Origin of the sequence: Streptococcus sp. 1621 (assembly GCF_013276615.1) — a bacterium.
Taxonomy (GTDB): Bacteria; Bacillota; Bacilli; order Lactobacillales; family Streptococcaceae; genus Streptococcus.
This window is the reverse complement of sequence record NZ_VMLJ01000033.1, coordinates 1-57,671: the sequence shown is the minus strand read 5'-3', so window position 1 is coordinate 57,671 and position 57,671 is coordinate 1. Positions and strand designations below refer to the sequence as shown.

The following is a 57,671-nucleotide window of genomic DNA, read 5'->3' as shown; positions in this document are numbered from 1 at the left end:
CTCTTTACTATTCCAGTACTAGTTCTTTTAGCACTTCAAAGTGACTTAGGGACGGCTTTGGTTTTTGTGGCTATTTTCTCAGGAATCGTTTTATTATCAGGGGTTTCTTGGAAAATCATTATCCCAGTATTTGTGACTGCGGTAACAGGAGTTGCTGGTTTCTTAGCTATCTTTATTAGCAAGGACGGACGAGCTTTTCTTCACCAGATTGGAATGCCGACCTACCAAATCAATCGGATTTTGGCTTGGCTCAATCCCTTTGAGTTTGCCCAAACAACGACTTATCAGCAGGCTCAAGGGCAGATTGCCATTGGGAGCGGTGGCTTATTTGGTCAAGGTTTTAATGCTTCTAATCTGCTTATCCCAGTTCGAGAGTCGGATATGATTTTCACGGTCATTGCAGAAGATTTTGGCTTTATTGGCTCTGTCCTTGTTATCGCCCTCTATCTCATGTTGATTTATCGTATGTTGAAGATTACTCTCAAATCAAATAACCAGTTCTACACCTATATTTCCACAGGTTTGATTATGATGTTACTCTTCCACATCTTTGAGAATATCGGTGCTGTGACTGGCCTACTTCCTTTGACTGGGATTCCCTTGCCTTTCATTTCGCAAGGGGGATCAGCTATTATCAGTAATCTGATTGGTGTTGGCTTGCTTTTATCGATGAGTTACCAGACTAATCTAGCTGAAGAAAAGAGCGGAAAAGTCCCATTCAAACGGAAAAAGGTTGTATTAAAACAAATCAAATAAGGAGAAAATCATGGTAAAAGTAGCAGTTATGTTAGCTCAGGGCTTTGAAGAAATTGAAGCTTTGACAGTTGTAGATGTCTTGCGTCGTGCAAATATCACTTGTGATATGGTTGGGTTTGAAGAGCAAGTGACGGGTTCGCATGCAATCCAAGTAAGTGCAGATCGTGTCTTTGATGGTGATTTATCAGACTATGACATGATTGTTCTTCCTGGAGGGATGCCTGGCTCTGCACATTTACGTGATAATCAGGCCTTGATGCAAGAGTTGCAAAATTTCGAACAAGAAGGGAAGAAACTGGCGGCCATTTGTGCGGCGCCAATTGCCCTCAACCAAGCAGGGCTATTGAAAAATAAGCAGTACACTTGCTATGATGGCGTTCAAGAGCAAATCCTTGATGGTCAATACGTCAAGGAAACAGTAGTGGTAGATGGTCACTTGACAACCAGTCGAGGTCCCTCTACAGCCCTTGCTTTTGCCTACGAGTTGGTGGAGCAATTAGGAGGGGACGCAGAGAGTTTACGAACAGGAATGCTCTATCGAGATGTCTTTGGTAAAAATCAGTAAAACGGGAGTTATTCTCTCGTTTTTTATGTGGAAAAATCAGGGAAATCATCGCTTTTTTCATAAAAAAATGCTATAATGAAGGGTATGAAATACCACGATTATATCTGGGATTTAGGTGGAACTTTACTGGATAATTATGAAACTTCAACAGCTGCATTTGTTGAAACATTGGCATTGTATGGCATCACACAAGATCATGACAGCGTCTATCAGGCTTTAAAGGTTTCTACTGATTTTGCGATTGAGACATTCGCTCCCAACTTAGAGCATTTTTTAGAAAAATACAAGGAAAATGAAGCCAGAGAGCTAGAACACCCGATTTTATTTGAAGGAGTTTCTGACTTATTGGAAGATATTTCAAATCAAGGTGGCCGTCATTTTTTGGTCTCTCATCGAAATAATCAGGTCTTAGAAATTTTAGAAAAAACTTCTATAGCAACCTATTTTACAGAAGTGGTGACTTCTAGCTCAGGCTTTAAGAGAAAACCAAGTCCAGAGTCCATGATTTATTTAAGAGAAAAATATCAAATTAGTTCAGGTCTTGTCATTGGTGATCGACCGATTGATATCGAAGCAGGTCAAGCTGCAGGTCTTGATACCCACTTGTTTACCAGTATCGTGAATTTAAGACAAGTATTAGACATATAAGAAAAAGGAATAAGATGACAGAAGAAATCAAAAATCTGCAGGCACAGGATTATGATGCCAGTCAAATTCAAGTTTTAGAGGGCTTAGAGGCTGTTCGTATGCGTCCGGGGATGTATATCGGATCAACCTCAAAAGAAGGTCTTCACCACCTAGTCTGGGAAATTGTTGATAACTCAATTGACGAGGCCTTGGCAGGATTTGCCAGCCATATTCAAGTCTTTATTGAGCCAGATAATTCGATCACTGTTGTCGATGATGGACGTGGTATCCCAGTCGATATTCAGGAAAAAACAGGTCGACCTGCCGTTGAGACTGTCTTTACTGTCCTTCACGCTGGAGGAAAATTTGGCGGTGGCGGATACAAGGTTTCAGGTGGTCTTCACGGAGTAGGGTCATCAGTAGTTAATGCCCTTTCCACTCAATTAGACGTTCATGTCCATAAAAACGGTAAAATTCATTACCAAGAATACCGTCGTGGTCATGTTGTTGCAGACCTTGAGGTGGTTGGGGATACAGATAGAACTGGAACAACGGTTCATTTTACTCCGGACCCAGAAATCTTCACTGAAACAACAACTTTTGATTTTGATAAATTAAATCAACGGATTCAAGAGTTGGCCTTTCTAAATCGTGGTCTTCAAATTTCAATTACAGATAAGCGCCAAGGTTTAGAACAAACAAAGCACTACCATTATGAAGGTGGAATTGCTAGTTACGTTGAATATATCAACGAGAACAAGGATGTTATCTTTGATACACCAATCTACACAGATGGTGAGATGGATGATATCACAGTTGAAGTAGCCATGCAGTACACAACGGGTTACCATGAAAACGTCATGAGTTTCGCCAATAATATTCATACCCATGAAGGTGGAACGCATGAACAAGGTTTCCGTACAGCCTTGACACGTGTTATCAACGATTATGCTCGTAAGAATAAGTTGCTGAAAGACAATGAAGACAACCTAACTGGGGAAGATGTTCGCGAAGGATTGACTGCAGTTATCTCAGTTAAACACCCAAATCCACAGTTTGAAGGACAAACTAAGACCAAACTGGGGAATAGCGAAGTGGTCAAGATTACCAATCGTCTCTTCAGTGATGCCTTCTCCGATTTCCTCATGGAAAATCCACAGATTGCCAAACGTATCGTGGAAAAAGGGATTTTAGCTGCTAAGGCTCGTGTGGCTGCCAAGCGTGCGCGTGAAGTCACTCGTAAAAAATCTGGTTTGGAAATTTCCAACCTTCCAGGGAAACTAGCAGACTGTTCTTCTAACAATCCTGCTGAAACAGAACTCTTCATCGTCGAAGGAGATTCAGCTGGTGGATCAGCAAAATCTGGTCGTAACCGTGAATTTCAAGCAATCCTTCCAATTCGCGGTAAGATTTTGAACGTTGAAAAGGCAAGTATGGATAAGATTCTAGCTAACGAAGAAATTCGTAGTCTTTTCACAGCGATGGGAACAGGATTTGGAGCAGAATTTGATGTTTCGAAAGCCCGTTACCAAAAACTTGTTTTGATGACCGATGCCGATGTCGATGGAGCCCACATTCGTACCCTTCTTTTGACCTTGATTTATCGTTATATGAAACCAATTCTAGAAGCTGGTTATGTTTATATCGCCCAACCACCAATCTATGGTGTCAAGGTTGGAAGCGAGATTAAAGAATATATTCAGCCAGGAGCAGATCAAGAAATTAAACTCCAAGAAGCCTTGGCTCGCCATAGTGAAGGACGTGCCAAACCAACCATTCAGCGTTATAAAGGTCTGGGTGAAATGGATGATCACCAATTATGGGAAACAACCATGGATCCGGAACATCGCTTGATGGCTAGAGTTTCTGTGGACGATGCTGCAGAAGCAGATAAAATCTTTGATATGTTGATGGGGGATCGAGTAGAGCCTCGTCGTGAGTTTATCGAAGAAAATGCCGTCTATAGTACACTTGATGTCTAAAAAATCGGGAGAAGTAGTTCCCTTGGTCTAAAAAATATGATATAATCATTACGATTGTTTCAAGTAAAAAAGGAGTTTGATATGTCTAATGGACAACTAATTTATTTAATGGTTGCAATTGCAGTCGTTTTAGTTCTGGCTTATGTAGTGGCGATCTTTCTACGTAAGCGAAACGAGGGAAGATTAGAGGCGCTAGAAGAAAGAAAAGAAGAACTATACAATCTTCCAGTAAATGATGAAGTAGAAGCTGTAAAAAATATGCACTTGATTGGACAAAGTCAAGTGGCTTTCCGTGAATGGAATCAAAAATGGGTCGATTTATCTCTCAACTCTTTTGCCGATATTGAAAATAATCTCTTTGAAGCAGAAGGCTATAACCATTCATTTCGTTTTCTCAAGGCCAGTCATCAAATTGATCAAATTGAGAGTCAAATTACTTTGATTGAAGAAGATATTACTGAAATTCGCAATGCTTTAGCAGACTTAGAGAAGCAAGAATCTAAAAATAGTGGTCGTGTTCTTCATGCTTTGGATTTATTTGAGGAACTTCAGCATAGAGTTGCTGAAAATTCAGAACAGTATGGTCAAGCCTTGGATGAAATTAAAAAACAATTAGAAAATATCCAATCTGAATTTTCACAATTTGTAACTTTGAATTCATCGGGTGACCCAGTAGAAGCTGCTGTGATTTTGGATAATGCTGAAAATCATATCTTGGCTTTAACGCATATTGTTGATCGTACACCAGCAATTGCAGCAACATTATCTAAAGAGCTACCAGATCAACTAGAAGATTTAGAAGATGGTTATCGTAAGCTCTTAGATGCTAATTATCATTTTGTTGAAACGGATATTGAAGCGCGTTTCCACTTGCTTTATGAAGCATTCAAGAAAAACCAAGAGAATATTCGTCAGTTGGAATTGGATAATGCCGAGTATGAGAATGGACAGGCACAAGAGGAAATCAATGCCTTGTATGATATTTTTACTCGAGAAATTGCTGCTCAGAAAGTAGTGGAAAATCTACTTGCAACTCTTCCAACTTACCTTCAACATATGAAAGAGAATAATACTTTATTGGGAGAAGATATTGCACGTTTGAGCAAGACCTATTTACTTCCTGAGACAGCTGCAAGCCATGTTCGTCGTATTCAGACAGAATTAGAGAGTTTTGAGGCAGCTATTGCTGAGGTAACTTCAAATCAAGAAGAACCAACCCAAGCTTATTCAGTTCTTGAAGAAAATCTTGAGGATTTACAAACTCAACTAAAAGATATTGAAGATGAGCAAATTTCAGTTAGTGAGCGCCTGACACAAATTGAGAAAGATGATATCAATGCACGTCAAAAGGCCAATGTTTATGTCAATCGTCTCCATACTATCAAGCGATACATGGAAAAACGCAATCTGCCAGGTATTCCACAAACTTTCTTGAAGTTATTCTTTACGGCAAGCAATAATACTGAGGATTTAATGGTTGAGTTAGAACAGAAAATGATTAACATTGAATCTGTTACCCGAGTTCTTGAAATTGCAACGAATGATATGGAAGCTTTAGAAACGGAAACTTATAATATTGTACAGTATGCAACCTTGACAGAGCAACTATTGCAATATTCTAACCGCTATCGCTCATTTGATGAACGCATTCAAGAAGCATTTAACGAAGCTTTAGATATTTTTGAAAAAGAATTTGATTATCACGCTTCATTTGACAAGATTTCGCAAGCATTGGAAGTGGCAGAGCCTGGTGTAACCAATCGCTTTGTTACCTCATATGAGAAAACACGTGAAACGATTCGTTTTTAATAAAAGAAAAAGATTTGATTGTGTGAGAAACAGAATCAAATCTTTTTCTATAGTAGTATCTTTAGCAAAAGATTTCAAAATGATAAAAACGCATAATAGCAGGTGTAGAAACTCTTGCTACTATGCGTTTTATTATGGAAAGACTTATTGGACTTTCGCTCAAGTCGAGTTTTTACTCAATTTCCTTACTTGATTGGGATTGAAATTCCAATTAATTTCTCTGAGTAGAGTGTCTTGATATTGGCTTCATCAATAGAGTCCTTATCAATTTTACGTTTCAAGAAAAATTCTTGAATGGTTTCGATTTCAGGTTCACGAATAGCACGGTGTTTGTTTGAGATGAGGATTTCATAGTGAAGCGGCGCTTGGGTAAAAATAACATCTGTATTCCCCGCAGAATAAACCTCAACAAGGGTTGCATCGGTACTTTCTAGCTGACTTTTTACAAGTTGCGAGTGTGAGTTTGTCGTATTGATAAGCTTCATAATATTTCCTCCGATTTTCTAATTCTATTATAGCACTTTTTGAATAAAGTCGCTTGATTTAGTCAATATTATGCTGTTTTTTCCAAGATTCAATAGCCCATTTATGACTACCACGTTTGAGATTTTCAATAGCCTCATCAATAGGGAACCAGGCAATATGATTAAAGTCTTCTAGTGGTTTTTGAACTTCCTTGAAAGAAGTCGCTTCATAGAGGTAGGCAGGATTGTAGTAGTAGGTATCGCGGTGACGAGAGTAGAAATATTCGTCAGCTTGTCCGTAATAGACACCAATTTCAGCTGTGAATCCAAGCTCTTCAATCAATTCACGTTTTAGGGCTTCCTGATGATTTTCCCCTGCTTCAATTTCGCCACCTGGTAAGAACCAAGCGCCATTAGGCGCTTGAACAAGAACAATTTGTTTTTGTTCAGCGTCTGGAATAACCGCATATACACCGTAACGTGAAACATAGTCTGTATTCGCTTTTTTTTCTCCGAAAGTTGGGTTTGCCATTGCATTTTCCTCACTATCTAGTATCGTTATTATTATCATAATGGACAAAGAGCAAGCTGTCAAGAAATTACAGTTATTTTAGTAAAAAAGAGCAGAAAATTTTCATTTTCTACTCCCTTTCTATAGGATTTATACTTCTTTTTCAGAAGTCTTTACTTCAGCTTTTTTGGCAGATTTAATTTGAATCTTGCCCTTGCTGGTCATAACTGCCTTGAGGTCTTTTTCGCTTGGATTTTCAAGGTAGTAGTCAGTGATTGCGTCCTCAATATAGTCTTGAATAGTGCGGCGAAGTGGGCGTGCTCCCATTTTTGGATCATAACCGAGGTCAACTAACTTTTCCTTGACCTTGTCAGTTACATCTAAATGAATGTTATTGCTAGAGAGGCGCTTGTTAACATCTGCTAGCATGAGCTCGACAATCTGAAGGAGGTTATCTTTGCTGAGAGCCTTAAATTCGATAATACCATCAAAACGGTTCATAAACTCTGGGCTAAAGAAGTTGCCGAGTTCGCCGAGAACAGAGTTGGTACGTCCTTCTCTAGCAGCCCCAAATCCAACGCTGGCTTCTGCCTTACCTGTACCTGCATTTGAGGTCATGATGATGATGGCATCCTTGAAGCTAACGGTGCGCCCTTGCCCATCTGTCAAACGGCCATCGTCCAAGACTTGAAGGAACATATGCATGACATCTGGATGGGCTTTTTCTACTTCATCGAGAAGGATGAGAGAATATGGATTGCGGCGAACTTTTTCAGTTAATTGACCAGCCTCATCATAGCCAACATAACCTGGAGGAGCGCCGACCAACTTAGCCACACTATGTTTTTCCATGTATTCACTCATATCAAAGCGAATCATACTGTCAGCAGAACCAAAGAGTTCGATAGCTAGTTGTTTGGAAAGTTCTGTCTTACCGACACCAGTTGGTCCGACGAAGAGGAAGCTTCCGATTGGGCGGTTAGGTGTACCGAGACCGACACGATTACGGCGAATAGCCTTGGCAATCTTATCGACAGCATCATCTTGTCCAATAACATGAGACTTGAGATCTTCGGCTAGATGGATGAGTTGAGATTGTTCTTTCTCTTTCAAATCACCAACAGGGATATTGGTTTTCTGCTCAATAATGTGCTCAATAGTTTTCTCGCTGATGATAGGAGTATCTTGGTCTGTGACCTTTTTCTTTTGCATTTCTTTATACTTGGCAATCTGGTCGCGGAAATAGGCAGCCTTCTCAAAATCTTCTTCTCGTGTAGCTTGAGATTTGAGATTTTCAGCCTCAATCAAGCGCTGATCAATGACTTTAGGATCCACAAAATTCAAGGTCAAGTTCATCTTAGAACCTGCTTCATCTAGGAGGTCAATGGCCTTGTCAGGTAAGAAGCGGTCTTGAATATAACGATTGGAAAGAGTTGCAGCTGCTTCAATTGCAGCATCGGTATATTGAACGTGGTGATAGTCTTCGTATTTCTTTTGAATTCCTTTGAGGATAATGATTGTTTCGTCCACCGTTGGTTCATCGACTTTGACAGGCTGCATACGACGCTCTAAGGCAGCATCCTTTTCAATGATACGGTATTCATTGAGGGTAGTAGCGCCGACAAGTTGCAGTTCTCCACGAGCAAGGGCTGGCTTGAGGATATTTCCAGCATCCATATTACCATCGCTCGCAGAACCTGCACCGACAATTTCATGGATTTCATCGATAAAGAGGATAATATCCTCACGTTTGCGAATTTCTTCCATGAGTTTTTGCATGCGTTCTTCAAATTGTCCTCGGATACCTGTTCCTTGAACCAAGCTAACCACATCCAAGCGGATGACTTGTTTGCCTTGGAGTTTATGTGGAACATCGCCATCAACGATTTTCTGAGCTAGACCTTCGACAACGGCCGTTTTTCCGACACCTGGTTCACCGATAAGGACAGGATTATTCTTGGTTCTACGATTGAGAATCTCGATGACACGGATAATCTCATCGTCGCGCCCGATAACGGGGTCAATGTCTCCACGACGGGCAATCTCAGTTACGTTGATACCAAATTCTTCTAGCAGGCCTTTTTCTTGGCTTGGGGGCGGAGTTTGAGCAGATCCACGATTTTGGGAACCATAACCGCCGTTTCCACCGTAACCTCCACCTGATTGGGTTGGGGGAATAGGAGGAGTGTTGTTAGAAGGTCTGAAATTGTTTAGGTCGTTGAAGAAATCACCAAAGGGATCGAAATCACGATTGTTCAAATCTGTCATGCCTTTAAAGAGACTGTTATTAGGGTCTGTTTTGATAATCTTATAGCAGTTTTGACAGAGGTCAATTTGTTTTTGTTTTCCATTGAGATTGGTGTAAAGATGAATTGTTGAGTCGTTAATTTTACAGTTTTGACAAAGCATACATCTACCTCATTTCTTTCTTTAGCCTGACCTGTTTAAAGGTCAAAAATAGTCAAATTTCTATACTCTCATTATAACAGGATTGGGGTGTAAAGCAAGTAAAAAGATTGTAGCTTTGAGAAGTTGTTACAATGAAAATCTTCGTGGATTTGGACTATAAAAAAATCCTATTTGTGAGACAAAAAGGATTTTGGTTAGACATGCAGGGTGTAATCCCAGCTTGTTTTGTATTAGTAAAGGAGTTCGTAAATCTCCATTGCAATCAAGTCAATGCTATCAAAAGTATAAGTTTCGCGAGCTTCTACATCACGAAGGGTAAAGATTGATCCGTTTTCTTCGTCGTGGCTGTATGCAACTTCTGCAACAACAACTCCTTCGCGTTCAAAATTACGTTTTAAATTTCCGCCATCGTTTGCCATTGCTTCAAGGCGGTTGATGATTCTAACCAAATGTGATTCCATTTTGATTCTCCTTCATTTCTTATCGTTACTATTTTACCATAAAGGAGGCCAACTTGCCTAGAAAAAACTAAGATTTCTCGCTAATTCTGCTAGTTTAAAGATTTTTAAATAAATTGGATAAAAGATTTGAATTTTAATTCAATACATGTTATAATCATACAGTACTCTATTTTAGAAAGCAGTGTGACTATGAATTTTTCTTTTTTACCTAAGTATTTACCTTATTTTAACTATGGGGCTGTTGTGACGGTTCTCATTTCTATCTGTGTTGTCTTTTTGGGAACTATTTTAGGGGTTGTCTTGGCTTTTGGGCAACGTTCAAAGTTTAAACCGCTTGTTTGGCTGGCCAACTTGTACGTTTGGATTTTCCGCGGGACGCCGATGATGGTTCAGATCATGATTGCCTTTGCTCTAATGCATATCAATGCTCCGACTATTCAGGTTGGGATTTTGGGTGTTGATCTTTCTCGTCTGATTCCAGGGATTTTGATTATCTCTATGAACAGTGGTGCTTATGTTTCTGAGACTGTTCGTGCTGGAATCAATGCGGTTCCAAAAGGTCAGCTAGAAGCGGCTTATTCGCTAGGGATTCGTCCTAAAAATGCGATGCGCTATGTGATTTTGCCACAAGCAATCAAAAATATCTTGCCAGCTTTGGGGAACGAATTTATCACCATTATCAAGGACAGCTCCCTCTTATCAGCTATCGGTGTCATGGAGTTGTGGAACGGGGCTACAACAGTTTCTACAACAACCTATTTACCTTTGACACCACTTTTATTTGCAGCCTTTTATTACTTGATTATGACTTCTATTTTGACAGTAGCCTTGAAAGCTTTTGAAAAACGTATGGGACAAGGAGATAAGAAATAATGACAGAAACCTTGATAAAAATTGAAAATTTACATAAATCATTTGGAAAGAATGAAGTATTGAAGGGCATCAACCTCGAGATTAAAAGAGGAGAAGTTGTCGTTATCATCGGTCCTTCAGGGAGCGGGAAATCTACCTTGCTTCGCTCTATGAATTTATTGGAAGAAGCAACCAAGGGGAAGGTTATCTTTGAGGGAGTCGATATTACGGACAAGAAGAATGACCTGTTTGCTATGCGTGAGAAGATGGGGATGGTTTTCCAACAGTTTAATCTCTTTCCTAATATGACTGTGATGGAAAATATCACCTTGTCACCTATCAAGACCAAAGGTGAGAGCAAGGCAGTTGCTGAGAAGAGAGCCCAAGAACTTTTGGAAAAAGTTGGTTTGCCAGATAAGGCAACTGCTTATCCACAGAGTTTGTCAGGTGGGCAGCAACAGCGGATTGCCATCGCGCGTGGGTTGGCCATGGAACCTGATGTTTTGCTCTTTGACGAGCCAACTTCAGCCTTGGATCCTGAAATGGTAGGTGAGGTATTGGCTGTTATGCAAGACCTTGCCAAATCAGGAATGACCATGGTTATCGTAACACATGAAATGGGATTTGCCCGTGAGGTGGCAGACCGTGTCATCTTTATGGCAGACGGTGTGGTTGTTGAAGATGGAACACCAGAACAGATTTTTGAACAAACCCAAGAACAACGGACTAAGGATTTCTTGAGTAAGGTTTTATAGGTTAGCTTTGTTAAGCTATTTGTAACCAATTTTAAACTTTCAAGACAAGATTAGTGAAAAGCTCGACCAGAGCTTTTTCTTATAGTTTGAAACTATAGGATAGCCTAGGAAAGAAGTGTTAGAGGGGACTAGCGGTTTTTGGTATAATGGAAGATATTTGAAAGAAAAGAGAAGTGATATGACACAGATTATTGATGGGAAAGCTTTAGCGGCCAAATTGCAGGGGCAGTTGGCTGAAAAGACTGCAAAATTAAAGGAAGAAACAGGTCTAGTGCCTGGTTTGGTAGTGATTTTGGTTGGGGACAATCCAGCCAGCCAAGTCTACGTTCGCAACAAGGAGAGGTCAGCTCTTGCAGCTGGTTTCCGTAGCGAAGTAGTGCGAGTTCCAGAGACCATTACTCAAGAGGAATTGTTAGACCTGATTGCTAAATATAATCAGGATCCAGCTTGGCATGGGATTTTGGTTCAGTTGCCATTACCAAAACACATTGATGAAGAGGCGATTCTATTGGCTATTGACCCAGAAAAGGATGTGGATGGTTTCCATCCCTTAAACATGGGGCGTCTCTGGTCTGGTCATCCAGTCATGATTCCTTCGACACCTGCAGGAATTATGGAAATGTTTCATGAATATGGGATTGATTTAGAAGGTAAAAATGCGGTTGTCATCGGTCGTTCAAACATTGTTGGAAAACCCATGGCTCAGCTTCTTTTGGCCAAGAATGCTACAGTGACTTTGACCCATTCACGTACTCATAATCTTGCCAAGGTAGCTGCTAAAGCAGATATTCTTGTAGTAGCAATCGGTCGTGCTAAGTTTGTGACTCCTGATTTTGTGAAACCAGGTGCGGTAGTCATTGACGTTGGGATGAACCGCGATGAAAATGGTAAGCTCTGTGGGGATGTTGATTATGAGGCGGTTGCCCCACTTGCTAGCCACATCACGCCAGTTCCTGGAGGTGTCGGTCCTATGACCATTACTATGCTGATGGAGCAAACCTATCAGGCAGCACTTCGGACATTGGATAGAAAATAAGAGAAAAATCGCTGAAGAGAGTGTATTTTCTATAGCTATATCTGAAATGGCAGAAATGAGTATTAAATTTTAGAAATAAGTTTATAAAAGGAGGTCTGCGCCTCCTTTTTGTTGTATAATGGAGTGAGGTGATTAGATGATTTTAAAAATTTATAATGGGGAATATAGTTTACAATGGGATGGAATATACTACTTAGCACTAATTGATTATCCAAATATTCAAGAGTGGGAATTAGAAAAAATTGCTAAATTTATAGCTTACGAAAAACTTCATAAACGTCAAACAAGTATTGACTGTGCTGATTCTTGTTTAAAAAAAGAAATTTTAGATTACATCTGTCAGCATCCCTTTCTGCCACCATTTACCCCTACAAATAAAATAGTAGCCTCGACTTATGATCTACATAAGAGGTTAGTGACTTCAGACTACTGTAGTCATACTACGACTATAGATGCAGCTATTTCTATCTTTAAAACAGGTCAGCTCTTATCTGCTGTGAAAGCCTTTGGGCGAGATGCTGAGGAGTTGGTTTTGGATAGTAGAAATGCTGCATCGGATCCGATAGATTATTTTGACTATGTCATGTTAGGGTGGTCAAATACAAGTTCTGGTTATCGATTAGCGATGGAGCGTTTATTAGGTCGAGCTCCTTCAGAGAAAGAATTACAAGACAAGTTTATTCCTGGAGTGAGTTTTCATTTTATCTATACAGATTTGATTAAAGTTACTGGTTATATTTTTGATGGCTACCATGTTGCAAAAATTAAGGACATGTTGAATTTATTTAGTGAGTTGTATATTTGTGTTATTCCAACTCATAATAAGAGCCAATTTGAAAATATTATTCCAACTAAAATACAAGATAGGGTGCATTATCTTGACTATGCTGGAGAAGACTTAGAAGAGTGGACTAAGAAAGTCTATCAAGTTGTTTTAAAACAATCAGATAAAGGATAGTTGAGGAAAAAAGGATGAAAGTGATTGATCAAACCTTACTAGAAAAAATTATTATTGAACGTTCTCGTACAAGTCATAAAGGAGACTACGGTCGTCTGCTCTTGCTGGGTGGAACTTATCCTTATGGTGGTGCCATCATCATGGCTGCCTTGGCAGCAGTAAAAAGCGGTGCAGGATTGGTGACTGTTGGAACAGATAGAGAAAATATCCCAGCTTTGCACAGTCATTTACCTGAGGCTATGGCCTTTTCTCTTCAAGACCAGCAATTGTTACAAGAGCAATTGGAGAAGGCAGAAGTTGTCTTGATGGGGCCTGGTTTACGAGACGATGCTTTTGGAGAAGAACTAGTCAAACAGGTCTTTGCTGGCTTAAAAAAGAATCAGATTTTGATTGTAGACGGAGGGGCCTTAACCATCCTTGCTAGGACAAGTTTGTCGTTTCCATCTAACCAGCTTATCCTAACTCCCCACCAAAAAGAATGGGAAAAGTTGTCTGGTATTACGATTGAAAAGCAAAAGGAAGATGCAACGACTAGTACCCTAACTTCCTTCCCTCAAGGAACAATTTTGGTGGAGAAAGGTCCAGCTACTCGTATTTGGCAAGCTGGCCAATCTGATTATTACCAGTTACAGGTTGGCGGTCCCTATCAGGCGACTGGGGGAATGGGAGATACGCTTGCTGGGATGATTGCAGGATTTGCAGGCCAATTCCGACAGGCCAGTCTCTACGAACGTGTGACAGTAGCGACCCATCTTCATTCAGCTATTGCCCAAGAACTAGCTCAAGAACATTATGTGGTCTTGCCAACGGAGATTAGTAATTGTCTTCCTAAAGTAATGAAAAGATATGTCTAAAATAGTTAGACAAAAAATGTTGATAATTTGTATCATTATTCTTAAATTACAAAAAACGAACGTTTAGCATTCTTCTCACTGAGAAACTAAATTTGTTCGTTTTCTTACTCTTATAAATCTATTTTTGTTAGAGTTTATTTGGTTTATATCCGTACTTAAAGTGATTTGTCAGAACTCTACTTTTATTAAAAAAATTCAATTTCAAGGATAAATAAGCAGTATTCTAAAGGTATTTTTAGATGAAATAAAAGCCTTTACATGGTATAATAGAGGTAGCTCTTTAATGGAGGTGTTTGAGTGGAAAATCTGAAGAAAATGGCAGGTATCAAGGCTGCTGAGTTTGTCAAGGATGGCATGGTCGTTGGACTTGGAACAGGCTCGACTGCCTATTATTTTGTCGAAGAAATCGGTCGTCGTATCAAGGAAGAAGGATTGCAGATTATAGCTGTAACGACTTCTAGTGTGACCACTAAACAGGCAGAAGGCCTTAATATCCCACTCAAATCTATTGACCAAGTAGACTTTGTCGATGTGACGGTTGATGGTGCAGATGAAGTGGATAGTCAGTTTAACGGAATCAAAGGCGGTGGTGGTGCCCTTCTCATGGAGAAGGTGGTTGCAACACCATCTAAAGAATACATTTGGGTAGTTGATGAAAGCAAGCTGGTCGAGAAACTAGGTGCTTTTAAATTGCCAGTAGAAGTGGTTCAGTATGGTGCAGAGCAGGTCTTTCGTCATTTTGAACGAGCTGGCTACAAACCAAGTTTCCGTGAAAAAGATGGCCAACGTTTTGTGACGGATATGCAGAATTTTATCATCGATCTTGCCTTGGATGTCATTGAAGATCCAATTGCTTTCGGACAAGAATTGGACCATGTCGTTGGTGTCGTAGAGCACGGTTTATTCAACCAAATGGTGGATAAGGTCATTGTTGCTGGACGAGATGGGGTTCAGATTTTAACCTCAAGAAAAGAAAAATAGAAGGGGGCATAAGATGTCTAAATTTAATCGTATTCATTTGGTGGTACTGGATTCTGTAGGAATCGGTGCAGCACCAGATGCTAATAACTTTGTCAATGCAGGGGTTCCAGATGGAGCTTCTGACACACTGGGACACATTTCAAAAACAGTTGGTTTGAATGTCCCAAATATGGCTAAAATAGGTCTTGGAAATATTCCTCGTGAAACTCCTCTTAAGACTGTACCGGCAGAAAGCAATCCAACTGGATATGCAACAAAATTGGAAGAAGTATCCCTTGGTAAGGATACCATGACTGGGCACTGGGAAATCATGGGACTCAACATTACTGAGCCTTTCGATACTTTCTGGAATGGATTCCCAGAAGAAATCTTGACAAAAATCGAAGAATTTTCAGGACGTAAGGTCATTCGTGAAGCCAACAAACCTTACTCAGGAACAGCCGTTATCGATGATTTTGGACCACGTCAGATGGAAACTGGAGAGTTGATTATCTATACTTCAGCTGATCCTGTTTTGCAAATTGCTGCCCACGAAGATATTATTCCTTTGGACGAATTGTACCGTATCTGTGAATACGCTCGTTCAATTACCCTTGAGCGCCCTGCCCTTCTAGGTCGTATCATTGCTCGCCCTTATGTAGGTGAACCAGGCAACTTCACTCGTACAGCCAACCGTCGTGACTTAGCCGTTTCTCCATTTGCACCGACTGTTTTGGATAAATTGAATGAAGCTGGTATCGATACTTATGCTGTTGGTAAAATCAATGATATATTTAACGGTGCTGGTATTAACCATGACATGGGCCACAACAAGTCAAACAGCCATGGAATTGATACACTATTGAAGACCATGGGCCTTGCTGAATTTGAAAAAGGATTCTCATTCACAAACTTGGTTGACTTTGATGCCCTTTACGGCCACCGTCGTAATGCTCATGGTTATCGTGATTGCTTGCATGAGTTTGATGAACGCTTGCCTGAAATTATCGCAGCCATGAGAGAGGATGACCTTCTTTTGATTACTGCTGACCATGGAAATGACCCAACCTATGCAGGAACAGACCACACTCGTGAATATATTCCACTTTTGGCTTACAGTCCTGCCTTTAAAGGAAATGGTTTGATTCCAGTAGGACATTTTGCAGATATTTCAGCGACTGTTGCAGATAACTTTGGTGTTGAAACAGCCATGATTGGGGAAAGTTTCTTAGATAAATTGGTATAAAATGACGCACTATGCTTTGCTGGTGAGGGGTATTAATGTTGGTGGCAAGAATAAGGTCGTCATGGCGGAGCTTCGTCAAGAACTGACAGAATTGGAACTGGAAAAGGTTGAAAGCTACATCAACAGTGGCAATATTTTCTTTACTTCGGCAGACTCAAAATCCCAATTGATTGAAAAATTAGAGACTTTCTTTGCAGTCCATTATCCATTTATTCAGAGTTTTTCCCTAATGAGTCAAGAAGACTATGAAGCAGAAGTGGAAAATCTCCCAGCTTGGTGGAGCGAAGACTTGGAACGAAAAGACGTCCTATTTTACACTGAGGGTTTGGATGTGGATCAAGTCATCGAGAAAGTAGACAGTTTAAAACTGGAAGATGAAGTTCTTCATTTTGGAAAACTTGGTATTTTCTGGGGGAAATTTTCTGAAGAAACCTACTCTAAAACTGCCTATCACAAGGATCTGCTCAAGATGCCTTTCTATCGCCACATTACCATTCGCAATGCTAAAACTTTTGACAAAATCGGTCAAATGCTAAAAACTAAAAAAGGAGACACACAATGACATTTTTAGATAAAATCAATGAAACAGCTGCCTTCCTGAAAGAAAAGGGAATCCAAGCGCCTGAGTTCGGTCTAATCCTTGGGTCAGGACTTGGAGAATTGGCAGAAGAAATCGAAAATCCAGTTGTAGTAGATTATGCTGATATTCCAAACTGGGGCCGTTCAACAGTAGTTGGCCACGCTGGTAAATTGGTATATGGGGAACTTGCAGGTCGCAAGGTCTTGGCTCTTCAAGGTCGCTTCCATTTCTACGAAGGCAATCCTCTGGAAGTCGTGACTTTCCCAGTTCGTGTCATGAAAGTCCTCGGATGTGAAGGTGTCATTGTAACCAATGCGGCTGGTGGTATCGGATTTGGTCCTGGTACTTTGATGGCTATCTCAGACCATATCAATATGACAGGACAAAACCCATTGATAGGTGAAAACTTGGATGACTTTGGTCCTCGTTTTCCAGATATGTCTAAGGCCTACACACCAGAATACCGTGCTACTGCCCATGAAGTAGCTAAAAAACTGGGTATCAAGCTTGATGAAGGTGTCTATATCGGTGTAACTGGTCCAACTTATGAAACACCAGCAGAGATTCGTGCCTATAAGACACTGGGAGCAGATGCAGTTGGTATGTCTACTGTTCCTGAAGTGATCGTGGCAGCCCACTCTGGCTTGAAAGTTCTAGGAATTTCATGTATTACTAACTTTGCGGCTGGTTTCCAAGAAGAACTCAATCACGAAGAAGTTGTAGAAGTAACCGAACGTGTCAAAGGTGATTTCAAAGGCTTGCTTAAAGCTATTCTTGCAGAATTGTAAGAAAAAAGATTTAAAAGGGGGAATGCCTCTTTCCTTTCATGGTTGACTATTCGGAATAAAGAAGAAACATAGGTAGACTATGGGGTTCTTCCTACTCTTGTACCTGAAAGAGTCTGACAGTTAGCATTGTGAAAGACAAGATTCTAGGATACTAGCATTAGCTTCCTACCAAGCAGACTAGGATGATAAGGAAAGATAAGAATGAATTTATACTCAATGAAAATCAAAGAGCAAACTAGGAAGTTAGCCGCAGGTTGCTCAAAACACAGTTTTGAGGTTGTAGATAAGACTGACGAAGTCAGTGACCATATCTACGGTAAGGCGACGCTGACGTGGTTTGAAGAGATTTTCGAAGAGTATTACTTTCTGAATTTCTCAACCTTGTCTTATATAGGGGACAAGGAGATTTAGTTTGAGTCTGCTTATAAATAAACGAAAAGAAAGATAAGAAATAATGAAAATTGGTCAACGAATTATGCGCTTTGGCATAAAAAAATTAAGTATCGGAGTTGTATCTGTTGCAGTCGGCTTCGCATTTCTAGCTCCAGCTGGAATTTCAGCCAATGAAGTAAAACAAGATGTAACATCTGAAGTGGCAACAAGAGTGCCAGATTCTAAGGAGGAATTGAGAGAGCCGGAAAATGTTGCTCCAAAACTAGAAACTCCTCTTAGAGAGGAGCCAAGACTAGCTCCTCAACCGCTTCCGGAAGCAAGTGAAGTTCTTGAAAACAAAAGGGAAGAGTCAAAAGTAGAGATGACAGAGCCAGCTCAAGACTCACCTGTTCATGCTCCTGTAGAAGAAACTAAAGAAGAAGTTGTGACAGAAAAACCAACAAATACTCGTTCTCTAACCGCAGAAGATTTGGTGAAGATTTCCAAAGGGGAATTGCATTTAGAAAATGATTTGATTGATGAATCTCTCTATGGTGAAAAAGTTCTTGATTTGGAAGGGGATGATGACCAAGATGGCATCAAAAACAAAGATGAACTTTATGTTTACAACAAAGATGGTAAGGATTATCTAGGATATAACAGTCATCCCTTGCTAGCAGACAGTGATGGGGATGGTTTGGCAGATGGAGAAGATGACAATAAGAAAGAATGGTATGTCACAGATCGTGATTCTCTTCTCTTTATGGAGTTAGCCTATCGAGACGATGATTATATTGAGAAAATTTTAGATCATAAGAATCCTTTCCCTAGTCTCTATCTTGACCGTCAAGAATACAAACTCATGCACAATGAATTGGCTCCTTTCTGGAAAATGAAAAAAGCCTACCATACAGATAGTGGTTTGGATGCTTTCTTATTTGAGACCAAGAGCGACCTTCCTTATCTCAAAGATGGAACGGTGCACATGTTGGCTATTCGTGGAACGCGAGTTAATGACGCCAAGGACTTAAGTGCAGATTTGGTTTTATTAGGTGGAAATAAACCAGCTCAAGCAGATGATATCCGCAAGGTTGTTGGGGAATTAGCCAAGGATAAAAGTATTACCAAGTTGTATATGACAGGTCATTCTCTTGGAGGCTACCTAGCTCAGATTGCAGCGGTTGAAGCTTACCAAAAATATACTGACTTTTATAACCATGTATTGAGGAAAGTGACGACTTTCAGTGCGCCTAAAGTGATTACTTCCAGAACTGTTTGGAATGCTAAGAATGGTTTCTGGGATGTTGGTTTGGAAAGCCGTAAATTAGCTGTTAGTGGAAAAATTAAGCATTATGTAGTTGATAATGATAATGTTGTGACTCCATTGATTCATAATGATCGTGATATTGTTACATTTACAGGTAATTCACGCTTTAAACACCGTTCTCGTGGCTATTTTGAAAGTCGAATGAATGATATTCCTAACTTTAATATTGGTAAACGAGCTACCTTGGATAAACATGGTTATCGTGATCCGAAATTGGATAAAGTGCGATTCTTTAAGAAACAGGCTCTGCCTCAATCTTCTAGTCAACCAAGCGCTGAACCAATGGAAAATATTGCCTTAGGAAAACAGGTTACTCAAAGTTCGACAGCTTTCGGAGGAGATGCTAGAAGAGCTGTGGATGGCAAAGTTGATGGTAACTATGGTCACAATTCTGTCACTCATACCAACTTCCAATCCAAGCCTTGGTGGCAAGTAGATTTGGCTAAAGAAGAAACCATTCGCCAAATCAATATTTACAACCGAACAGACACTGCCCAGGATAGATTGGCAAACTTTGATGTCATTCTGTTAGATAGTTTTGGTAAAGAAATTGAGAGAAAACGCATAACATCTCTTAAAGATGTATCAGCACAAATTGCGATTAACCATAAAAAAGCGCGCTATGTTCGAATTGAGCTAGAAGGCTATAATGCCCTCAGTCTTGCAGAAGTCCAAGTATATCGTGCTGAGAATATCGCTTGGAAAAAACAAGCCAAGCAAAGTTCTACTGATTTTGGAGGAGATGCTAGTCGTGCCTTGGATGGTAATACCAATAGTAGTTATAGCCAGCAATCAATTACCCATACAAAATTTGAAAACCAGCCTTGGTGGGAAGTTGATTTAGGTCGTACAGAACAGGTAGGACTTGTTCGCCTTCATAACCGTGGGGATGGAGAACTTTCTAAACGTCTGTCAGACTTTGATGTGATTTTATATGATGAAAAAGGGAAAGAAGTTGCTAGACAGTATGTTTCTAAACTTGACGGAACGAGCTTGGATGTTCAATTAAATGGGAAATTGGGACGCCGTGTTCGTGTGCAACTACGTAAGAACAATCAAGCCCTCAGTCTTGCAGAAGTAGAAGTTTTCCGCTTTATAGCTACGAATGGTGAGACGGCGACACAAATTTCTAAGCCAGTTCAACCAATCAGTCAAACTCCTGCAAAAGACAAAACATTGACAATTCAACATAGTGGAGCTTACATTGCTCGCTACTCTATAACTTGGGAAGAAGTTACAGTAGATAAAGATGGAAACCAAGTTGTTCGTAGTCGTTCTTGGGAAGGAAACGGTCGCAACCAGACTGCAGGTTTTGTCCTCAACCTCCCAATCAAAGAAAATATGAGAAATCTGCGAATTAAGATTGAGAAAAAGACAGGTCTACTATGGAATAGATGGCAAACAATCTATGAAAACAGACCAATTTTAGCTCAACCCCACCGTAAAATTACCCATTGGGGAACAACATTAAATTCTAAGATTTCTGATGACGATGTCTTGTAATCTGATGATACAATGACAGTTAGATGATTTAGTTCATAAGAGAAGTACTACCTGAGCTTGAATAGAACTCAGGTAGCTCTCTGTGAAAGAAAAAAATAAAACAGAAAGGTAGAGCGCGTGTTCTAATTTGAACACGAGCAGAAATTCGTACCTATAAGATGCTTGGAACAGATGTGGTCGGAATGTCAACTGCTCCTGAAGTTATTGTTGTAGCCTACTCGGGTTTGAAACTTCTAGGAATTTTATGTATTACTAACTATACTACTGGTTTCAAAGAAGAGATTAACCACGAAGAGGTTATAGAAGTGACTGAGTGTGTTAAAGGTGATTTTAAAGGCTTACTTAAAGCCGTTTTTGCTGAATTATTACTATGTTAAAAGAATTGAGGAGTATTTTTCTACATTATCTTTTAAAGATAATAGAGGAGATAGCTTTTGGTCAATCAGAGCATCAAACTGTATTCTTGACAGATGGAGTTTCCTCGTCGCGGATAGGATTAAGTTTAATAATCGTGGGTGCCAGCTCATCCTTGGTCTGGTATTTCTTGCAAAAAAAATCACAGATTTTTTCCATTAAAGCGCAGATGAAGGATGAGACTTCACAATACAAACTTCATTTTTTAAAACAGCTATTTCATTCAATTTGGCAGATTATTGCAGTTGTAGGGGGAGCACCTATTGGTAAAGAAGCTGCGCCACGAGAGATTGGGACTCTATTTGCAGGACCAATTGGAAAAATATGTTCTCTCTCTCTAAGAAGGATCAAATTTTTCTCCTTGCTTGTGGTGCTGGTGCTGGTTTAGCAGCTGTCTATCAGGTTCCATTAACAAGTGTCTTCTTTGTTTTTGAAACTCTAGGAATTGCTCTATCTATTAAACGAGTTGTCTTAGTCGGTTTGACTACCTATGTCTCAACCTATACAGCAGGCTTGGTTATTTCAGATCAGGCTCTCTACCAGATTCCAGCCATCGCATGGTCATTAAAGGAAATGTGGATTATTCCCTTGCTACTTCTTTTCTTAACCCCACTAGCTTGGTTTTTTGGTTGCTTAAGTAAAGAAGTGTCTTCAAACAGGATAAAAGATAAACGAGTACTTCTCACATTGCCTACAGCTTTTCTTTTTCTTGCTGGGTTGGCAAGTTATTTTCCACATCTACTTGGAAATGGACGTATGATGGCTCAGGAAGTATTGAATGCTAGCAATGGTAAAACAGTATTCCTCTTGTTTATCCTAAAAGCACTGGTCGTTCTTATTACTCTGTGGGCAGGGACCTATGGTGGTACTCTTACGCCATCTTTTGCCTTGGGGATGGCTGGAGCTGCTCTCTTTGGAATGATTCTAGGTGGGGATAACCAGCCAAGCATTTTGCTTTTGGGATCGGTTTGCTTTTTGTCTGTGACCTTGAGGGCTCCCTGGTCTGCAACTGGATTAGTAATAGGGTTCACTGGGCTAGCTTTAGATTCTCTTCCGTATCTCTTAGTAACAGCTGTTTTAGCCTATGAATTTGCAAAAATATTAGACCGTTTTTCTTGGGCTAACATACTGTGTCAGAAGTCAAAGAATAAAGAATAGAGTAATAAGATAGAGAACGATCGTTTCTTCTAATCAAAGATTTATCTTAAAAGATTAAAAACTATTGTCAATTTATCAATAACTGTTTGAAATAAAAAAGAAGTAGGCTTATCGGAGTCATGATTGAATCCGATTTTTCCTAGCTATGAAATATAAAAAAAGAAAGGTAGAGCGAGATGTTCTGATTTGAACACGAGCGGAGAACTTTTCTAAAAACTTAGAGAGGGTAGTTTGGTTTTGAATTGAACCCGTGCTATTCTCCTATTTGTCATCAAAATTAAGAAAGAAAGGAATTGAACCCACCCTAAAAGCAGTGGGAAAAAGATAGTTGGTCTAACGAGCATCGCTCACTGAACCCAACTCCTATTTTCCCTTTGCTTTTTGACGGGTTTGGTATCTTTCTGATTATAAATTTTAGAATAAAGAAAGGATGGGTTAACTGTATTCATTGAACTGAATACGGGCGGAGAACTGTGTAAAAAAGATAAACTGTCTAGCATCTGCGATGCGTCGTCAGTTTCCTATTTTTACTTTGTTCTCTGTCGCCCTTTATATCTTAACTATGTCTATCCATATTGCTGCTCAGCAGGGTAAAATTGCTGATAAAATTCTTCTTCCTGGGGATCCTCTTCGTGCTAAGTTTATTGCGGAGAATTTCCTTGAAGATGCTGTTTGTTTTAACGAAGTACGTAACATGTTGGGTTATACTGGTACTTACAAGGGTCACCGTGTATCTGTCATGGGAACTGGGATGGGTATGCCCTCTATTTCGATTTATGCGAGTGAGTTGATTGTTGACTACGGTGTGAAGAAATTGATTCGTGTTGGAACTGCGGGTTCTTTGAATGAAGATGTACACGTTCGTGAATTGGTTTTGGCGCAAGCAGCTGCAACTAATTCAAACATCGTCCGTAATGACTGGCCACAGTATGATTTCCCACAAATCGCTAGCTTTGACTTGCTGGACAAGGCCTACCATATCGCCAAAGAACTTGGTATGACAACCCACGTTGGGAACGTTTTGTCATCTGATGTCTTTTACTCAAACTACTTTGAAAAGAATATCGAGCTTGGTAAATGGGGAGTTAAGGCTGTGGAAATGGAAGCGGCAGCTCTTTACTATTTGGCGGCTCAGCACCATGTTGATGCTCTTGCTATCATGACCATCTCTGATAGTTTGGTTAATCCAGACGAAGACACAACTGCAGAAGAACGCCAAAATACCTTCACCGATATGATGAAGGTTGGTTTGGCAACCTTGATTGCAGAATAATTATAGCCAAAAAAGGAAGCCCTTCTTTATGAATTGGAGGACTTCCTTTTCTTATCCAGAAATTGATCTAGTTCTTTCTGATTTCGAAGAATAGTGACTTTATGTGAGTATTCTTGGCAAAGTTTTTGGTAATTCTCTTTTTGAGCTTTAGTCCGCCCATCCCAGAGAATCCAACGAATAAATTCCCAGTTGAATTGCTCGGGGCATCCCTTAGCCATACTTTCTCTGACTTTTCCTCGGTATTTAAGATAACGCTTAAAGGCCCGAAAGAGACAGGTAAATGGTGAAAAATTGAGAAAGATGATTTGGTCAGATTCCTGCATTCTTTCCTCATAGAAACACCAAGAATAATTACCATCGATGACCCAAGCTTCATGCTTGGTGAGAAAATTTTTCATCTCGGTTAACATCCAATCACGGTCACTGTCTTGCCAACCAGGTTGAAATTGGAGTGTGTCCATGTGAAGTTTTGGGATGGAGTAGTAGAGAGATAACTTTTCAGCTAGCGTTGACTTACCAGCACCAGAATATCCGATAATTGCGATTTTCATTTTCTACCCTTTCCTATTTGGAGACAAAAAAACAGCCTCTATGGACTGTTTCTTATTTAGCAAGTTTAGCTGAAAGACGAGCTTTATCGCGGCTTGCTTTGTTTTTGTGAATCAAACCTTTAGTTTCTGCTTTATCGATAGCTGAGCTAGCAGCACGGAAAAGTTCTTCAGATGGGTTTGCTTCGAAAGCTTTGATAGCAGTACGCATAGCTGATTTTTGAGCTGAGTTCTTTTCGTTTTGTTTAACGTTCAATTCAGCGCGTTTGATAGCTGATTTAATGTTTGCCAATGTTCTTACCTCCATATTTACTAACTATACCATTATATCTGAAAACTTACGTTTTGACAAGGGAAAATTACTTTTTTAAGTAAATTTCATCGATTTCATGGTTCTTACTTTTATGTAGAATCACTTCCGCACGATTTCTGGTTGGTTCAATATAATTTTGTAGATTTGTGAGATTGATACTGGTCCAGACCTGATGGGCAAAGGACTCCACTTCCCCAATCGGCATTTGTGTAAAACGATAATAGTAGCTATTAGGGTCATTTTGGGCTAGGCTCAGCATTTTCAAGAAACGGTCCAGATACCAACTCTCGATGTCATCGACTGCAGCATCAACATAGATGGAAAAGTCAAAGAAGTCAGTAATGTAGAGACGCTCGTTTTGTGGATTTTGAAAGACATTGATTCCTTCAACAATCACAAAATCAGCAGCTTTGACGCTTTGCTTTTCCTCGGGTACGATGTCGTAGACTTCATGAGAATAGACAGGAATATCTACATCTTGTCCATTTTTGATGCGGTCCAAGAAGTTGAGAAGAGCTTCCATATCATAGCTTTCAGGAAATCCTTTACGATTTAAAATCCCCTGCTCAATCAAGGTCTGGTTGGGATAGAGAAAGCCATCAGTTGTAACCAACTCAACACTAGCATCAGTTACAGTTCTAGAAAGCAGGATTTGAAGTAGGCGACTGGTTGTGGATTTTCCAACGGCAACACTCCCAGAAACCCCAATAATAAAAGGCTGAGATTTACTTTCACGTTGGAGGAAAATTCCTTTTGAAAAGGCTAAATCTTCCTTAGTTCGCTTGTAAATCTGAATCAGATGAGCCAAGGGGAGATAGATATCTGTAACGTCTTGAAGACTGATTTGGTCATTAAAACTCTTGATAGATTCCAATTCTTCTTCTGTCAAAGGAGGTGTTGTCTTTCGATGTAAAGATTGCCAAGTCTGGCGGCTGATTTTTTCAAAATGTAAAAATTCGTTGGTCATTTGTTTTCCCCTAGATATTTTGTCTATCATACCATAAAAAGCTAAAAAAATAAAGCGGTTTCTTGAATGTGGTAAGTCAATAGTATATAATATAAGTAGATAGAGGATGAACAATTTATTGATGAAGTAGGAGCTGCTTTATAGCTGACTTATCAGCTATAAAGGGGGCTTTGGGGTTTATAACTTATAGGAGGTGTACTATGAAAATCTTGAAACCTTACCTATTGGAACTCTGTTTTATTTTAAGTTTTGCCTTACCTTTTATAAAAGGAGTCAATGCGGATAATGGTAGACGCTTTGTGGAAATCTATTACGGTTTTACTTTTTTGATGGAGCATGCCATTATAACAACTGTCTTTATCTGTTCGCTCTTGATTGCTTGGCTACTCAAAAAACGGTGGACGAAACGACTTGCTGCTGGAAGTTATCTATTTTTGATTTTGTGGATTGCGACAGAGGGTTATTTCTTCCGCATGTCGATAGAAGATTTGCTACGACTTTGGACAAGTTCAGAAATCTTGACACAAACTTATCAGTTGGGTTTTTATTTAAACATTTTGTTGGGAATCCTATTGATAGTGAAATATTTAAAAGTAAAGAAATAGCGCTGACAATGCGTCTGATGATAGACAATAAACTTTGTGTTATGTGTTTTATCGTGGCAATGATAACTGTAGTCCTAGATGAAATACAATTTGCTTATAAAAGTTGAAAGAGATTGAAGGGGAGCTATTGTAAAGCAACTTCCTTCAATCTTTTTGTCTCATTCTGGATATGTAAACGATTTACAATTTAAGTCAAATTATGGTAAAATAGTTTCATGAGTAAAATGTATTATGCAGAAAATCCTGACGCTGCTCACGATATTCATGAGTTGAGAGTAGAATTGTTGGGAGAAAAAATGACCTTTTTGACGGATGCAGGTGTTTTTAGCAAAAAGATGGTTGATTTTGGAAGTCAACTCTTGCTCAAGTGTCTTGAGGTCAACCAAGGAGAGACAGTCCTAGATGTAGGCTGTGGTTACGGTCCATTAGGATTGTCCTTGGTCAAGGTTTACGGAGTTCAGGCGACCATGGTTGATATCAATAATCGTGCCTTGGATTTGGCGCGACAAAATGCTGAACGAAATAAAGTAGAAGCGACGATTTTCCAGTCCAACATCTATGAACAAGTTGAAGGGAATTTTGACCACGTCATTTCTAATCCTCCTATCCGTGCAGGAAAGCAAGTGGTTCATGAAATCATTGAGAAAAGTAAAGATTTCTTGGAAATTGGTGGTGATTTGACAATCGTCATCCAGAAGAAACAAGGGGCTCCAAGTGCTAAGTCTAAGATGGAAGATGTGTTTGGAAATTGTGAAATCCTTAAAAAAGACAAGGGATACTATATCCTTAGAAGTGTGAAAGAATGAGAGCAGTTGATTTAATCCAAAAAAAACGAGACGGTCAAGAACTGACTTCGAGTGAAATTGAATGGTTAGTTGAAGGCTATGTGTCAGGAACGGTTCCTGATTATCAGATGTCTGCCTTTGCTATGGCTGTCTATTTCAAAGGAATGACGACTCGTGAAATTTCTGATTTAACGATGAATATGGTTAAGACTGGGCAAGAGTTTGACCTGTCTGTCATTGATGGTGTGAAAGTTGACAAGCATTCTACGGGTGGTGTTGGTGATAAGGTGACCTTGATTTTGGCTCCTCTTGTTGCTAGCTTTGGTGTGCCTGTGGCAAAAATGAGTGGTCGTGGTCTCGGCCATACTGGTGGAACAATTGATAAATTGGAGTCCATTAAGGGCTATCAAGTCGAGCGCAGTCAAGAAGATTTCATTCGTCAGGTTCAGGATATTGGAGTATCTGTCATTGGGCAATCAGACCAGCTGGTCAAAGCTGATAAGCTTCTCTACGCCCTCCGTGATGTGACCGCAACTGTCGACACGATTCCTTTGATTGCGAGTTCGGTGATGAGCAAGAAAATTGCGGCAGGGGCGGATGCTATTTTGCTAGACGTGACTGTCGGTGAGGGTGCCTTCATGAAGACGGTTGATGAGGCGCGTGAATTGGCTCAAACCATGGTGGAACTTGGTAAGGCTGTTGGACGGAAGACAGTAGCAGTGATTACGGATATGAGCCAGCCTTTGGGACGAGCGATTGGAAATCGTCTGGAGATTCTTGAAGCATTGGAGATTTTACAAGGGCAAGGCCGTCAGGATATTACCCACTTCATCTGTGAATTGGCTCAAATTATGCTTGGCCTGGCAAATATAAATAAGACAGTTGAAGAAGTTCGCCAACATCTTGAAAATCGTCAAGCGCTGGCTAAGTTTGAGGAGATGGTCCAAGCCCAAGGTGGAGACTTGGAGGACCTCTATCGCCCAGTCAATGTTGCCCATGTGGTGGAAATCCCTGCTCAGGAAACGGGTGTCATTTCTGCTCTTCCGGCTATGGAATTTGGGCTTTATGCTATGAGACTGGGAGCTGGTCGTGCAGTCAAGTCTGATGCCTTGGACTATGAGACAGGAATTGTTTTTGAAAAGAAAGTTGGAGATTCCGTTCAAAAGGGAGAAATTGTTGCAAAAGTATACACAAATGGAAAAATTTCTCCTCAGCTAGTTACAGATTTTCAAAAATATGTTAAAATAAATGATAGGGTGCAAAGTTTACGAGAAATTATAGAAATTATCTCATAAACAGCAGGAGAATCCGAATATGAAATTAAATAAATATATCGATCATACGCTTTTAAAACAAGATGCAACAGAAAATCAAATTGATTGTTTGTTGTCTGAGGCTAGGGAGTATGATTTTGCCAGTGTTTGCGTTAATCCGACCTGGGTTGAACATGCCAAAAAAGGGCTTGAAGGCACAGATGTCAAGGTCTGCACAGTAGTAGGTTTCCCTTTGGGGGCAACAACTTCAACTGTGAAAGCTTTTGAGACAAAAGAAGCTATCCAAAATGGTGCAGATGAGATTGATATGGTGATCAATGTTGGGGCTCTCAAATCAGGTAATTTAGCCTTGGTTGAATCGGACATCCGTGCTGTTGTAGAAGCAAGTGGTGACAAGTTAGTGAAAGTCATTATTGAAGCTTGCCTTCTGACAGATCAAGAAAAAGTTGTGGCTTGTCAATTAGCCCAAAAAGCAGGAGCTGATTTTGTTAAAACATCTACTGGCTTTTCAACTGGTGGCGCTACGATAGCAGATGTTCAATTGATGCGTGAAACAGTTGGGCCTGATATGGGTGTCAAGGCTGCTGGTGGAGCTCGTTCTTATGAGGATGCTCTTGCCTTTGTCGAAGCAGGTGCGACCCGTATCGGAACGTCAGCTGGAGTAGCAATTCTAAAAGGAGAATTGGCAGATGGCGACTACTGAGTTGATTGAACTGGCAATTGAAACCAGCAAGAAAGCCTATGTCCCTTATTCTCACTTTCCTATCGGAGCAGTTTTAGTAGCCAAAGACGGCAGTGTTTACACGGGAGTGAATATCGAAAATGCTAGCTATCCTTTGACAAACTGCGGAGAGCGTACAGCGATTTTTAAAGCAGTTTCTGAAGGGCAAAGAGAATTTTCAGAGCTGATTGTTTATGGTCAAACTGAAAAACCAATCTCACCATGTGGTGCTTGTCGCCAAGTAATGGTCGAATTTTTTGAACAAGATCTAAAAGTGACCTTAGTCGCAAAAGATAAATCGACGGTCGAGATGACGGTCGGGGAATTACTTCCATATTCTTTTACAGACTTAAATTAGTCTGAGTCGCTCTTTGAGTGGCACGGTCCTTGTGGCCAACCAATCCATACTTGCAACATCGTTGCACATCTTATTTAGGAGGTTCAGTAATGAACAAGAAACAATGGCTAGGTCTTGGCCTAGTAGCAGTGGCAGCAGTTGGACTTGCTGCATGTGGTAACCGCTCTTCTCGTAAGGCAGATTCATCTTCTGATGTGAAGACAAAAGCAGCAATCGTCACTGATACTGGTGGTGTTGATGATAAATCATTCAACCAATCAGCTTGGGAAGGTTTGCAGGCTTGGGGTAAAGAACACAATCTTTCAAAAGATAACGGTTTCACTTACTTCCAATCAACAAGTGAAGCTGACTACGCTAACAACTTGCAACAAGCGGCTGGAAGTTACAACCTAATCTTCGGTGTTGGTTTTGCCCTTCACAATGCGGTTGAAGAAGCAGCTAAAGAACATTCTGACTTGAACTATGTCTTGATTGATGATGTGATTAAAGATCAAAAGAATGTTGCGAGCGTAACTTTCGCTGATAATGAGTCAGGTTACCTTGCAGGTGTAGCTGCAGCAAAAACAACTAAAACAAAACAAGTTGGTTTTGTAGGTGGGCAGGAGTCAGAAGTTATCTCTCGTTTTGAAGCTGGTTTCAAGGCAGGTGTTGCCTCAGTAGACCCATCTATCAAAGTACAAGTTGACTATGCTGGTTCATTTGGTGATGCTGCTAAAGGTAAAACAATTGCAGCAGCACAATACGCAGCTGGTGCAGATATTGTTTACCAAGTAGCTGGTGGTACAGGTGCTGGTGTCTTTGCAGAAGCAAAATCACTCAACGAAAGCCGTCCTGAAAATGAAAAAGTTTGGGTTATCGGTGTTGACCGTGACCAAGAAGCAGAAGGTAAATACACTTCTAAAGATGGCAAAGAATCAAACTTTGTTCTTGCATCTACTTTGAAACAAGTTGGTACAACTGTAAAAGATATTTCTAACAAGGCAGAAAAAGGTGAATTCCCTGGCGGTCAAGTGATCGTTTACTCATTGAAAGATAAAGGGGTTGACTTGGCAGTAACAAACCTTTCAGAAGAAGGTAAAAAAGCTGTCGAAGATGCTAAAGCTAAAATCCTTGATGGAAGCGTAAAAGTTCCTGCAAAATAATGGATGGAAGTTATTTCTTAGGAAGCGGCCATCGGTCGCTTTTTTAAGAGTTGAGACAAAGTCATTTTGTCTCAGTAAAGCTTGCTACTAGACAAACTAGCAAGTTTTATTGAAATAAAATAAGACTCTGAAAGGAAGAGCACATGGCACACGAAAATGTCATTGAGATGCGTGATATTACCAAGGTGTTTGGTGAATTTGTTGCCAACGACAAAATCAACCTGCACCTACGAAAAGGTGAAATTCATGCACTTTTAGGAGAAAATGGGGCTGGTAAGTCTACGCTCATGAACATGTTAGCAGGCCTTCTTGAACCAACTAGTGGTGAAATCGCGGTCAACGGTCAAGTTGTCAACCTTGACTCCCCATCTAAAGCAGCTGGCTTGGGAATCGGAATGGTTCACCAGCACTTTATGTTGGTAGAGGCTTTCACGGTGGCTGAAAACATCATTTTAGGTAGTGAATTGACTAAAAATGGTGTGCTAGATATCGCTGGAGCTAGCAAAGAAATCAAGGCTCTTTCTGAACGTTATGGCTTAGCTGTGGACCCTTCTGCCAAGGTGGCAGACATCTCGGTTGGAGCCCAACAACGTGTAGAAATTTTAAAAACCCTTTATCGGGGAGCTGATATTCTTATTTTTGACGAACCAACTGCTGTCTTGACTCCATCAGAAATTGAGGAGTTGATGGCTATTATGAAAAATCTTGTCAAAGAAGGAAAATCAATTATCTTGATTACTCACAAGTTGGACGAGATTCGCGCAGTTTCTGACCGCGTTACAGTTATTCGTCGTGGGAAATCAATTGAAACCGTCGAAATTGCAGGGGCTACCAATGCTGATTTGGCAGAAATGATGGTAGGACGTTCTGTTTCCTTTAAGACAGAGAAACAAGCATCTCAACCAAAAGAAGTGGTCTTGTCAATCAAAGATTTGGTGGTCAATGAAAACCGTGGTGTTCCAGCTGTGAAAAATCTGTCCTTGGATGTTCGAGCGGGAGAGATTGTTGGGATTGCGGGGATTGATGGAAATGGTCAGTCTGAACTGATTCAAGCCATTACAGGTCTTCGCAAGGTAGAATCTGGTAGCATTGAGCTAAAAGGAGATTCAATTGTAGGCTTGCACCCACGACAAATTACAGAACTAAGTGTTGGGCACGTTCCAGAAGACCGTCACCGTGATGGTTTGATTTTGGAAATGATGATTTCTGAAAATATTGCCCTTCAAACTTACTACAAAGAACCACATAGCAAAAATGGAATTTTGAACTATTCAAATATTACTTCTTATGCTAAAAAGCTGATGGAAGAGTTTGATGTTCGTGCTGCCAGTGAATTTGTTCCTGCAGCTGCACTTTCAGGAGGAAATCAACAAAAAGCAATTATTGCTCGTGAAATTGATCGAGATCCTGATCTCCTTATCGTCAGCCAACCAACTCGTGGTTTGGATGTCGGTGCCATTGAATATATCCACAAGCGCTTGATTGAAGAGCGTGATAATGGCAAGGCTGTCCTTGTTGTCAGCTTTGAATTGGATGAGATTTTAAACGTCTCAGACCGTATTGCCGTTATCCACGATGGTAAGATTCAAGGTATTGTATCACCAGAAACAACCAATAAACAAGAACTTGGTGTCTTGATGGCTGGTGGAAACTTGGGAAAGGAGAAGAGTGATGTCTAAAAAATTACAACAAATTTCGGTTCCCTTGATTTCTGTCTTCCTTGGAATTTTACTTGGAGCCATTGTCATGTGGATCTTCGGCTATGATGCTATTTGGGGCTACGAAGAATTGTTCTATACAGCCTTTGGCAGTCTGCGTGGAATTGGAGAAATCTTCCGTGCTATGGGACCTTTGGTCTTGATTGGTCTTGGTTTTGCCGTTGCCAGTCGTGCAGGTTTCTTTAACGTCGGGCTTCCTGGTCAGGCTTTGGCAGGTTGGATTCTCAGTGGTTGGTTTGCCTTGTCGCATCCAGATATGCCACGTCCCTTGATGATTCTAGCAACTATCGTGATTGCCTTGATTGCTGGAGGGATTGTCGGAGCGATTCCGGGTATTCTTAGAGCCTATCTAGGGACGTCAGAGGTCATTGTAACTATCATGATGAACTACATTGTCTTGTATGTAGGAAATGCCTTTATCCATGCCTTCCCTAAAGATTTCATGCAAAGTACAGATTCGACGATTCGTGTCGGGGCTAATGCAACCTACCAGACCCCTTGGTTGGCTGAGTTGACTGGGAATTCGCGGATGAATATTGGTATTTTCTTTGCTATCATTGCGGTTGCAGTTATTTGGTTTATGCTCAAGAAAACAACTCTTGGTTTTGAAATCCGTGCGGTTGGTCTTAATCCTCACGCATCAGAATACGCTGGTATTTCTGCCAAACGGACTATTATCCTATCAATGATTATCTCAGGTGCCTTGGCTGGTCTTGGTGGTGCTGTTGAAGGACTTGGAACCTTCCAGAACGTCTATGTTCAAGGGGCATCATTAGCTGTCGGATTTAACGGGATGGCGGTTAGTCTGCTTGCGGCAAACTCACCAATTGGTATTCTCTTTGCAGCCTTCCTATTTGGTGTTCTCCAAGTTGGAGCTCCTGGTATGAATGCAGCGCAGGTACCGTCTGAGCTTGTCAGCATTGTAACAGCGTCTATTATCTTCTTTGTCAGTGTTCATTACCTTATCGAACGCTTTGTCAAACCGAAAAAACAAGTTAAAGGAGGTAAGTAAAGATGTCTATTACAACCTTGCTCACCCTCTTGGTGTCTTCTATGCTGATTTACTCAGCACCCCTCATCTTTACAAGTATCGGTGGTGTTTTCTCTGAACGTGGTGGTGTGGTAAACGTCGGCCTTGAAGGAATTATGGTTATGGGTGCCTTTTCTGGAGTTGTCTTTAACCTTGAATTTGCAGAACAATTTGGAGCAGCAACTCCATGGCTATCTTTGCTTGTAGCAGGATTGGTAGGGGGAATCTTTTCTATCATTCACGCAGCTGCGACGGTGCATTTCCGTGCAGACCATGTTGTCAGCGGTACGGTATTGAACTTGATGGCGCCAGCCTTGGCTGTTTTCTTGGTGAAAGTACTTTATAACAAAGGACAAACCGACAATCTAAGTCAGACTTTTGGACGCTTTGATTTCCCAGTCTTGGCAAATATCCCAGTTATCGGTGATATCTTCTTCAAGTCAACTAGTTTACTTGGTTATCTGGCGATTGCCTTCTCATTCCTTGCTTGGTTTATTCTCTTTAAGACTCGCTTTGGTCTTCGTCTTCGCTCTGTCGGTGAACACCCTCAAGCAGCGGATACTTTGGGAATCAATGTCTACAAGATGAGATATTTAGGGGTTATCATTTCAGGTTTCCTAGGTGGAATTGGTGGAGCTATTTATGCTCAATCCATATCAGTTAACTTCTCAGTGACAACTATTGTTGGACCTGGATTTATCGCCCTTGCTGCGATGATTTTCGGGAAATGGAATCCAATCGGAGCCATGCTATCTAGTCTCTTCTTTGGACTTTCACAAAGTTTGGCTGTTATCGGTTCTCAGTTGCCGTTCCTACAAGGAGTGCCAACAGTTTATCTTCAAATCGCACCTTATGTCTTGACAATTCTTGTCTTGGCAGCCTTCTTTGGAAAAGCAGTCGCACCAAAAGCAGATGGTATCAACTATATCAAATCAAAATAAGTATACAAAAAAACGTCAGTTCACAACTGGCGTTTATTTTTTAGGATTTTGATGGGTTAAGTTTAATCCCCAAGGAACAAGATTTTCAGTCTTATTCTGGATACGTGTGATATTATCCTTATGCCGAATGATAATCAAACTAGCAAGTGCTAGGATAATAGCGATGAAGAGAGGGTCATAGTTGCTCAGGATAAAACCAAAAAGTGGAAAGAGTAGAACTCCGATAACAGCTGCGATAGATGCTGTGACGCTAGACAGCGAAATCATACTACCTAGATAGAGAGATCCAAAGAAAACAACTGCTAGGTAGAGACAGAAGACAGGCGCAAATCCGAAAATCACTCCAGCACTGGTTGCGACAGCCTTACCACCCTTAAATCCTGCAAAGATAGGGAAGGTATGGCCAATGACAGCCAAAAGTCCAAAGACGAGAGGTGAAACATCTTGAAGATGAAACATAATCGGAAGAAGTGTTGCTAGAGTTCCTTTGAAAAAGTCAATCACAAAGGTCGCCATACCCGCTTTCTTGCCTAAAATGCGAAAGGTATTGGTTGTTCCTGTATTACCAGAACCATGTTCGCGCAGATTTGTCTGAAAGAATACTTGTCCAATCCAGAGACCGGACGGAATCGAACCCAGCAGATAGGCTAGGATTAATAAAACTATTGTAATCATACTCCTATTATATCATGAATTGGGAAAGAAAGGCAGAGAATCTCTACTGAAATTGTCACACCGGAGAAAGAAAAATTTTGCAAAATCCTTAGAAAACCTGTAGAATAGTAAAAATGAACGAATAGGAGGTTCCTTGTGTCAAAAAAGGAAATCAATATTAACAATTATAATGATGATGCCATTCAGGTGCTAGAAGGGTTGGATGCGGTCCGAAAACGTCCAGGGATGTATATCGGATCGACTGATGGGGCAGGTCTCCATCACCTCGTCTGGGAAATCGTCGACAATGCAGTTGATGAGGCCTTGTCTGGATTTGGTGACCGTATTGATGTGACCATCAATAAAGATGGCAGTTTAACGGTTCAAGACCATGGTCGTGGGATGCCGACTGGTATGCACGCTATGGGAATTCCGACCGTTGAGGTTATTTTTACCATTCTTCATGCAGGAGGAAAATTTGGTCAAGGTGGTTATAAGACATCTGGTGGTCTCCACGGGGTTGGTTCTTCCGTTGTAAATGCTCTATCTAGTTGGCTGGAGGTAGAAATCACTCGTGACGGTGCAGTCTACAAGCAACGTTTTGAAAATGGTGGAAAACCTGTTACGACTTTGAAGAAAATCGGTACAGCGCCCAAGTCTAAAACAGGTACCAAAGTTACGTTTATGCCCGATGCGACCATCTTTTCTACGACAGACTTTAAGTACAATACCATTTCAGAGCGTCTTAATGAATCAGCTTTCCTCTTGAAAAATGTGACCTTGTCTCTGACAGATAAGCGAACAGATGAAGCGATTGAGTTCCATTATGAAAATGGGGTGCAGGACTTTGTTTCTTATCTCAACGAAGACAAGGAGACCTTGACGCCAGTCCTTTACTTTGAAGGTGAAGACAACGGTTTCCAAGTGGAAGTAGCTCTTCAGTATAATGACGGATTTTCAGATAATATTTTGTCCTTTGTCAATAACGTTCGCACCAAGGACGGTGGAACGCACGAGACAGGACTCAAGTCTGCCATTACCAAGGTCATGAATGACTATGCACGTAAAACAGGGCTTCTCAAGGAAAAAGATAAAAACCTTGAAGGTTCAGACTATCGTGAGGGACTAGCGGCTGTCCTCTCTATTCTAGTCCCTGAAGAACATTTGCAGTTTGAGGGACAGACCAAAGACAAATTGGGAAGCCCACTGGCTCGTCCCGTTGTGGATGGAATTGTGGCGGATAAGTTGACCTTCTTCCTTATGGAAAATGGTGAATTGGCTTCTAACCTCATCCGCAAGGCTATCAAGGCGCGTGATGCTCGCGAAGCGGCACGAAAAGCACGTGATGAGAGCCGTAATGGTAAGAAAAACAAGAAAGACAAGGGCTTGCTGTCTGGTAAATTAACCCCAGCCCAGTCTAAAAATCCTGCTAAGAACGAACTCTATCTAGTAGAGGGGGACTCTGCTGGTGGTTCTGCCAAACAAGGTCGTGACCGCAAGTTCCAGGCTATCTTGCCTCTTCGTGGTAAGGTTATCAATACAGCCAAGGCCAAGATGGCGGATATTCTCAAAAATGAAGAAATCAATACCATGATTTATACTATCGGTGCAGGTGTTGGAGCGGACTTCTCTATTGAAGATGCCAACTATGACAAGATCATTATCATGACCGATGCGGACACCGACGGTGCCCATATTCAGACTTTACTCTTGACATTTTTCTACCGCTACATGCGTCCGCTAGTTGAGGCAGGACATGTTTATATCGCCCTTCCACCTCTTTACAAGATGTCAAAAGGGAAAGGCAAGAAAGAAGAAGTGGCCTATGCTTGGACAGATGGCGAGTTAGAAGAACTCCGTAAGCAGTTCGGTAAAGGCGCAACCCTCCAACGCTACAAGGGACTTGGTGAGATGAATGCGGACCAGCTCTGGGAAACAACTATGAATCCTGAAACCCGTACCCTCATCCGTGTCACAATCGAAGACCTAGCCCGCGCCGAACGCCGCGTCAATGTCCTCATGGGAGACAAGGTCGAACCACGACGTAAGTGGATTGAGGATAATGTCAAGTTTACGCTAGAAGAAGTGACAGTATTTTAAGTTAGTTTTTAATGAATGGGTATAAACATGAGAACTGAAACAGAAATGCTCGATGTAATTTTAAAGACTGCTGAAACCTTACAAGTCGCGGCTGTCGCCATGTCTGGTTCACGGACAAATTCACAAGCACCACAAGATGAATTTCAAGATTACGATGTAGTCTATGTTGTAGAGAATCTGGACGAGCTGATTTCAGATTTATCTTGGCTGGGCCAATTTGGTAAACGTATTATTGAGCAAGAGGTTAGGTTGGGACATCGCCGTCTATTTCTCATGCTCTTTGAAGATGGTAATCGCATTGATTTGACCCTCTGCCCTAAAGAACACATGAAAGAATGGGTAGATAGCGAGTCGAAATTCATAGTTTTAGAAGATGAGAAGAGCCTGTTTGAGTCATATTATCCCAGTCCAAAGCGTTTCTGGATACATCCAGCTACTGAGACAGATTTTAAAAATTCCTGCAATGAATTTTGGTGGGTGTCAGCCTACGTGGTCAAAGGAATCTGTCGTAAGCAAGTCATCTATGCCACTGACCATCTCTACGGCATTTGTCAACAAGAATTCTTGAAAATTTTGGCTTGGCAGGTAGCAAGTGATAAGGGAAAAGTAGACGTCGGCAAGAATTATAAATATCTCTTTAACTATTTACCTGCTGAGAAAGAAAAGGAATTCTCGAATCTGCTTGATTTTTCAAGTGTAGAGAAACTTACTAAGTCTTTGTTTGCTACGATGCAACTTTTCCACCAAGAAGCTCACTCCCTTGCTCACAAGATGGGCTTTGGCTACGATAAGGAAGTGGCTGAGAAGATGATTAAGTATGCTGAGGAAAGAGTGAAGAAGTTTGGGAATAACTAGAAAAATGAAAAAGCGAGAGGAGAAGACTCATGATTGAAAAAGTGGAACGCCTCATTACAGAGATTAATCGTATTCATCGAGAATATTCTAAAGATTATTTTAAAACGGGTAAGGTGGAAAAAATCAATCTCAAGCATACCTTTTCAAAAGTTCCGACGAAAGCGATTTTGGCCTACCGTCTGAATTTACATGAGTCAATTAATGATTATCTGATGAAAGCGGATGTCCAAGATATTGCCTATGTTTATCGTGTCAAAACTTCTGAGTCTATTTTAGATAAAATTACACGTTTTTCAGAGCGTCAAGAGGGCTATCCTGTGAATTCAATTCTTAATGATATTTTTGGTGCTCGTATGATTTTAAGTTCCAAAGAGATTGCTCAAGTCATGGAGGAATTAGATGATTGGCAAGAGCTGTACGGACTAAAAAACTGGTATTTACGTGATAAAGATGGCTATGTCGGTATTCATATCTATTTTAAAAATAAAAGTAATTTTCACTATCCATGGGAACTCCAACTTTGGGATAAGAAAGATGTAGATAGCAATATCGCTAGTCATATCAAGTATAAACGAGGATTTGTGAAGTAGACACTTCAAGTGGAAATGACGATACAGGAATTGGGTGAAACTCACTTACTCTATATTTTTTCTTTTTCCATAATATTTACTCTCCATTCTTCGAAAGGAGTTGAACACGCCCTAAATGCTATGTGAAAATTCCTTAATACTAACCGAATCAATAAATTTTAAACACTTTAAACTACAGAAAGGATAGTTTGGTTACTTATCGTAACTGAACACGGGACTAAGACTTAGGAAACAAGAGAAATCTACTTGGGTTCATTGAACCCTATATCGATTTCCTATTTTTCTACAGAAATTTTCGGCAAGCCGAATCGTCCCTTTATATCTTAACTGAACACCTTTTCTGTAAAAACCTACTCTATATTCTTTGAAAGGAGTTGAACACGCCCTAAATGCTGGGTGAAAAAGATAAATTCTCTTGTGAGCTTGCTTACTTCAAGAATTTTCTATTTTCACTTGGTATTTTACGGGCTCTGTATCCTATATGAGTAACATTCAAAACATGTCCCTTGAGGACATTATGGGAGAGCGCTTTGGTCGCTACTCCAAGTACATTATTCAAGACCGGGCCTTGCCAGATATTCGGGATGGCTTGAAGCCGGTTCAGCGTCGCATTCTTTATTCGATGAATAAGGATGGCAATACTTTTGACAAGAGCTACCGCAAGTCGGCCAAGTCTGTCGGGAATATCATGGGGAATTTTCACCCACACGGTGACAGTTCCATCTATGATGCCATGGTCCGTATGTCACAGGACTGGAAAAATCGTGAGATTCTAGTCGAAATGCACGGTAATAACGGTTCTATGGACGGTGATCCGCCTGCGGCTATGCGTTATACTGAGGCGCGTTTGTCTGAGATTGCAGGCTACCTTCTTCAAGATATCGAGAAAAAGACCGTTCCTTTTGCTTGGAACTTTGATGACACCGAAAAAGAGCCGACTGTTCTGCCAGCAGCCTTTCCAAATCTTTTGGTCAATGGTTCGACTGGTATTTCGGCTGGATATGCCACAGACATTCCTCCCCATAATTTGGCTGAGGTCATTGATGCGGCGGTTTACATGATTGACCATCCAACGGCCAAAGTTGAAAAACTCATGGAATTCTTGCCTGGGCCAGATTTCCCTACAGGAGCTATCATCCAAGGACGTGATGAAATCAAGAAAGCTTATGAAACCGGAAAAGGGCGCGTGGTTGTTCGTTCCAAGACCGAAATTGAAAAGCTAAAAGGTGGTAAGGAACAAATTGTTGTCACTGAGATTCCCTATGAGATTAATAAGGCCAATCTAGTCAAGAAAATCGATGAAGTCCGTGTCAATAACAAGGTAGCAGGAATCGCTGAGGTTCGTGATGAGTCTGACCGTGATGGTCTTCGTATCGCTATTGAACTTAAGAAAGACGCTAATACGGAGCTTGTTCTCAACTACCTTTTCAAGTACACTGACCTACAAATCAACTACAACTTCAACATGGTGGCGATTGACAATTTCACACCTCGTCAGGTTGGGATCGTTCCAATCTTGTCTAGCTATATTGCCCACCGTCGTGAAGTGATTTTGGCGCGTTCACGCTTTGATAAGGAAAAGGCTGAAAAACGTCTCCATATCGTCGAAGGTTTGATTCGCGTGATTTCGATTTTGGACGAAGTCATTGCGCTTATCCGTGCTTCTGAGAATAAGGCTGATGCCAAGGAAAATCTCAAGGTCAGCTATGATTTTACAGAAGAGCAGGCTGAGGCTATCGTAACCTTGCAACTGTACCGTTTGACCAATACCGATGTGGTTGTCTTACAGGAAGAAGAAGCCGAACTTCGTGAAAAGATTGCCATGCTTGCTGCTATTATCGGGGATGAACGGACTATGTACAATCTCATGAAGAAAGAACTTCGTGAGGTTAAGAAGAAGTTTGCGACTCCGCGTTTGAGTAGCTTAGAAGACACTGCGAAAGTAATCGAGATTGATACAGCTAGTCTGATTGCAGAGGAAGATACCTACGTCAGCGTGACCAAGGCAGGTTACATCAAGCGTACCAGCCCACGTTCCTTTGCGGCTTCCACTCTGGAAGAAATTGGCAAACGTGATGACGATCGTTTGATTTTTGTTCAATCTGCCAAGACAACCCAGCACCTCTTGATGTTCACAAGTCTTGGAAATGTCATCTACAGACCAATCCATGAATTGGCAGATATTCGTTGGAAGGACATCGGAGAGCACCTGAGCCAGACCATTACAAATTTTGAAGCGAATGAAGAAATTCTTTATGCGGAAGTACTGGAACAGTTCGCTGATGCGACAACCTATTTTGCGGCGACTCGTCTCGGTCAAATCAAGCGTGTAGAACGAAAAGAATTCACCCCATGGCGGACCTATAAATCTAAGTCTGTCAAGTATGCTAAGCTCAAAGACGAGACAGACCAGATTGTAGCAGTGGCTCCGATTAAACTAGATGATATTCTCTTGATTAGCCAAAACGGTTATGCTCTGCGTTTCAATATCGAAGAGGTTCCGGTTGTAGGTGCCAAGGCTGCAGGTGTCAAGGCTATGAATTTGAAAGAAGATGGTGTCCTCCAAGCAGCCTTTATTTGCAATACATCATCTTTCTACCTCTTGACTCAGCGTGGAAGTTTGAAACGTGTTTCTGTTGAGGAAATTCCAGCAACCAGCCGTGCCAAACGAGGACTTCAAGTCTTGCGTGAGTTGAAAAACAAACCGCACCGTGTCTTCTTGGCAGGAGCAGTTGCAGAACAAGGCTTCGTTGGTGACCTCTTTAGTACAGAAGTGGACGAGAATGACCAAACTCTGCTTGTTCAATCTAACAAAGGAACAATCTATGAAAGTCGATTGCAAGACTTGAATTTGTCAGAACGCACAAGTAACGGTAGCTTCATCTCTGACACGATTTCAGATGAAGAAGTTTTTGACGCTTACCTTAAAGAAGTATTTACTGAAGCTAAATAAGTGAAATGAAGAATCAGTTCTAAGAGCTGGTTCTTTTTATTGAAGAAATTTTCTGAAAATTACAAAATATACTTGCTATTTTAGAAAAATAGTGTAGAATATAAGAAATAGATTTTTAGAATAAGGAGTGGAATATGACAGTAACGATTGATTGGGAAAATCTCGGTTTTTCCTATATGAAATTACCTTATCGCTATATTGCTCATTTTAAAAATGGACAATGGGATCAAGGAGAGCTTACAGAGGATGCAACCTTGCATATTTCAGAGTCTTCTCCAAGTCTTCACTATGGTCAACAAGCCTTTGAAGGTTTGAAAGCTTACCGTACTAAGGATGGTAGTGTTCAACTTTTCCGTCCTGACGAAAATGCTAAACGTCTGCAACGTACTTGTAATCGTCTCTTGATGCCACAAGTTCCGACAGACATGTTTGTAGAAGCTTGTAAGGCAGTTGTCCGCGCGAATGAAGAATACGTACCACCATATGGAACAGGTGGAACCCTTTATCTTCGTCCTCTTTTGATTGGTGTTGGAGATATTATCGGGGTTAAACCAGCAGAGGAATACATTTTCACCATCTTTGCTATGCCAGTTGGAAATTACTTTAAGGGTGGATTGGTTCCAACCAACTTCTTGATTCAGGATGAATACGATCGTGCAGCGCCAAATGGTACAGGTGCAGCTAAGGTTGGTGGGAACTATGCTGCAAGTCTCTTGCCAGGGAAATTGGCCAAGTCACGTCATTTCTCAGATGTTATTTACCTAGACCCTTCAACTCATACAAAGATTGAAGAAGTCGGATCAGCTAACTTCTTTGGAATTACAGCTGATAATGAATTTGTAACGCCATTGAGTCCATCTATCTTGCCATCTATTACCAAGTATTCCTTGCTTTATTTGGCAGAACACCGCTTGGGCTTAACTCCTATTGAGGGAGATGTCCCAATTGATAACCTTGACCGTTTTGTAGAGGCAGGTGCCTGTGGTACAGCAGCGGTTATTTCTCCAATTGGAGGTATTCAGCACGGTGATGATTTCCATGTATTTTATAGTGAGACAGAAGTAGGACCTGTGACTCGTAAACTCTATGATGAATTGACAGGAATTCAGTTTGGTGATATTTCAGCGCCAGAAGGTTGGATTGTAAAAGTAGATTAAAAATATATTAAAGGAGATTTTTATGAAATCGAAAAAGTGGCTCTTAACAGCAGGAGTGGTCCTAAGCACAACAGCTCTTTTAGCAGCCTGTGGAAAAGCTGATAAAGAAGCAGATGCTCCGACAACATTTTCTTATGTCTATGCAGTGGATCCAGCATCCTTGGACTACAGCATAGCAACGCGTACATCCACAACAGATATTATCGGGAATGTCGTTGATGGTTTGATGGAAAATGATAAATATGGTAATGTTATTCCTTCTTTGGCTGAGGATTGGTCTGTCTCAAAAGATGGATTGACTTATACCTATAAACTTCGTAAAGGAGTGAAATGGTACACTTCAGAAGGTGAAGAATACGCAGAAGTAACAGCCCATGACTTTGTGACAGGACTAAAACACGTTGCTGATGGTAAGTCAGACGGTGTCTCTCTCATCCAAAATTCAATCAAAGGCTTGGACGCCTATATGACTGGTGAAACCAATGATTTCTCTACAGTTGGTGTTAAAGCTTTGGATGACTACACAGTTGAGTATACATTGAATGCGCCAGAAAGTTTCTGGAATTCAAAAGTTACAACAGCGACGATGTTGCCTGTAAATGAAGAGTTTTTAAAGGCATCTGGAAAGAATTACGGAGAGGTTAGCCCAGCAGGGATTCTCTACAATGGACCTTATTTCTTAAAAACATTGACTTCTAAATCGTTGATTGAATATGAAAAAAATCCAAATTACTGGGATAAAGAAAATGTTAAAATTGAGAAGATTAAATTGACTTACTACGATGGTTCAGATCAGGAGTCTTTGATCCGTAGCTTCTCCTCTGGTGCTTATACGACAGCCCGTCTCTTCCCAAGTAGTTCAAACTTTGCTTCAACTTTGGAACAATACGGAGATAAAATCACTTATAGCCCACAGGATTCAAGTAGTTATTACTTTACTTTTAACGTAAATCGTCAGTCATACAATAAAACTGCGAAAACAAGCGAAGAGCAAAAGACTTCTACAAAAGAAGCTATGCTTAATAAGGACTTCCGTCAGGCTATCAACTTTGCCTTCAACCGTCATTCTTATGCTGCCCAGCTAAACGGTGAAGATGGTGCGGACAAGATTATTCGTAACAGCCTTGTTCCAGATAACTTCGTACAAGCAGGTGGTAAGAACTTTGGTCAAATCGCTCAAGCAGAGTTGGTGAACTATGGTGACCAATGGAAAGGTGTTGAGCTAGTTGACGGTAAAGATTCTATCTACAACCCTGAAAAGGCTAAAGTTGCTTTCGAAAAAGCTAAGAAAGACTTGGAATCTAAAGGGGTAACCTTCCCAATTCACTTGGATGTCCCGGTTGAACAAACAGATACTATCGCCGTTCAACAAAGCAACTCTTTCAAACAGTCTATTGAATCAACTCTTGGGGCTGAAAATGTTGTCATCGATGTACTTCAAATGACAGATAATGAAAAAGAAACGATTACATCACAAGCGCGTGTTCCTTCTCAAAAAGACTATGATTTGAATAGTACAGGATGGGCTCCAAGCTATCAAGATCCAGCGTCTTACTTGAATATTATGGATCCAAAATCTGGTTCTGCTATGAAACACCTTGGTATTACGAAAGGAAAAGATAAGGATGTTGTCGCTAAACTTGGTTTGGATCAATATAAGAAGTTGTTAGAAGATGCTGTTTCTGAGACCACTGACTTAGAGAAGAGATATGAAAAATATGCCAAAGCTCAAGCTTGGTTGACAGATAGTTCATTATTGATGCCAACAGCTTCATCTGGTGGTTCTCCAGTTGTAAGTAACGTAGTACCATTCTCAAAACCATACTCACAAGTTGGTATTAAGGGGGATCCATATATCTTTAAAGGAATGAAATTGCAAAAAGATATTGTTACAACAAAAGAATATGACGAAGCTCTTAAAAAATGGCAAAAAGAAAAATTGGAATCAAATAGTAAGTACCAAAAAGAACTAGAAAAGCATATTAAATAAAGTAGAAAACTCTATGTCAGACAAGCCTGATATAGAGTTTTTTCTTGCTAGTTTTAGGATTTTCTTGTAAAATAGAGAAAGTGAAGAGAGGTATGAAATGAGTAAGAAAGATAAAAAAATTGAAATTCAAGTAGCAGATGCCAAAGTTAATGTAGGAAAAGACAGTTTTGAAGGCTATACCTTGACTATCGGTAAAAAAGTTATCGGAGAAATTGCCGAATTAGATGGACAATTTGCCATCATAAAGAATAGGAATGTCGATAGTTTTTATAAAAAATTGGAAAAAGCTATAGAAATTTTGATTGAAAATTATAATTTAGCAAAATAAGTCTTGTTTTTTTGAAATTTTCATGATATAATAGTCCATGTTGATTGTAGGAGAGATAGCGAAGAGGCTAAACGCGGCGGACTGTAAATCCGCTCCTTCGGGTTCGGGGGTTCGAATCCCTCTCTCTCCATTTTATCAATGGGGTATAGCCAAGCGGTAAGGCAAGGGACTTTGACTCCCTCATGCGTTGGTTCGAATCCAGCTACCCCAGTTCTTAGGTAATAATCAAGATAAAAAGCAAAATATCTTAGGGTATTTTATTTTTATAATTGAAAGACGTGAATGATATGAACATGTCCTTGCGGGTGCTTAGGAAAAAAATTATAAGTATGTCAAGTTTAAGAAAAACTTGATTGTTGGAGGATTTTTTAGATGAACGAATTTGAAGATTTGCTAAATAGCGTTAGCCAAGTTGAAACTGGTGATGTTGTTAGTGCTGAAGTATTGACAGTTGATGCGACTCAAGCTAACGTTGCAATCTCTGGAACTGGTGTTGAAGGTGTCTTGACTCTTCGCGAATTGACAAACGATCGCGATGCAGATATCAATGACTTTGTTAAAGTAGGAGAAGTATTGGATGTTCTTGTACTTCGTCAAGTAGTTGGTAAAGATACTGATACAGTTACATACCTTGTATCTAAAAAACGCCTTGAAGCTCGCAAAGCATGGGACAAACTTGTTGGTCGTGAAGAAGAAGTTGTTACTGTTAAAGGAACTCGTGCCGTTAAAGGTGGACTTTCAGTAGAATTTGAAGGTGTTCGTGGATTTATTCCAGCTTCAATGTTGGATACTCGTTTCGTACGTAACACTGAGCGTTTTGTAGGTCAAGAATTTGAGGCTAAAATCAAAGAAGTTGACGCTAAAGAAAACCGCTTCATCCTTTCACGTCGTGAAGTTGTTGAAGCAGCTACAGCAGCGGCTCGCGCTGAAGTATTTGGTAAATTGGCTGTTGGTGATGTTGTAACTGGTAAAGTTGCACGTATCACAAGCTTTGGTGCTTTCATCGACCTTGGTGGTGTTGACGGATTGGTTCACTTGACTGAATTGTCACACGAACGTAACGTATCACCAAAATCAGTTGTAACTGTTGGTGAAGAAATTGAAGTGAAAATCCTTGATCTTAACGAAGAAGAAGGACGTGTATCACTTTCACTTAAAGCAACAACACCTGGACCATGGGATGGCGTTGAGCAAAAATTGGCTAAAGGTGATGTAGTTGAAGGAACAGTTAAACGTTTGACTGACTTCGGTGCATTTGTTGAAGTATTGCCAGGTATCGATGGACTTGTTCACGTATCACAAATTTCACACAAACGTATTGAAAATCCAAAAGAAGCTCTTAAAGTTGGTCAAGAAGTTCAAGTTAAAGTTCTTGAAGTTAACGCAGATGCAGAGCGCGTATCACTTTCTATTAAAGCTCTTGAAGAGCGTCCAGCTCAAGAAGAAGGACAAAAAGAAGAAAAACGTGCTGCTCGTCCACGTCGTCCAAAACGTCAAGAAAAACGTGATTTCGAACTTCCAGAAACACAAACAGGATTCTCAATGGCTGACTTGTTCGGTGATATCGAACTTTAATCAAATTGAAAATTCATAAAATCCTTTGTTTACTAAACAAGGGATTTTTCTTTTGTCTCTGCTCCTTTTTTGATATAATAGTTCTATGTTAAAATCAGAAAAACAATCACGTTATCAAATGTTAAATGAAGAATTGTCCTTCCTTTTGGAAGGCGAAACCAATGTTTTGGCTAATCTTTCCAACGCAAGTGCTCTTTTAAAATCACGTTTTTCCAATACGGTATTTTCAGGCTTTTATTTGTTTGATGGAAAGGAATTGGTTTTAGGTCCCTTCCAAGGAGGTGTTTCCTGCATCCGTATTGCACTAGGCAAGGGTGTTTGTGGTGAAGCTGCTGAGTTTCAGGAAACAGTCCTGGTTGGTGATGTAAGTACCTATCCCAACTATATTTCTTGTGACAGTCTAGCTAAAAGTGAAATTGTGGTGCCGATGATAAAGAATGGCCAACTACTTGGAGTTCTGGATTTGGATTCTTCAGAGATTGAGGATTACGATGCTATGGATCGAGATTATTTGGAACAATTTGTCGCTATTTTGCTTGAAAAGACAGAATGGGACTTTACAATGTTTGGGGAAAAATCTTAATGTATCAAGCACTTTATCGAAAATATAGAAGTCAAAACTTCTCCCAGTTGGTTGGTCAAGAAGTTGTGGCTAAGACTCTTAAACAAGCAGTAGAACAAGAGAAAATAAGTCATGCCTATCTTTTTTCTGGTCCACGTGGAACAGGAAAAACCAGTGTAGCTAAGATTTTTGCTAAGGCTATGAACTGTCCCAATCAAGTAGGTGGTGAACCTTGTAATAACTGCTATATTTGTCAGGCAGTGACGGACGGTAGTTTAGAAGATGTCATTGAAATGGATGCGGCCTCTAATAATGGGGTGGATGAAATCCGTGAAATTCGCGATAAATCTACCTATGCGCCTAGCCTTGCTCGTTATAAGGTTTATATCATAGATGAGGTTCACATGCTGTCTACAGGGGCTTTTAATGCCCTCCTAAAGACGCTGGAAGAGCCAACACAGAATGTAGTCTTTATTTTGGCCACTACTGAATTGCACAAGATTCCTGCTACTATTCTATCCCGTGTCCAACGTTTTGAGTTTAAATCAATTAAGACACAGGATATTAAGGAACATATCTACTATATTTTAGAAAAAGAAAATATCAGTTCTGAACCAGAGGCTGTGGAAATCATTGCCAGACGTGCTGAAGGTGGGATGCGAGACGCCTTGTCTATTTTGGATCAAGCCCTGAGTTTGACACAGGGAAATGAGCTGACGGCTGCCATTTCTGAAGAAATTACAGGCACCATTAGTCTATCAGCCTTGGATGATTATGTGGCTGCCTTGTCTCAACAGGATGTTCCCAAGGCCTTGTCTTGCTTAAATCTTCTATTTGACAATGGTAAGAGCATGACTCGTTTTGTGACCGACCTTTTACACTATTTAAGAGATTTGTTAATTGTTCAAACAGGGGGAGAAAACACTCATCATAGTCCAGTCTTTGTGGAGAATTTAGTTTTTCCTCAAGAAAATCTGTTTGAAATGATTCGCTTAGCGACGGCGAGTTTAGGGGATATTAAGTCTAGTTTGCAGCCCAAGATTTATGCTGAGATGATGACTATCCGTTTGGCAGAGATTAAGCCTGAACCAGTTCTTTCTGGGGCAGTTGAACATGAAATTTCTGCATTGAGACAGGAAGTTGCGCGTCTTAAGCAAGAACTTGCAAATGTGGGAACCGTACCCAAGCCAACAAATCCAGCTCCTAGTCGACCAGTAGCAGGCAAAGCAGTCTATCGTGTGGATCGCAATAAAGTTCAATCTATCTTACAAGAGGCCGTTGAAAATCCTGATTTAGCACGTCAAAATCTGATTCGTTTGCAGAATGCCTGGGGAGAGGTGATTGAAAGTCTTGGAGGTCCTGATAAGGCTCTACTAGTTGGTTCTCAACCGGTTGCAGCCAATGAACACCATGCCATTCTTGCTTTTGAATCTAACTTCAATGCTGGTCAAACCATGAAACGAGACAATCTCAACACTATGTTTGGCAACATTCTCAGTCAGGCAGCAGGTTTTTCACCTGAGATTTTAGCCATTTCCATGGAGGAATGGAAAGAAGTTCGCGCAGCCTTTTCAGCCAAAGCCAAATCTTCTCAAACTGAAAAAGAAGCAGAAGAAAGCCTGATTCCAGAAGGATTTGAATTTTTGGCTGATAAAGTGAAGGTAGAGGAAGACTAAAGAAAGATTTCATGATACAATAAATTTATGAATAAACAACAATTTATTATTATGGCGCTGTTTACAGCTGCTGAGACCTATTTTTTCAATGAAGCCTGGATGACTGGCCGCTATATTATGGCAGCCTTTTGGGCCATTTTACTCTTTAGAAATTTCCGAGTCAGTTATGTGATGGGCAAAATCGTTGATGTCATTGACCAGCATTTTAATAGGAAAGACTAGCCCTCAGCTTCCAGACAAAATCAAAGCCTTTTAGGCTTTTTTTTGTTATACTAGAAAAGTATATTTATAGACCTTTTACTCTATTTCTGGGGAAATCAGACGTTTTTCTAGTAAGTACTGTAAAAGTCTTGAAAAAGAAAGGAACTATCATGTCAGTATTAGAGATCAAAGATCTTCACGTTGAGATTGAAGGAAAAGAAATTTTAAAAGGGGTGAACCTGACCCTGAAAACAGGAGAAATTGCCGCTATCATGGGACCAAATGGTACAGGTAAATCGACTCTTTCTGCCGCTATCATGGGGAACCCTAACTATGAAGTTACCAAAGGTGAAGTCTTGTTTGATGGCGTAAACATTCTTGAGTTGGAAGTTGACGAGCGTGCGCGTATGGGACTTTTCCTTGCTATGCAATACCCATCAGAAATTCCTGGAATTACCAACGCTGAATTTCTTCGTGCAGCCATGAATGCTGGTAAAGAAGATGATGAAAAGATTTCAGTTCGCGAGTTCATCACTAAACTAGACGAGAAGATGGAATTGCTCAACATGAAAGAAGAAATGGCAGAGCGTTACCTCAACGAAGGCTTCTCTGGTGGTGAGAAAAAACGTAATGAAATTCTTCAACTCTTGATGTTGGAACCAACTTTCGCTCTTTTGGACGAGATTGACTCAGGTCTTGATATTGACGCTCTTAAAGTCGTATCAAAAGGTGTCAATGCCATGCGTGGTGAAGGTTTTGGTGCTATGATCATCACTCACTACCAACGTCTTTTGAACTACATCACACCTGATGTGGTACATGTGATGATGGAAGGTCGTGTTGTCCTTTCTGGTGGTCCAGAATTGGCTGCACGTTTGGAACGTGAAGGATACGCAAAACTAGCTGAAGAACTTGGCTACGACTACAAGGAAGAATTGTAATTCCCTCGTATCTTTTAGGAGAAGTAAATGACTAAAGAAAATATTAAACTTTTTTCAGAAATGCACGCTGAACCAAGCTGGTTGGCTGACCTCCGTCAAAAAGCTTTTGATAAGATTGAGAGCCTAGAATTACCAGTTATTGAGCGTGTCAAATTCCACCGTTGGAATCTGGGGGATGGGACGATTACAGAAAGCGAGCCATCAGCAAATGTTCCAGATTTCACTGCACTAGATAACCACTTGAAGTTGGTGCAAGTAGGAACTCAAACTGTTTTTGAGCAAATTCCAGTTGAGTTGGCTGAACAGGGTGTTGTCTTCACAGACTTCCATTCAGCCTTAGAAGAAATTCCAGAGCTTATTGAGGAATTCTTCATGTCATCTGTCAAGTATGACGATGATAAATTAGCAGCCTACCATACAGCTTATTTCAATAGTGGTGCTGTTCTTTACATTCCTGATAATGTTGAGATTAAAGAACCAATCGAGGGTATTTTCTACCAAGACAGCGATAGCGATGTGCCGTTTAACAAGCATATTATGATTATCGCTGGTAAAAATTCTAAGATTAGTTATCTGGAGCGTTTAGAGTCACGCGGTGAAGGAAGTGTCAAAGCAACTGCTAATATCACTGTCGAAGTGATTGCACGTTCTGGTGCTCAAGTGAAGTTTGCTGCGATCGACCGTCTAGGTGAAAACGTTACTGCTTACATTAGCCGTCGTGGTAAATTAGGCAACGATGCAAGCATTGACTGGGCGATTGGTGTTATGAACGAAGGAAACGTCGTTGCGGACTTTGACAGCGACTTGATTGGTAACGGTAGCCATGCGGACCTTAAAGTCGTAGCTCTTTCAAGTGGCCGTCAGGTACAAGGGATTGATACCCGAGTAACTAACTATGGTTGCAACTCCATCGGAAATATCCTACAACATGGGGTTATTCTTGAAAAAGCAACCTTGACCTTCAATGGTATTGGCCACATTATCAAGGGAGCCAAGGGAGCAGATGCGCAACAAGAAAGTCGTGTCCTCATGCTTTCAGACCAAGCGCGTTCAGATGCCAATCCAATTCTTTTGATTGATGAAAATGACGTCACTGCAGGACACGCGGCTTCTATCGGTCAGGTAGATCCAGAAGATATGTACTACCTCATGAGTCGTGGCTTGGATAAGGCAACTGCAGAACGTTTGGTTGTCCGTGGCTTCCTTGGATCCGTTATCGTTGAGATTCCAGTCAAGGAAGTTCGTGATGAAATGATTGCAACTATCGAAGAAAAATTGTCAAAACGCTAAGGGGAAGCCGATGTTAGATGTAGAAGCGATTCGCAAGGATTTTCCAATTTTAGACCAGATTGTCAACGATGAACCGTTGGTCTATTTGGACAATGCTGCGACGACACAAAAACCACTAGCAGTTCTGGAGACGATTAACCGCTACTATGAGAACGACAATGCCAATGTTCATCGTGGCGTTCATACCTTGGCAGAAAGGGCGACAGCTTCTTATGAAGCCGCTCGTGAAACCATTCGTAAGTTTATCAATGCAGGCTCAACAAAGGAAGTTCTCTTTACTAGAGGAACGACAACCAGTCTGAACTGGGTGGCGCGCTTTGCAGAGGAAGTCTTAATTGAGGGAGATCAAGTTTTGATTTCTGTCATGGAACACCATTCCAATATCATTCCTTGGCAAGAAGCCTGCCGTAAGACTGGGGCAGAACTTGTTTATGTCTATCTCAAGGATGGAGCTCTGGATATGGATGATTTGCGAGCTAAATTGACTGATAGAGTCAAGTTTGTCTCCCTTGCTCACGCCTCAAATGTTCTTGGTGTGGTCAATCCAATCAAAGAAATCACTCAATTGGCCCACCAAGTTGGAGCCATCATGGTGGTGGATGGTGCTCAGTCTACTCCTCATATGAAGATTGATGTCCAGGACTTGGATGTGGACTTCTTTGCCTTTTCAGGTCACAAGATGGCGGGTCCGACTGGTATCGGTGTTCTTTACGGCAAAGAAAAGTATCTGGAACAAATGTCACCAGTTGAATTTGGTGGTGAGATGATTGATTTCGTCTATGAGCAATCTGCTAGCTGGAAGGAATTGCCTTGGAAATTCGAGGCTGGAACTCCTAACATGGCTGGTGCAATCGGACTTGCTGCTGCAGTTGATTATCTGGAAACGATTGGTATGAACACGATTGAAGCTCATGAGCAGGAATTGATCGCATACGTCTATCCAAAATTGCAGGCGATTGAAGGATTGACTATTTACGGTTCGCAGGACTTGGCTCAACGGTCGGGTGTCATCGCTTTTAACCTAGGTGATCTTCACCCTCACGACCTTGCGACAGCTTTGGATTATGAAGGTGTGGCAGTTCGTGCGGGTCACCACTGTGCGCAACCCTTGCTCCAGTATTTGGATGTTCCAGCAACAGCTCGTGCAAGTTTTTATATCTACAATACCAAGGCAGATTGCGACAAGCTAGTCGATGCCTTACAAAAGACAAAGGAGTTTTTCAATGGCACTTTCTAAACTAGATAGCCTTTATATGGCAGTGGTAGCGGACCATTCGAAAAATCCACATCATCAAGGGAAGTTAGAAGACGCTGAGCAAATCAGTCTCAACAATCCGACCTGTGGAGATGTCATCAACCTCTCTGTCAAGTTTGATGTAAATGACCGTTTGGAAGATATCGCTTTTCTAAACTCAGGTTGTACCATCTCAACTGCCTCTGCTAGCATGATGACAGATGCAGTTTTAGGAAAAACCAAACAAGAAATTTTAGAACTTGCGACTATTTTTTCTGAAATGGTTCAAGGGCAAAAAGATGACAGACAAGATAGTCTTGGCGATGCAGCCTTTTTGTCAGGTGTTGCAAAATTTCCACAACGGATTAAGTGTGCGACCTTGGCTTGGAATGCCCTTAAGAAAACAATTGAAAATCAAGAAAATCAGTAAGACAAGTTTCTTTTGTCTTATGAATCAGTAGAAATGAAGAATGAAAGAAAGGATATTATGGCTGAAGAAAGAGTAGAACCAAAACCAATTGACCTTGGTGAATATAAATTTGGTTTCCATGATGATGTAGAGCCTGTCCTATCGACAGGAAAAGGATTGAACGAAGATGTCATTCGTGAACTATCAGCTGCTAAGGGAGAACCTGAGTGGATGTTAGAATTCCGTTTGAAGTCTTATGAAACCTTCAAAAAAATGCCTATGCAAACTTGGGGAGCAGACTTGTCAGAGATTGATTTTGATGACCTGATTTATTATCAAAAACCATCTGATAAGCCAGCTCGTTCATGGGATGAGGTTCCTGAAAAAATTAAAGAAACCTTTGAACGTATCGGGATTCCGGAAGCTGAGCGTGCTTATTTAGCCGGTGCCTCTGCCCAGTATGAGTCAGAAGTGGTTTACCACAACATGAAGGAAGAATTTGAGAAGTTAGGTATCATCTTTACAGATACAGATTCTGCCCTCAAGGAATACCCAGACTTGTTTAAACAATACTTCGCTAAGTTGGTACCGCCGACAGATAACAAGTTGGCAGCCCTCAACTCAGCAGTATGGTCAGGTGGAACCTTTATCTACGTGCCAAAAGGTGTCAAGGTAGATATTCCGCTTCAAACTTACTTCCGTATCAACAACGAAAATACAGGTCAGTTTGAACGTACCTTGATTATCGTTGATGAGGGAGCAAGTGTCCATTACGTAGAAGGATGTACAGCGCCAACTTATTCAAGCAACAGTTTGCACGCTGCCATTGTAGAAATCTTTGCCTTGGATGGAGCTTATATGCGTTATACGACTATCCAAAACTGGTCTGATAACGTCTATAACTTGGTAACCAAACGTGCTAAAGCTCAAAAAGATGCCACTGTTGAGTGGATTGATGGAAACTTGGGTGCAAAGACTACCATGAAATACCCATCTGTTTACCTTGATGGAGAAGGGGCGCGTGGGACTATGCTTTCTATTGCCTTTGCTAATGCAGGGCAACACCAGGACACTGGTGCCAAGATGATCCACAATGCTCCACATACAAGCTCGTCTATTGTGTCTAAATCCATCGCTAAAGGTGGAGGTAAGGTTGACTACCGTGGTCAAGTAACCTTTAACAAGAACTCTAAGAAATCTGTTTCTCACATCGAGTGTGATACCATTATCATGGATGACTTGTCAGCATCAGATACTATTCCATTTAATGAAATTCATAACTCGCAAGTCGCTTTGGAACATGAAGCTAAGGTTTCTAAGATTTCAGAAGAGCAACTCTATTACCTCATGAGTCGTGGATTGTCAGAATCTGAGGCAACTGAGATGATTGTCATGGGATTTGTAGAGCCCTTTACGAAAGAACTTCCAATGGAATACGCAGTTGAGCTGAACCGCTTGATTAGCTATGAAATGGAAGGATCAGTCGGATAAAATTTGATTTTAGATATACTCAAAATCAAGGACTTTGAAGATGAATTTGTAATAAAAAATCGCGATTTTAAACCGCGATTTTTTTATAATTTCTCGTTGATGAAGCGGACAAACTGATTCCACCAAACTTTTAAGAAGAAGGCTTTTTCAATTTTCTTTTCTGCAACCATTTCGAAACTAGGGCGCTCTGTGGTGATGTAACCTTGACCGATCAAGTCCTTGTCTTCGTAAGTCAGATGGCCAACCACTGTTCCAGCTTCAAGTGGTGCTGGGATTGCTTTGGAATCAGGTGTGAATTGAACAGATTGGGAAGATTGGTTCCCAACACGTTCAATTAGATAGATATCCTCTGGGGCCACTGCAGTGACCGTATCTTCTTTTCCATCTTGTACAGGGGCTTTGCTATCTTGATAGGCATCGCCTTGCTGAACGATTTTTCGAAGTGTAAATGTAGAAGAAATATAATCCATTAGGGAAGATGTAGCTGTAAACCGAGCGTAAGGATTATTGTCTTGATGGTCTGCATTTAAAACAACTGTGATAACCCTCATGCCTTTTTCGACAGTAGTACCAACAAAAGACTCTCCAGCCTTATCTGTTGTTCCTGTTTTCAGTCCATCAAAACCACCACGGTAAGCAGGCATACCTTCTAACATGTAGTTGGTTGAAGTGATTGTCATCCCAGCAAAAGTAGAAGAAGGTTTTTTGGTGATTTCCAAAACTTGTGGGTACTTTTTGATGAGGTTGCGGGCAACGATGGCAACATCATAAGCACTGAGCTTATTTTCATCATCTTTATTAGACCCTGGGTAAATGTTATCCCCTAGAGTCTCGTTGTTAAGACCAGTTGTATTGACAACCGTGGCATCTTTGATTCCCCATTCCAGGAGTTTGGCTCGCATCATATCAACGAAGTTTTTTTCTGAGCCAGCAATTTTCTCAGCTAGGGCAATAGCGGCGCTGTTGGCACTAGATACCAGAGTTGCTTCAAGCAACTCTTCGACAGTATAATTACGGGCCTCCATAGGAACATTACTGGCTTCAGAATTTGTCGTCAATTGATAAGGATAATCAGAAATATCTACTGGGGTGGATAGTGTGATACTTCCATTTTCGAGTGCTTCATAGACCAGGTAAACGGTAAGTAGTTTTGTTATAGAAGCAATTTCGACAGGTTGAGTTGCATCTTTCTCATAGAGAATTTTACCAGTATTTGCCTCAACAGCAATCGCATGTTTAGCAGCAATATTAAAATCTTGAGCAGCAACAGTAGATGCACCTCCTAAAAGGGAGACAGTTAATAAAGTTAAAAATATTTTTTTCATAGTAGTCTTATTCTATCATAAAGAAAAAAAATATTCTTGCTTTAATAATTCATCCGTTAAGCTTTTTGAAAATATGGTAAAATAGAGTGAGGGAGGTAACTCATGTTTCGTAGAAATAAATTATTTTTTTGGACCACAGAAATTTTACTCTTAACAATCATCTTTTACCTATGGAGACAGATGGGGTCTTTGATTAACCCTTTTGTTAGCGTACTTAATACAATTATGATTCCATTTTTATTAGGGGGGTTTCTTTATTATTTGACAAACCCTATTGTTACTTTCTTAAATAAAGTCTGTAAACTCAATCGTTTACTTGGTATTTTAATTACCTTGTGTGCTTTGGTTTGGGGGCTAGTTATTGGGGTAGTCTATCTCTTACCGATTTTGGTCAATCAGTTATCTAGTTTGATTATATCTAGTCAAACTATTTATAGTCGAGTACAAGACTTAATCATAGACTTATCTAATTATCCTGCGCTCCAGAATTTGGATGTAGAAGCTACAATTCAGCAGTTAAACTTATCCTATGTTGATATTCTTCAAAATATCCTAAATAGCGTATCAAATAGTGTGGGGAGTGTCTTGTCAGCTCTTATCAGTACTGTTTTAATTTTGATTATGACTCCAGTTTTTTTGGTTTATTTCTTATTAGATGGACATAAATTCTTGCCCATGCTTGAAAGAACGATTCTAAAGAGGGATCGCTTGCATATTGCAGGTTTATTAAAGAATTTAAATGCGACGATTGCTCGCTATATTAGTGGAGTTTCGATTGACGCAATCATTATAGGTTGTTTGGCTTATATTGGCTATAGTATTATTGGTTTAAAATATGCTTTAGTTTTTGCTATTTTTTCTGGTGTAGCCAATTTAATTCCTTATGTGGGGCCAAGTATTGGTTTGATTCCTATGATCATCGCAAATATATTCACTGATCCCCATAGAATGCTGATTGCAGTGATTTATATGCTTGTTGTTCAGCAGGTAGATGGCAATATCTTATATCCTCGAATTGTAGGAAGTGTTATGAAGGTTCATCCAATCACGATTTTGGTTTTACTTTTGTTGTCAAGCAATATCTATGGTGTAGTTGGAATGATTGTCGCAGTGCCAACTTATTCTATCTTAAAAGAAATTTCTAAGTTCTTATCCCGTTTGTATGAAAATCATAAAATAATGAAAGAACGAGAAAAAGAATTAGCTAAGTAAAAGTCAGGAGAACCATGATTTTTCTTTACTAGAAGTGGCCTTTAGATTAGAAGATTGAAAATAAGTTAAAGTCCTAAACTAATTTTCACAGCTAAAAATAGTAGAAGTTAATCTGATAAAAATCGAAAAAACCAGTGGAATTCCGTGTCAGGGTAAGTTCCACTGGTTTTCATAGTCTATTAAAGTTCGAATGAAACTTATTTATTTTAGCACAGCAAATGAAACGTAGTTCGAATAATATAAGGATTGATTTTATAGTTTTTAAACTCAAATGAATTGAAACAAAGAGAGTAGGAAACTTCTCATCTGAAAGTATTTTAGAATAATTCTCTTCGTGAATTTCTTAAAAACAGATAGCTTCATCTTAGGTATGTGTTAATTGGATTTCGTAAGCTCTATTCACAATCGTAAAGTTATGCACTGAGAAAGTTGTAGTTAGTCTCCCAGTTTGCTAAATTTCTCGAATAGTATCTTTTTTAGGTAAGTGATTTCCTTTTTGCATTTTTGTGTTAGATAAGGTATAATGGTTTTATTGTCTTTTGGGGTCGTTACGGATTCGACAGGCATTATGAGGCATATTTTGCGACTCGTGTGGCGACGTAAACGCTCAGTTAAATATAACTGCAAAAAATAACACTTCTTACGCTCTAGCTGCCTAAAAACCAGCAGGCGTGACCCGATTTGGATTGCTCGTGTTCAATGACAGGTCTTATTATTAGCGAGATACGATTAAGTCTTGTCTAGCGGCTTGATAAGAGATTGATAGACTCGCAGTTTCTAGGCTTGAGTTATGTGTCGAGGGACTGTTAAATTAATACATAACCTATGGTTGTAGACAAATATGTTGGCAGGTGTTTGGACGTGGGTTCGACTCCCACCGGCTCCATTATTCCTTTGCATTCTTTTGCATTCCTTGGTAAAACGTTGTTAAATCAACGTTTTTTGTTTTTGTCTTTGGTATTCTTTTGCAAAAAAGAATACAACATTTTGTTGTATCCTAAATATTAAATCAAGTCCTGAATTTTCTTAAGTTTTTATCATATTTTCTGTTATAATTAAGGTGCCT

Annotated in this window: 52 protein-coding genes, 2 tRNA genes, 1 other RNA gene and 2 pseudogenes (1 of these 57 running past the window's edge); 48 read left to right on the top strand and 9 right to left on the bottom strand. The window is 40.4% G+C overall.

What is annotated here, in order from left to right; genetic code table 11:
• The 5 genes from HT697_RS07465 to ezrA all read left to right on the top strand — a co-directional run.
• Window positions 1-756, top strand: partial view of an FtsW/RodA/SpoVE family cell cycle protein gene (locus HT697_RS07465; RefSeq protein WP_173262763.1) — the 3' portion only. Its footprint begins 468 nt before the window's first position; only the last 756 of its 1,224 coding nucleotides appear in the window; its start codon lies off the left edge, out of view; it ends in the stop codon at window positions 754-756.
• A gap of 10 nt (window positions 757-766) precedes the next feature.
• Complete coding sequence (locus HT697_RS07460) at window positions 767-1,321, top strand: DJ-1 family glyoxalase III (protein WP_173262760.1); 555 nt, start codon at window positions 767-769, stop codon at window positions 1,319-1,321.
• Window positions 1,322-1,405: 84 nt separating this feature from the next.
• Entirely contained in the window at window positions 1,406-1,969 is a 564-nt protein-coding gene (locus HT697_RS07455) for an HAD family hydrolase (protein WP_173262757.1), read from the top strand.
• 14 nt (window positions 1,970-1,983) lie between these two features.
• Window positions 1,984-3,930 (top strand): DNA topoisomerase (ATP-hydrolyzing) subunit B, encoded by a 1,947-nt coding sequence (gyrB, locus tag HT697_RS07450; protein ID WP_173262754.1) that lies wholly within the window; start codon window positions 1,984-1,986, stop codon window positions 3,928-3,930.
• 81 nt (window positions 3,931-4,011) lie between these two features.
• A complete protein-coding gene (gene ezrA / locus HT697_RS07445) occupies window positions 4,012-5,739 on the top strand; it encodes a septation ring formation regulator EzrA (RefSeq protein ID WP_173262751.1) in 1,728 nt (575 codons plus the stop codon).
• A gap of 185 nt (window positions 5,740-5,924) precedes the next feature.
• On the opposite strand, the gene HT697_RS07440 is transcribed toward ezrA, so the two are convergent.
• From HT697_RS07440 to HT697_RS07425, 4 genes are all read right to left on the bottom strand, one after another.
• On the bottom strand, window positions 5,925-6,224 hold the full coding sequence (locus HT697_RS07440) for a DUF1827 family protein (RefSeq protein ID WP_000767194.1): 300 nt from the start codon (window positions 6,222-6,224) through the stop codon (window positions 5,925-5,927).
• Between the two features lie 58 nt (window positions 6,225-6,282).
• Complete coding sequence (locus HT697_RS07435) at window positions 6,283-6,735, bottom strand: NUDIX hydrolase (protein ID WP_173262748.1); 453 nt, start codon at window positions 6,733-6,735, stop codon at window positions 6,283-6,285.
• Window positions 6,736-6,864: 129 nt separating this feature from the next.
• A complete protein-coding gene (locus tag HT697_RS07430; RefSeq protein WP_173262746.1) occupies window positions 6,865-9,123 on the bottom strand; it encodes an ATP-dependent Clp protease ATP-binding subunit in 2,259 nt (752 codons plus the stop codon).
• A gap of 230 nt (window positions 9,124-9,353) precedes the next feature.
• The gene (locus HT697_RS07425; protein ID WP_000443574.1) at window positions 9,354-9,584 is read right to left on the bottom strand and encodes a DUF1797 family protein; all 231 of its coding nucleotides are present in this window, start codon (window positions 9,582-9,584) and stop codon (window positions 9,354-9,356) included.
• Between the two features lie 189 nt (window positions 9,585-9,773).
• Here HT697_RS07425 and HT697_RS07420 point away from each other — a divergent pair, with 189 nt between their 5' ends.
• From HT697_RS07420 to deoD, 14 genes and pseudogenes are all read left to right on the top strand, one after another.
• Window positions 9,774-10,457 (top strand): amino acid ABC transporter permease, encoded by a 684-nt coding sequence (locus HT697_RS07420; RefSeq protein ID WP_001011642.1) that lies wholly within the window; start codon window positions 9,774-9,776, stop codon window positions 10,455-10,457.
• Window positions 10,457-11,191: an amino acid ABC transporter ATP-binding protein gene (locus HT697_RS07415; protein WP_000140955.1), complete on the top strand. Its 735-nt coding sequence runs from the start codon at window positions 10,457-10,459 to the stop codon at window positions 11,189-11,191. The genes HT697_RS07420 and HT697_RS07415 overlap by 1 nt, the downstream gene beginning before the upstream one ends.
• A 178-nt stretch (window positions 11,192-11,369) precedes the next feature.
• A complete protein-coding gene (locus HT697_RS07410) occupies window positions 11,370-12,227 on the top strand; it encodes a bifunctional methylenetetrahydrofolate dehydrogenase/methenyltetrahydrofolate cyclohydrolase (protein WP_050142755.1) in 858 nt (285 codons plus the stop codon).
• 136 nt (window positions 12,228-12,363) lie between these two features.
• Entirely contained in the window at window positions 12,364-13,185 is an 822-nt protein-coding gene (locus HT697_RS07405; RefSeq protein ID WP_173213679.1) for a phosphate ABC transporter ATPase, read from the top strand.
• 14 nt (window positions 13,186-13,199) lie between these two features.
• A complete protein-coding gene (locus HT697_RS07400; RefSeq protein ID WP_173262743.1) occupies window positions 13,200-14,039 on the top strand; it encodes an NAD(P)H-hydrate dehydratase in 840 nt (279 codons plus the stop codon).
• A gap of 297 nt (window positions 14,040-14,336) precedes the next feature.
• Window positions 14,337-15,020: a ribose-5-phosphate isomerase RpiA gene (gene rpiA / locus HT697_RS07395; RefSeq protein ID WP_173213674.1), complete on the top strand. Its 684-nt coding sequence runs from the start codon at window positions 14,337-14,339 to the stop codon at window positions 15,018-15,020.
• Window positions 15,021-15,033: 13 nt separating this feature from the next.
• Complete coding sequence (locus tag HT697_RS07390) at window positions 15,034-16,245, top strand: phosphopentomutase (RefSeq protein ID WP_173228683.1); 1,212 nt, start codon at window positions 15,034-15,036, stop codon at window positions 16,243-16,245.
• 1 nt (window position 16,246) lies between these two features.
• Entirely contained in the window at window positions 16,247-16,807 is a 561-nt protein-coding gene (locus HT697_RS07385) for a DUF1697 domain-containing protein (RefSeq protein WP_173213672.1), read from the top strand.
• Complete coding sequence (locus HT697_RS07380) at window positions 16,804-17,613, top strand: purine-nucleoside phosphorylase (RefSeq protein WP_138702284.1); 810 nt, start codon at window positions 16,804-16,806, stop codon at window positions 17,611-17,613. Before HT697_RS07385 ends, HT697_RS07380 begins: the two co-directional genes overlap by 4 nt.
• 201 nt (window positions 17,614-17,814) lie before the next feature.
• Complete coding sequence (locus HT697_RS10375) at window positions 17,815-18,024, top strand: hypothetical protein (protein WP_240148104.1); 210 nt, start codon at window positions 17,815-17,817, stop codon at window positions 18,022-18,024.
• A gap of 43 nt (window positions 18,025-18,067) precedes the next feature.
• Entirely contained in the window at window positions 18,068-20,815 is a 2,748-nt protein-coding gene (locus tag HT697_RS10475) for a thiol-activated cytolysin C-terminal domain-containing protein (RefSeq protein ID WP_173213670.1), read from the top strand.
• Window positions 20,816-20,946: 131 nt separating this feature from the next.
• Window positions 20,947-21,192, top strand: a pseudogene (locus HT697_RS07365) (purine-nucleoside phosphorylase); the annotation flags it as partial.
• Between the two features lie 14 nt (window positions 21,193-21,206).
• A pseudogene (locus HT697_RS07360) lies at window positions 21,207-22,387 on the top strand (chloride channel protein); the annotation flags it as partial.
• Between the two features lie 562 nt (window positions 22,388-22,949).
• The gene (gene deoD, locus HT697_RS07355; protein WP_173217591.1) at window positions 22,950-23,660 is read left to right on the top strand and encodes a purine-nucleoside phosphorylase; all 711 of its coding nucleotides are present in this window, start codon (window positions 22,950-22,952) and stop codon (window positions 23,658-23,660) included.
• Window positions 23,661-23,686: 26 nt separating this feature from the next.
• Here the strand turns inward: deoD and HT697_RS07350 are convergent, their stop codons facing one another.
• From HT697_RS07350 to coaA, 3 genes are all read right to left on the bottom strand, one after another.
• Complete coding sequence (locus tag HT697_RS07350; protein ID WP_173217589.1) at window positions 23,687-24,211, bottom strand: DNA topology modulation protein; 525 nt, start codon at window positions 24,209-24,211, stop codon at window positions 23,687-23,689.
• Window positions 24,212-24,263: 52 nt separating this feature from the next.
• Window positions 24,264-24,500, bottom strand: a complete 237-nt coding sequence (gene rpsT / locus HT697_RS07345) for a 30S ribosomal protein S20 (protein ID WP_001274000.1) — start codon at window positions 24,498-24,500, stop codon at window positions 24,264-24,266.
• Between the two features lie 67 nt (window positions 24,501-24,567).
• On the bottom strand, window positions 24,568-25,488 hold the full coding sequence (gene coaA, locus HT697_RS07340; protein ID WP_173217587.1) for a type I pantothenate kinase: 921 nt from the start codon (window positions 25,486-25,488) through the stop codon (window positions 24,568-24,570).
• A gap of 200 nt (window positions 25,489-25,688) precedes the next feature.
• Here coaA and HT697_RS07335 point away from each other — a divergent pair, with 200 nt between their 5' ends.
• The 9 genes from HT697_RS07335 to HT697_RS07295 all read left to right on the top strand — a co-directional run bounded on the left by HT697_RS07335 (window position 25,689) and on the right by HT697_RS07295 (window position 34,062).
• Window positions 25,689-26,093 (top strand): hypothetical protein, encoded by a 405-nt coding sequence (locus HT697_RS07335; RefSeq protein WP_173217585.1) that lies wholly within the window; start codon window positions 25,689-25,691, stop codon window positions 26,091-26,093.
• A gap of 215 nt (window positions 26,094-26,308) precedes the next feature.
• Window positions 26,309-26,899, top strand: coding sequence for a class I SAM-dependent methyltransferase (locus tag HT697_RS07330; RefSeq protein WP_319946291.1), 591 nt, complete (start codon window positions 26,309-26,311; stop codon window positions 26,897-26,899).
• Entirely contained in the window at window positions 26,896-28,173 is a 1,278-nt protein-coding gene (locus HT697_RS07325) for a pyrimidine-nucleoside phosphorylase (RefSeq protein WP_173217583.1), read from the top strand. The genes HT697_RS07330 and HT697_RS07325 overlap by 4 nt, the downstream gene beginning before the upstream one ends.
• A gap of 19 nt (window positions 28,174-28,192) precedes the next feature.
• Window positions 28,193-28,855: a deoxyribose-phosphate aldolase gene (deoC, locus tag HT697_RS07320; protein WP_054392738.1), complete on the top strand. Its 663-nt coding sequence runs from the start codon at window positions 28,193-28,195 to the stop codon at window positions 28,853-28,855.
• Window positions 28,842-29,231: a cytidine deaminase gene (locus tag HT697_RS07315; RefSeq protein WP_000246098.1), complete on the top strand. Its 390-nt coding sequence runs from the start codon at window positions 28,842-28,844 to the stop codon at window positions 29,229-29,231. The genes deoC and HT697_RS07315 overlap by 14 nt, the downstream gene beginning before the upstream one ends.
• Before the next feature lie 89 nt (window positions 29,232-29,320).
• Window positions 29,321-30,373 carry a BMP family protein gene (locus tag HT697_RS07310; RefSeq protein WP_049524889.1) on the top strand — a complete coding sequence of 351 codons (1,053 nt, stop codon included), beginning with the start codon at window positions 29,321-29,323 and terminating at the stop codon, window positions 30,371-30,373.
• 143 nt (window positions 30,374-30,516) lie between these two features.
• Complete coding sequence (locus tag HT697_RS07305; RefSeq protein ID WP_000929812.1) at window positions 30,517-32,052, top strand: ABC transporter ATP-binding protein; 1,536 nt, start codon at window positions 30,517-30,519, stop codon at window positions 32,050-32,052.
• A complete protein-coding gene (locus HT697_RS07300) occupies window positions 32,045-33,103 on the top strand; it encodes an ABC transporter permease (protein WP_023942990.1) in 1,059 nt (352 codons plus the stop codon). Before HT697_RS07305 ends, HT697_RS07300 begins: the two co-directional genes overlap by 8 nt.
• A 2-nt stretch (window positions 33,104-33,105) precedes the next feature.
• Complete coding sequence (locus HT697_RS07295) at window positions 33,106-34,062, top strand: ABC transporter permease (RefSeq protein WP_049513683.1); 957 nt, start codon at window positions 33,106-33,108, stop codon at window positions 34,060-34,062.
• A gap of 33 nt (window positions 34,063-34,095) precedes the next feature.
• On the opposite strand, the gene plsY is transcribed toward HT697_RS07295, so the two are convergent.
• Window positions 34,096-34,737: a glycerol-3-phosphate 1-O-acyltransferase PlsY gene (gene plsY / locus HT697_RS07290; RefSeq protein WP_173262738.1), complete on the bottom strand. Its 642-nt coding sequence runs from the start codon at window positions 34,735-34,737 to the stop codon at window positions 34,096-34,098.
• Between the two features lie 135 nt (window positions 34,738-34,872).
• On the opposite strand from plsY, the gene parE reads away from it, so the two are divergent.
• The 18 genes from parE (at window position 34,873) to sufB (ending at window position 54,068) form a co-directional block, all read left to right on the top strand.
• The gene (gene parE, locus HT697_RS07285) at window positions 34,873-36,816 is read left to right on the top strand and encodes a DNA topoisomerase IV subunit B (protein ID WP_173262735.1); all 1,944 of its coding nucleotides are present in this window, start codon (window positions 34,873-34,875) and stop codon (window positions 36,814-36,816) included.
• A gap of 27 nt (window positions 36,817-36,843) precedes the next feature.
• Window positions 36,844-37,671, top strand: a complete 828-nt coding sequence (locus HT697_RS07280; RefSeq protein ID WP_173262732.1) for an aminoglycoside 6-adenylyltransferase — start codon at window positions 36,844-36,846, stop codon at window positions 37,669-37,671.
• 29 nt (window positions 37,672-37,700) lie between these two features.
• Window positions 37,701-38,261, top strand: coding sequence for a GTP pyrophosphokinase (locus HT697_RS07275; protein ID WP_173217573.1), 561 nt, complete (start codon window positions 37,701-37,703; stop codon window positions 38,259-38,261).
• Window positions 38,262-38,742: 481 nt separating this feature from the next.
• A complete protein-coding gene (parC, locus tag HT697_RS07270; RefSeq protein ID WP_173252869.1) occupies window positions 38,743-41,214 on the top strand; it encodes a DNA topoisomerase IV subunit A in 2,472 nt (823 codons plus the stop codon).
• 134 nt (window positions 41,215-41,348) lie between these two features.
• A complete protein-coding gene (locus HT697_RS07265; protein WP_173262729.1) occupies window positions 41,349-42,371 on the top strand; it encodes a branched-chain amino acid aminotransferase in 1,023 nt (340 codons plus the stop codon).
• Window positions 42,372-42,393: 22 nt separating this feature from the next.
• Window positions 42,394-44,361 carry a peptide ABC transporter substrate-binding protein gene (locus HT697_RS07260; RefSeq protein ID WP_061439366.1) on the top strand — a complete coding sequence of 656 codons (1,968 nt, stop codon included), beginning with the start codon at window positions 42,394-42,396 and terminating at the stop codon, window positions 44,359-44,361.
• A gap of 97 nt (window positions 44,362-44,458) precedes the next feature.
• On the top strand, window positions 44,459-44,689 hold the full coding sequence (locus tag HT697_RS07255) for a DUF2969 domain-containing protein (protein ID WP_173252866.1): 231 nt from the start codon (window positions 44,459-44,461) through the stop codon (window positions 44,687-44,689).
• A 49-nt stretch (window positions 44,690-44,738) separates the two neighbouring features.
• A tRNA-Tyr gene (locus tag HT697_RS07250) sits at window positions 44,739-44,819 on the top strand.
• Between the two features lie 9 nt (window positions 44,820-44,828).
• Window positions 44,829-44,900: transfer RNA gene (locus HT697_RS07245), tRNA-Gln, on the top strand.
• A gap of 161 nt (window positions 44,901-45,061) precedes the next feature.
• A complete protein-coding gene (gene rpsA / locus HT697_RS07240) occupies window positions 45,062-46,264 on the top strand; it encodes a 30S ribosomal protein S1 (RefSeq protein ID WP_050142076.1) in 1,203 nt (400 codons plus the stop codon).
• 85 nt (window positions 46,265-46,349) lie between these two features.
• Window positions 46,350-46,847 (top strand): GAF domain-containing protein, encoded by a 498-nt coding sequence (locus HT697_RS07235; RefSeq protein ID WP_173252865.1) that lies wholly within the window; start codon window positions 46,350-46,352, stop codon window positions 46,845-46,847.
• Window positions 46,847-48,502: a DNA polymerase III subunit gamma/tau gene (gene dnaX, locus HT697_RS07230; RefSeq protein ID WP_173252864.1), complete on the top strand. Its 1,656-nt coding sequence runs from the start codon at window positions 46,847-46,849 to the stop codon at window positions 48,500-48,502. The genes HT697_RS07235 and dnaX overlap by 1 nt, the downstream gene beginning before the upstream one ends.
• 27 nt (window positions 48,503-48,529) lie before the next feature.
• Window positions 48,530-48,724, top strand: a complete 195-nt coding sequence (locus HT697_RS07225) for a DUF3272 domain-containing protein (RefSeq protein ID WP_001041547.1) — start codon at window positions 48,530-48,532, stop codon at window positions 48,722-48,724.
• 149 nt (window positions 48,725-48,873) lie between these two features.
• A complete protein-coding gene (gene sufC, locus HT697_RS07220) occupies window positions 48,874-49,644 on the top strand; it encodes a Fe-S cluster assembly ATPase SufC (RefSeq protein ID WP_000114489.1) in 771 nt (256 codons plus the stop codon).
• Window positions 49,645-49,671: 27 nt separating this feature from the next.
• Window positions 49,672-50,934, top strand: a complete 1,263-nt coding sequence (gene sufD, locus HT697_RS07215) for a Fe-S cluster assembly protein SufD (protein ID WP_173252863.1) — start codon at window positions 49,672-49,674, stop codon at window positions 50,932-50,934.
• A 10-nt stretch (window positions 50,935-50,944) separates the two neighbouring features.
• Entirely contained in the window at window positions 50,945-52,171 is a 1,227-nt protein-coding gene (locus HT697_RS07210; RefSeq protein WP_173262726.1) for a cysteine desulfurase, read from the top strand.
• Window positions 52,158-52,598, top strand: coding sequence for a Fe-S cluster assembly sulfur transfer protein SufU (sufU, locus tag HT697_RS07205; RefSeq protein WP_001218497.1), 441 nt, complete (start codon window positions 52,158-52,160; stop codon window positions 52,596-52,598). Before HT697_RS07210 ends, sufU begins: the two co-directional genes overlap by 14 nt.
• Window positions 52,599-52,655: 57 nt before the next feature.
• Window positions 52,656-54,068 (top strand): Fe-S cluster assembly protein SufB, encoded by a 1,413-nt coding sequence (gene sufB / locus HT697_RS07200; RefSeq protein ID WP_000797051.1) that lies wholly within the window; start codon window positions 52,656-52,658, stop codon window positions 54,066-54,068.
• Window positions 54,069-54,151: 83 nt separating this feature from the next.
• Here sufB and pbp3 read toward each other — a convergent pair whose 3' ends face one another.
• Complete coding sequence (gene pbp3 / locus HT697_RS07195) at window positions 54,152-55,393, bottom strand: D-alanyl-D-alanine carboxypeptidase PBP3 (RefSeq protein WP_173262722.1); 1,242 nt, start codon at window positions 55,391-55,393, stop codon at window positions 54,152-54,154.
• Window positions 55,394-55,495: 102 nt separating this feature from the next.
• Here pbp3 and cozE point away from each other — a divergent pair, with 102 nt between their 5' ends.
• The gene (gene cozE / locus HT697_RS07190; RefSeq protein ID WP_173252859.1) at window positions 55,496-56,605 is read left to right on the top strand and encodes a cell elongation protein CozE; all 1,110 of its coding nucleotides are present in this window, start codon (window positions 55,496-55,498) and stop codon (window positions 56,603-56,605) included.
• Window positions 56,606-57,146: 541 nt separating this feature from the next.
• Window positions 57,147-57,494: a transfer-messenger RNA gene (gene ssrA, locus HT697_RS07185) on the top strand.
• Window positions 57,495-57,671: the final 177 nt, after the last annotated feature.

Coding starts and splice junctions, on each gene's coding strand:
- HT697_RS07330 (WP_319946291.1), top strand. CDS start 26,309: ATGAGTAAAATGTATTATGCAGAAAATCCTGACGCTGCTCACGATATT.
- HT697_RS07335 (WP_173217585.1), top strand. CDS start 25,689: ATGAAAATCTTGAAACCTTACCTATTGGAACTCTGTTTTATTTTAAGT.
- sufB (WP_000797051.1), top strand. CDS start 52,656: ATGGCTGAAGAAAGAGTAGAACCAAAACCAATTGACCTTGGTGAATAT.
- HT697_RS07390 (WP_173228683.1), top strand. CDS start 15,034: ATGTCTAAATTTAATCGTATTCATTTGGTGGTACTGGATTCTGTAGGA.
- dnaX (WP_173252864.1), top strand. CDS start 46,847: ATGTATCAAGCACTTTATCGAAAATATAGAAGTCAAAACTTCTCCCAG.
- HT697_RS07265 (WP_173262729.1), top strand. CDS start 41,349: ATGACAGTAACGATTGATTGGGAAAATCTCGGTTTTTCCTATATGAAA.
- HT697_RS07235 (WP_173252865.1), top strand. CDS start 46,350: ATGTTAAAATCAGAAAAACAATCACGTTATCAAATGTTAAATGAAGAA.
- plsY (WP_173262738.1), bottom strand. CDS start 34,737: ATGATTACAATAGTTTTATTAATCCTAGCCTATCTGCTGGGTTCGATT.
- HT697_RS07210 (WP_173262726.1), top strand. CDS start 50,945: ATGTTAGATGTAGAAGCGATTCGCAAGGATTTTCCAATTTTAGACCAG.
- HT697_RS07420 (WP_001011642.1), top strand. CDS start 9,774: ATGAATTTTTCTTTTTTACCTAAGTATTTACCTTATTTTAACTATGGG.
- HT697_RS07400 (WP_173262743.1), top strand. CDS start 13,200: ATGAAAGTGATTGATCAAACCTTACTAGAAAAAATTATTATTGAACGT.
- deoC (WP_054392738.1), top strand. CDS start 28,193: ATGAAATTAAATAAATATATCGATCATACGCTTTTAAAACAAGATGCA.
- ezrA (WP_173262751.1), top strand. CDS start 4,012: ATGTCTAATGGACAACTAATTTATTTAATGGTTGCAATTGCAGTCGTT.
- parC (WP_173252869.1), top strand. CDS start 38,743: ATGAGTAACATTCAAAACATGTCCCTTGAGGACATTATGGGAGAGCGC.
- HT697_RS07225 (WP_001041547.1), top strand. CDS start 48,530: ATGAATAAACAACAATTTATTATTATGGCGCTGTTTACAGCTGCTGAG.
- HT697_RS07280 (WP_173262732.1), top strand. CDS start 36,844: ATGAGAACTGAAACAGAAATGCTCGATGTAATTTTAAAGACTGCTGAA.
- HT697_RS07305 (WP_000929812.1), top strand. CDS start 30,517: ATGGCACACGAAAATGTCATTGAGATGCGTGATATTACCAAGGTGTTT.
- HT697_RS07310 (WP_049524889.1), top strand. CDS start 29,321: ATGAACAAGAAACAATGGCTAGGTCTTGGCCTAGTAGCAGTGGCAGCA.
- HT697_RS07300 (WP_023942990.1), top strand. CDS start 32,045: ATGTCTAAAAAATTACAACAAATTTCGGTTCCCTTGATTTCTGTCTTC.
- deoD (WP_173217591.1), top strand. CDS start 22,950: ATGTCTATCCATATTGCTGCTCAGCAGGGTAAAATTGCTGATAAAATT.
- rpsA (WP_050142076.1), top strand. CDS start 45,062: ATGAACGAATTTGAAGATTTGCTAAATAGCGTTAGCCAAGTTGAAACT.
- HT697_RS07275 (WP_173217573.1), top strand. CDS start 37,701: ATGATTGAAAAAGTGGAACGCCTCATTACAGAGATTAATCGTATTCAT.
- HT697_RS07380 (WP_138702284.1), top strand. CDS start 16,804: ATGACATTTTTAGATAAAATCAATGAAACAGCTGCCTTCCTGAAAGAA.
- HT697_RS07410 (WP_050142755.1), top strand. CDS start 11,370: ATGACACAGATTATTGATGGGAAAGCTTTAGCGGCCAAATTGCAGGGG.
- HT697_RS07460 (WP_173262760.1), top strand. CDS start 767: ATGGTAAAAGTAGCAGTTATGTTAGCTCAGGGCTTTGAAGAAATTGAA.
- HT697_RS07415 (WP_000140955.1), top strand. CDS start 10,457: ATGACAGAAACCTTGATAAAAATTGAAAATTTACATAAATCATTTGGA.
- HT697_RS07430 (WP_173262746.1), bottom strand. CDS start 9,123: ATGCTTTGTCAAAACTGTAAAATTAACGACTCAACAATTCATCTTTAC.
- sufC (WP_000114489.1), top strand. CDS start 48,874: ATGTCAGTATTAGAGATCAAAGATCTTCACGTTGAGATTGAAGGAAAA.
- HT697_RS07315 (WP_000246098.1), top strand. CDS start 28,842: ATGGCGACTACTGAGTTGATTGAACTGGCAATTGAAACCAGCAAGAAA.
- HT697_RS07295 (WP_049513683.1), top strand. CDS start 33,106: ATGTCTATTACAACCTTGCTCACCCTCTTGGTGTCTTCTATGCTGATT.
- coaA (WP_173217587.1), bottom strand. CDS start 25,488: ATGACCAACGAATTTTTACATTTTGAAAAAATCAGCCGCCAGACTTGG.
- cozE (WP_173252859.1), top strand. CDS start 55,496: ATGTTTCGTAGAAATAAATTATTTTTTTGGACCACAGAAATTTTACTC.
- HT697_RS10475 (WP_173213670.1), top strand. CDS start 18,068: ATGAAAATTGGTCAACGAATTATGCGCTTTGGCATAAAAAAATTAAGT.
- HT697_RS07440 (WP_000767194.1), bottom strand. CDS start 6,224: ATGAAGCTTATCAATACGACAAACTCACACTCGCAACTTGTAAAAAGT.
- sufD (WP_173252863.1), top strand. CDS start 49,672: ATGACTAAAGAAAATATTAAACTTTTTTCAGAAATGCACGCTGAACCA.
- HT697_RS07350 (WP_173217589.1), bottom strand. CDS start 24,211: ATGAAAATCGCAATTATCGGATATTCTGGTGCTGGTAAGTCAACGCTA.
- HT697_RS07255 (WP_173252866.1), top strand. CDS start 44,459: ATGAGTAAGAAAGATAAAAAAATTGAAATTCAAGTAGCAGATGCCAAA.
- HT697_RS07425 (WP_000443574.1), bottom strand. CDS start 9,584: ATGGAATCACATTTGGTTAGAATCATCAACCGCCTTGAAGCAATGGCA.
- HT697_RS07260 (WP_061439366.1), top strand. CDS start 42,394: ATGAAATCGAAAAAGTGGCTCTTAACAGCAGGAGTGGTCCTAAGCACA.
- HT697_RS07455 (WP_173262757.1), top strand. CDS start 1,406: ATGAAATACCACGATTATATCTGGGATTTAGGTGGAACTTTACTGGAT.
- HT697_RS07385 (WP_173213672.1), top strand. CDS start 16,247: ATGACGCACTATGCTTTGCTGGTGAGGGGTATTAATGTTGGTGGCAAG.
- HT697_RS07435 (WP_173262748.1), bottom strand. CDS start 6,735: ATGGCAAACCCAACTTTCGGAGAAAAAAAAGCGAATACAGACTATGTT.
- sufU (WP_001218497.1), top strand. CDS start 52,158: ATGGCACTTTCTAAACTAGATAGCCTTTATATGGCAGTGGTAGCGGAC.
- gyrB (WP_173262754.1), top strand. CDS start 1,984: ATGACAGAAGAAATCAAAAATCTGCAGGCACAGGATTATGATGCCAGT.
- HT697_RS07405 (WP_173213679.1), top strand. CDS start 12,364: ATGATTTTAAAAATTTATAATGGGGAATATAGTTTACAATGGGATGGA.
- HT697_RS07325 (WP_173217583.1), top strand. CDS start 26,896: ATGAGAGCAGTTGATTTAATCCAAAAAAAACGAGACGGTCAAGAACTG.
- pbp3 (WP_173262722.1), bottom strand. CDS start 55,393: ATGAAAAAAATATTTTTAACTTTATTAACTGTCTCCCTTTTAGGAGGT.
- HT697_RS10375 (WP_240148104.1), top strand. CDS start 17,815: ATGAATTTATACTCAATGAAAATCAAAGAGCAAACTAGGAAGTTAGCC.